Here is a 54,433-nt window from a genome sequence, read left to right as displayed (position 1 = left end):
GCAAGCGAAATCCAAGCCTGCCCACACATTGGGAGGTGCGTGAGGTCAGTTATGAAAGCCGGGGACACGTCAGATCGCTGCTCACTTCATTGCCTGCGGATGACTACAGCGCAGAGGCGGTCGCTGAGCTGTACCTGGAGCGCTGGGAGATCGAGTTGGGCTTTCGAGACATCAAAAGCTCGATGCAACAAAACGCAGTGACGCTGCGTAGTAAGAAGATCGACCTGATTTATCAGGAGGTTTGGGGCCTGCTACTGGCTTACAACATCATTCGCAGGGAGGCGAGCCAGGCCGCAGTAGCCTTCGGTCGGGAGCCTTCAGATATAAGGTTCAAACCCGCCTGCCAGTACATCGCGGTGCAATTGATCGTCATGGCTGCGGCCAATCCGGTTTCGGCAACAGGAAGAAGGCTGGCTGAATTGCGGGGAGGTGTCGCAGGGCTGTTTCTGGACCACCGCTCAAGGCCAGGGAGGCCAAGGACGGTGAAGATTTCCAAAACCCGGTATCCGGTGGATCGTAAGGCTGCTCCGCTTAAGTGAACAGCATTACCGCCTTGGCGGGGCTTTTGCGTTTCTGTCCGGCTGCTTTTAGTCCCTGCTGACGGGCTTACCAACTCCTTTACATGCGACCTTTGGCTGCTGTCTGGCGCGCCTGTTACTTGTCACAATGCCGGTATTAATCCATGTAAATAGTGGGGTCAATCAGATGATTTCCAACCTTCGATTACGAGTGAAGTTGCTGCTGCTGGGGTTGGTACCGACGCTGATGTTAGCCGTGGTGCTGAGTAGCATCGCCGTCTATGAGTTGCACGACCTGGCAAGGCAGCAGGAGAGCCACGCTCGGGAAAGCCTTACGCGGGATCGCCGCGCCGAGCTCAAGCATTATGTGGAAGTGGCGCGCAATGCAATTGGTGCGCTCTACGAGCGTTCTGCCGACGGGGACATGGCCGCGCGAGCCGAGGCAGTCATGCTTCTCGAAGCACTCTCATATGGCACCGATGGTTATTTCTGGGGCTACGACGACCAAGCTGTGAGAGTTTTTCAGGGCAATACTCGCGAAAAGATCGGCCAGAGCTTTTCTGGATACCAGGACCCCAACGGGGTCTATGCGATTCGCGAGCTGATTAAGGCTGGTCAGAACGGCACACATTTCGTCGACTACAGCTTTGAAATGCCGGATAGCAAGGCAGTGGTGCCAAAGATCGGCTATGCCGAATACCTTCCTAAATGGAAGCTTGCGTTCGGCACCTCGTTAAACCTTGACGGGGTCGAGCGGGACGTGCAGGCGGCGCGCATGGCGTTTCAACAACGCATCGATCGTATGACAACCATCATGCTCGGCTCAGCTGCTGTGCTGTTGGTGTTGATCGCGGGGCTGGCGCTGTTCCTGAGCAATGCCATCCTGAAACCGCTGCTGTTGGTCAAGCGCAATCTGGATGACATGGCCGCCGGAGACGGCGATCTGACCCATCGGTTGCCGGTCACAAGCCGTGATGAGCTTGGCGAGCTGGCCGGATCTTTCAATCGTTTCGTTGAGAAGATCCACGTCCTGGTACAACAGGTTGCCGGTACCACTGCCGAACTGACCGGTCTGGTCGGTGCGGTTGCCAGCCAGGCGCAGCGTTCGGAGCAAGCTATGGCTGATCAGCGGCATGAGACCGATCAGGTGGCTACTGCGATCAACGAGATGTCGGCTGCTGCACACGAAGTGGCGATGAGCGCGCAGCGGGCGGCGGAAGCGGCGCAGGAGACCGATCAGCAAGGCCTGGCGGCCAAGCGGGTGGTTGACCGCAGCATCGAGCAGATTCATGAGTTGGTGGGTGAGCTGCGGGACAGTGGCTCTTCGCTCGAAGGGCTCCAGCGGGACGTGGAGGGCATCGTCGGTGTGCTGGATGTAATTCGTGCGATCGCCGAGCAGACCAACTTGCTAGCCCTGAACGCGGCGATCGAAGCGGCCCGCGCCGGGGAAGCTGGCCGAGGCTTCGCGGTGGTCGCAGACGAGGTGCGGGCCCTTGCCAGTCGCACCCAGCAGAGCACCGGCGAGATCCAGAACATGATCGACCGGCTGCAGAGCGCCACTTCGCATACCGTAGGCACCATGCGGCGCGCTGGCGAGAAGGGCGAGGCAACACGTGAGCAGGCCAATCAGGCAGGCGAATCGCTGGATGCAATCGCCGCGCTGATCGGCACCATCAACTCGATGAACGCTCAGATCGCCAGCGCCGCAGAAGAACAAACCGCAGTGGCCGAGGAAATCAACCGCAGCGTTCATCACATCGCCGATGCGGTCGACGGTGTTGCCAACGATGCCGCCGAGGGTGCTAAGACCGCACGTGAACTCGATGGGTTGGGCGGACGCCTGCAAGGATTGGTCGGGCAGTTCCGCGTTTGACCTGTTGCACATCTGAACGCAGCGCGGATAAGTCCCGCTGCGGTTCCATTGATACTTGTGCACATCCCTTCCAAGCGCTGGAGAGGTCCGCGCGAAGTGCATCGAGACAGGTTCCAGCGAGGCGACGGATGGTGCTGCCGTCCGGCTGGAGAGCGAGAACCGGAACGTAACCGTTCCGGTCTAGTCCCCTATGGCCGCGTCCGCTTAAAGCCGTAGGGGACGATGGCGCATGCCATTTTGCGGCCTGCCCATCAATCTCGTTGCAAGGATGAGTTACCCATGCAAAAGAAAAACAATGCACGTCGGGTAGTTGCTTCTTTCGCTTTACTAGCTTCCACCGCAGCCTTGGCTGCACCCACAGCAGAAATCCCTGCGTTTGACGATTACTGGAGTCCGGGCAAGCCCGACTCAAGGGTTTGTCGCACACCGCTGCTGGTCGGCACGCCGCTCGGTCTGCCGCGCTGTATGCAGGCCAGTAACATCATGACGCACCTGCAGAACCTGCAGGACATCGCCTCCCTGAACAACGGAAATCGCGCGTCCGGTCAGCCTGGTTATCAGGCGTCGGTCGACTACGTGCGGACCACACTCGAACGCGCCGGTTACCGCGTACGGGTGCAGAGCTTTCCCTTCCTCGCGTTCTACCCGGAGGGGCCAGGCTCACTCGCTGCGGTAGCGCCCCAAACCGTGCAGTACACCTGGGAGGAAGACTTCACCTATGCCGATCAGACCGACCCCGGGACCGTGACCGCCCCGGTCGTTCCGGTCGACCTTGCCCTCGGCCTGGGCAACACCTCCACCAGCGGGTGTGAACCGGAAGATTTCGCAGGCTTCCCTGCCGGCGCCATTGCCCTGATGCAGCGTGGCGCCTGTGCGTTTGGCCAGAAGGCAACCAATGCAGCAGCGGCCGGGGCAGCAGGAGCAATCATCTTCAATCAGGGCGATACCGAGGACCGTAAAGGGCTCTTGGTTGCCACCTTGGGTGAAGACTACGAAGGCGGCATCCCGGTGCTGTTTTCCACTTATCAAAACGGCGTGACCTGGGCTGGGACCGAGGGGCTGCAGCTGAGCATGAACGTCGACGTGGTGCGCGAGCGGACCGAAACCTACAACGTGCTGGCCGAGACCCGCCGGGGCGATCCTGACAATGTGATCATGGTCGGTGCGCACCTGGATTCGGTGTTCGAAGGGGCCGGCATCAATGACAACGGTTCCGGCAGTGCTGCGCTACTGGAAATGGCGACGCTGATGAGCAGAGCCTACCCGCTGAACAAGGTGCGTTTCGCCTGGTGGGGCGCCGAGGAATCGGGGCTGGTCGGCTCGACCTACTACGTCAACCAATTGCCGGAGGAAGAAAAGCAGCAGATCAAGGCTTACCTGAACGTCGACATGATCGGTTCGCCGAATTACGCGAACTTCATCTATGACGGCGACGGCTCGGACTTCGGTCTGCAAGGCCCGCCCGGTTCGGGGGCTATCGAGCGTTTGTTCCGCTCCTACTTCCAGCTGCGCAACGCGCCGTCCGAAGGCACTGAGATCGACTTCCGCTCCGACTATGCTCAGTTCTTCGATGACGGCATTGCGTTCGGTGGGCTGTTCACCGGTGCCGAAGACATCAAAAGCGTGGAGCAGGCCCAGCGCTATGGCGGTACCGCCGGGCTGGCATACGATCCGTGCTACCACTCCGAGTGCGACGACCTCAGCAATATCTCCACCGAGGCGTTGGAGTTGCACGGCGACGCGTTGGCCTTCACCACCAGCTGGTTGTCGCTGTCGACCAAGGTGATCGATGACGAAATAGCCGCAGCGGCTGAGCAGAGCATCGGCACGATGCGCATTCAGCAAGTGCAGGAGAAATCTCGCTGGGGCCACTGGATTCGTTAACCACCTGAAATCCGCGCCGGTCAGCCGGCGCGGTCTTTCCATCAGTCCCTTTCCCTACGGCCAGCCGGCCAAATCTGCGACATTTGTTGGAAGGGTGGTGGAAGGCCCATGATTGCTGGGTTTCCGGGCTTCGTCAAGGCAACTTGTGACTCAGTTGTGACCAGCTTGTGACCTCCAGAACCCGCCTGTTTTCCCTCTGTTTTGCTCCTGCATCAGCTGCTTGTGAGCCCCAGCGATCCAAGGGGACCGAGGGCGGCACGGGGGAATTTGGCTGGTCTTCTTTATTGAGATGGGGTCTCAGATTTTTCTCCCAGATTCTCAAGGCAGACCGAGCGACCAGCGAGACGACCCAAGGAGCAACCACCAGCAGCCAATAAGAAGCCTGTAGCTTGCCCATGTGAGTCTCCTACTGATTTAGTCAGGTATTGCAAAAAGAAGCCCCAAGACCCATTCAGGTCGAGGAGCTTTAAACCGAATCTCAAGGAGACCCAGTGACAGCCAGTTGTCGGCAGAGGATGGCCCCAGGTTTACCCAGGGCTCATTCCTTTGGATTGGAAGGGGGATGGTTATCACAACTACCTCCCGTCCTCAGGTGCATCTCCCAGGGCCTTACGGCTGCGCTGAGAGGACCAATTGCTTGATAATCGGCAGGGCTACCGGCGTGGTTTCCCACTCGGAACCACCCAGCTTCACTTCGACCATAGCGGTTGCCATCACGTCCACCACAGCGGAGACCTCAAGGTCCCAGCTCTGGGTCGAAGCATTACGGCTCAGTTCCACCCGCCAGACATCGCCTTTCTGGTCTTCACGGAACGACAACAGGGCGAACGCCTTGGGCACCAGAAAGATGCCTCGGTCTGGACCGCTGTAGACCTGAACACGGGTCCCCACCAGCTCGTCTATGTCCTCAAGGCCAGCCCGTTGAGCGGCACGGTTGAGGGTCGGACGGAGGGCCACAGGGATCAGGACGCCGAACTCGGAGACATCACGGCCCCAGAAGGTGTCGAGGTTGACCGCCAGGATGTCCAGCAGGTCTTCAGCCTGGGCAGCAGGGCTACCGCTGAGGGCTCCCGCATATGCCTTGGTGACCGAAGGTTGACCCTCAAGGCTTTGGGCAATCTTACCGGCCAGGGTCAGCTCAAGGTCATCCAGCAGTTTCTCCCCGGTCTGCGCCATGCTGCGCTCAGTGAAGCCGAACTGAACGGTGTGGTCGAAGATCGACACACGACCCGATACCAGAATGCCGACCTCAGGGGCCTCCATCGAGACCAAGGAGCCCGCTTTGGCATCGCCTTGGGTCATCGTTTGCCCATCATAGGTCTGGCGGGGATCGAAGGTAACGGAGCGGTCCTCCATTAGGGCGACCTGAGGAGCGGTCGGCTGAGAGCCGTAGGGGCGAACCTCAGAAGGAAACGCCGTGTTCATGTTGTCGCGCCATTCGTCACCGTTGAGGTGGTCATCAGCAGCCTCATACATGGCCTGGGCATAGACCAGAGGGTCCGTAGCAGCCATGTGATCCGCTCGGATGTCGGAGGTGTGGAAGGTTGCCTGGGTGGCCGTTGAGCCGTGGGCAGTGGTGACGGTCTGGGAGTAGACGCTATCGGGTTTCTTGTACTGGAAAGGTTTCATTGTTGGTAACTCCTTAGAAAAAGTATTGGCGAGTGGTAATCAGAACGAGGACCAAAAGGTCCATAGCGTTAACGTCCACGGGCAGCACGCAGGCGTTCGCCATGCTCACGAATCTCTCGGGCCTTACGCTCACGCTCAGCGATCTGCTGGGCAATCTCTTGGGGCGTCGGGACGTGGCAGCGGCGGGCATGTGCCTCGGCTTCAGCCTTCAGGCGCTCCTGCTCGACTCGCTGCTGGTGCTGGTGGCTCCGATAGAGTCGGGATGCCTCAGGGGAGCCCTCAAGGCTCAGCCCAGCGGTAGCGAACGCATCGGCTACCTTTACGATTGCCGGATGGTTCTGGCCTTCAGCCGCGACCAACAGAGGCAGGAGGACCAGCTCGGCATACTCTCGGGCCAGGGTTTGGCCGTGGATGCTTACGGTCTCGGGAGTTACGTTGCTAACGGTAATTTTCATTTGGGTAGGTCTCCTATCCCATAGAGCAAACCCCCAGTCCGCACGGCAGGCGCGACAAGACGCAAGGAGACGTAAACACGCCGACCCTGGGGGTTTGCTCTATGGATTCTTGATTTCAGTGTGTCGCCCGTGGGATGGGCGTTTGGGGGGCTTCAGGTGGGGAACTGAAGGGCGTAGCGTTAGTTCGCTACTGGTGTGAGCTTGTAGGGCTCCCAGGTGAGTCGCTGGAGTGGGCGCCAATGGCTGGCGGTTGTCGATAACGGATGATGAAACCTTAAAGACGAAACCCAGCGACTCCCTGGGAGCCCTACAGGCGCTCTCAGCGTGCCGTCAGGTCGAACCTGATAGGCAGCAGCATTGCTTCCTGAAACGTCATGGCGGCCCGCTCAAGGATGCCGTCCAGCTCTCCCATGGGGAGCCTGAGCGTTTCCTGGAGGTCGGCCTGAAAGGACGCCAGGGTTTGGTCCGTGTGGACCCTGTAGGCACTCCGAGCGGCATGGTAGACACGGCGGGCGCTTGGGGTTGCCAGAGCGTCGTTGAGTCGGTCACAAAGGGCCTGAGGGCACCCTGGGCCAGGAATCAGTCGATAGCGCATTAGATGGTCACCTTGGGGGCCTTGGGGGCCTCACGGCGAGCCTGGGACTTCTTGCGGTCACGCTCAAGGGCCCACTCATTAATCGCATTGGCTCGACCTTCCAGCCAGACCACGCCCTTGTCAGTAACTCTCCAGCCATCGGCGTTCCCGAAGACCCCCACGTGGCGCTTGAAGAAGCCAAGGGTGAACGCTCTGGCTACCGGCTGAAGGACATGATCGCCTTTATCATGATCGAAGACGCTCTGGAATTTACCCTGGGCCAGCAGGTAACGCTTAGCCAGTAAAGGCCTATCGACCCGCGCGGCTCGACAAGCGTCGGACCACGAGATTCCATGACCCTTGGCCTTAAGCATCAGAGCGGTGGCCTTGGGCATGTTGTCAGCCAGGAGCTTGCCCGTTTCGGCCAATGCCAAGGAGGACATACGGGCGGACAGGATGGCGTCGTTCCGCATGGTCACGAAGGCATCGACTACCATGACATAGAAGTCGAGGGAGCAAGCCATGGCATAGGCGATGGTCGCCCGCTCAGTTGCCCATGTGCCGCCATTGTCACCATTGACGGTATGCAAATCTGCACACCGCTCGAAGTAGTCCCGCTCACGTCCCCGCCACTGGGCCGGAGGTTTGGTCAAATCGGGCAGCGTTTTGTTGACCTCAGTCAGCGACCACAGGCCCTCAGCGTTCGGCTCGAAGGTCTGCCCTTCGATAACGATAGGCAGCAGCTCGGTTTTCTGTTCGTTGATGTTCATTGTCTGTTTTCCTTTTGGTAGCGCCCTTCAGGTCGCACCCACAGCCGGTCATCCAGACCCCAGACAAGGGAACCGGCGTGGCATGAAAGGCGCTATCAGAAAGACTGGATTGGGATTGCCAGAGGGAACTGGCGTTTGTGCCCAGCGACGGGCGATGAGGGACAACCGAGGGGTAGTCCTATTAGTGAGGGTTTTTAACTGAGGTGGACCTTTGCAGGTTTTGCACTGGTTGACCGAGAGCCAGACTCAAGGACATTAGGTTGCCCTCAAAGGATCAGGATCATGGTCTGGCAAGACCTGTCTTACACTTGAAGACAACCCTTGTTCCTCAAGGAGAACCTAAGGACTGAGAGATAACCTAAAGTTTAAAAGATTATTAAAAGAGTAATTAAAAGATAACCCTTTAGAATCTTTAAGTAACAGCCACCCTTGTGTCTATGAACGAATCAGGGGCCACCACCTCCCTGAGACGACCGAGGAACACTCGGCTTAATTCATAGCTCACCCCGGCTCGACTACCGGGTCCACGGCTGGGTCCCTGTGCTGTAGTCAGCGGCGGGTCATTCCAGTGGATAAGAAAGGGTCACCCTGGTGAGCTGCTTTAAGAGCAACCGCAGGGAAGTCGAATGGGCATAGCGAAGCTCGCTACTGAGTGCCAGCGGACTGGCGGAAGGAGGGAATCAATCGTCTCTCCTTATAGTGAGGGTTTTTGTGGACTGTCAGTTGCTCGGCTGGGTGAATGCTATGGCGGTTCCATTCAGAACATGCCAGCAGTTACTCGACAAGGCGGATGCCTTCTTGATTGACACGCCTGTGATTCCGTCTGCCCCATTGACGTAAGCGGATACCTGTAGGTCGGCTACTACGGACTCCTCTCGTGGGGGTTCGTGTAGGGAGTTTCGGTGACAGCGGGACGCGGAGATTTCCCCAAGGATTTCAGCTCCTTTTGGTAGGGAGTCGTAAACTTTGACCGTCTTTAAGGCATCGCGATGTTCCTTGAGGCTCGTGTAGGTCAGCTCGTTTCCCACCTGTAGATTAGGGGAATGCGAGGCACAGCCAGCCACAGCGGTGACCAGCGTAATGAGGCATAGCGCTTTGATCTTCATACGGTTCCTCCAATGGTTTCGTATGGTATCAATACGCCATTACTCCAAGCTAAGCACTACTCCACATTATTCCCCGGCGAACTGCTGGCCGGTCTTGCGGATCGACGGGAGGACTTCCTCGGTGACCCACTTGCGGAAGGGCTCACTGGCCGGGGCGTGGCCTCGCAGGAGCATCCGGTAGGTCTCGGCCTCCGTGAACATGATGGTGGTCTTTCGTATTGCCCTGCCCTTCCCATCTAAGGGGAGACTGGTAAAGTTTTCCTGTACCAGTGTCGAGAGGTGGACCCCAGGCTTTGGTGCCGACTTCAAGGCCCGTAGGTCCTGAATCGACTGCTTCGGGTTCTTCAGGCCAGCCGCTTGTGCCACCTGAGTAGCGATGAACAGGAGGTCATGCTCGGGATGGCCGATCAGAACGTCCAGCTCGGCGGCACGCAGTAGCGCACCTGATACCTATTGCCTGCTTCGGGGGACTGCATGTTCCGCTTCTGGGAGAGTTGACCGCTGGGGGTCCACCGGAAGGTCTGGCATTTCTGTCGAGACCTCACAGGCGTTCCAGAGGGGCAGGCGCATGGCAGTCTTGGTGTACCGATTGCCGTTCGGCATGAGCGGAAAGCTCTCTGGCATTTGAGGCCAGGGAACGTCCCCAGTCGGAGAGTACCGCCGAAGTCCTTGAGACCCTTGACGCTGTGAACTGCGCCGCTCGGGTCCTTTAGACCAGCCGCTCGGCTTACCTGGGGAGCTTCTCCCTCAGAACGACTGCCAGCTTCTCCACCGGCACCCCAGAGCCATACGTATCGAAAGCCAGGGTGCCCGAAGATTGCCCAAGGATCGCCTGTACGTATGCCACTGGGACCCCTTCAGCTTGCAGCAGGGACGTGATTGAGTGCCTCAGCGAGTGGAGGGTCAGGTCTGGATCATCGTTGCTCAGGATGTCCCGTAGAGCGAAGTTAAGCCCTCGACCAGCAAGGCGGTAGTTCACGCCCAGCACGGTATCCGCCTCGGCATCCTCCACGAAGCGCAGGAAGGCCCTCAGGTCGAACCCATAGGCCCCATCGGTCAACGGAACGAGTCGCTTGGACTGTGCCGTCTTGAGTTCCTTTCCATTGTTGTCGTTGATGTCGATAACCCAGATATCTCCCTCTTTGCGTATGTCCTCTTTGGTCAACTGGGCGTATTCATTCAGCCTTGCCCCAGTGATGACTCCCAGTGACAGCGCCCAGCGCTTCCAAGAGTCAGCGGGGAGGCCGTTAACGTGGGTCATCAGCGTAGCTATCTGCTCCTGAGTGAACGCCTTTCTGGTGCTCTCTGCGCCCTTCTTGTACTTGAGGTTTTGGGTGTATGCCTTGGGAATCAGATCGTTGCTCACAGCCCAGCTGAGGACCGTAGCGAGCTTGGTTAGCAGGTTGTTGACGCTGAGTGGACGCCGGGACTCTGAAAGCGTATCCCGAAGGGCGATAAGGTCGGCCCGTGTGTGCGTCCTCATGTCCAAATCGCCAAGAGCCTCCGAAAGGGTCCCGTGGCAATAGCCGATTTCCTTCATGCTGCTTTCTTTGACGTTCGCCTTGTGCTCGTTACGGTAGGACTCAGCGAGAGACTCAAAGCGAACCGGAGGAAGGGCCTGAGGTGGGCTTACAGATAGGGAGGCAGATGATGCTTTGGGGCTATCACGATCAGCATCCCTATCTATTTTATCTATAAGCCTTACCAGCTGCCTTGGGTCACCTCCCAGCCTTCGCTCAGCTGCCAGCATAATCTGCCTTGCCATGGACACGCCTTTTGCCTGAGGAACGGTCAGAGCGGCAGTCGATGCGATGTACCCCAAGTCATCATTGAGGTCCGAGTAGTTCATGCACATTACGTCCAGCAGTTCCCACTCTGTCGGAGTCGCCAACAGGTCCTCTGCGATAGACCGAAGGTGATCGCGTATTTCAGGCCACGTAGAGTCAGGATTGTCGAGATGGAAGGTTCTGAGAGCCGCCTGGAGCTGCTTGCTGGTTGTCATTGCGGTAGATCGGTCAGTGGTGCGGAGAGAGACTGTGCAGGATGCCACAACGGAGCCCTTGGGTCGGACCCTCAGCTGATAAACGCCTTGCTTCCTGAAGTGCCAAGGGGAGGCCAAAACGACCCGAACTTGTGACCGGCTTGTGACTGGGTTGTGACTGAGTGTAGCTTCGTGAAGGCCCATGATTGCTGGAGTCCGCGTGGTTCCTGGGGAGCCACCACATCCATGCCAAATCTGCGACAATCGCGGCCTTCACGCTATCGCTTACGGCTGTCCATGACCGACGCAACGCCCGCCTTTGATCAACTCCTGAAAAACCTCGACCAGGCGATGTACGCCGATCGCCATCGCTTGCGGCGTCAGCTGCATGACCTGCGCAAGAAAGTTGGCGATGCACCGCTCGAAGACGAGCGCCTCGCCCAGTGGCTCGAACGTTTCCACGCCTCTGCCGCCAAGGCCGAGGCGCGGCGGCAGAGCGTGCCGACCATGCGCTACGACGACAGCCTGCCGATTGCCGCCAAGCGCGAGGAGATCAAGGCTGCGTTGGAAAAGCACCAGGTGTTGGTGATCGCTGGGGAAACGGGTTCTGGCAAGACCACCCAATTGCCAAAGATCTGCCTGGAAATCGGCCGTGGTGTTCACGGGCTGATCGGTCATACCCAGCCGCGTCGACTGGCTGCACGCAGCGTCGCGACGCGGGTAGCCGAGGAAATCGGTACGCCACTGGGTGAGCTGGTGGGTTATCAGGTCCGCTTCGAGGACCAGAGCAAAGACAGTTCGCTGATCAAGCTGATGACCGACGGCATCCTGCTGGCCGAAACCCAGCACGACCGTTTCCTTGAGCGCTACGACACCATTATTGTCGACGAGGCCCACGAACGCAGCCTCAACATCGATTTCCTGCTCGGCTACCTCAAGACCTTGCTGCCACGGCGGCCGGATCTCAAGGTCATCATCACCTCGGCGACCATCGATCTGGAGCGCTTCAGCGAGCACTTTGCTGGGGCCGGCCTTCCGGGCGCGCCCATCGTCGAGGTGTCCGGCCGAACCTTCCCGGTCGAAACCTGGTATCGCCCGCTGGCGGCGGAAAGCGACGAGGACGGCAACCGGGTCGAGGACGATCTCACTGTCGACCAAGGCATTCTGGCGTCGCTGGACGAAATCGAGGCGCATGAAAAAAGCGTCGGCAAGCGTCCGGGCGATGTGCTGGTGTTTCTGCCCGGTGAACGCGAGATCCGCGATGCCGCCGAAGTGCTGCGCAAGGCCAACCTGAAGTTCACTGAGGTGCTGCCGCTGTATGCGCGTTTGACCCCGGCCGAGCAGCAGAAAATCTTCCGCCCCGCGGCCGGTCGCAAGATCGTGCTGGCAACCAACGTGGCTGAGACGTCATTGACCGTGCCCGGTATCCGCTACGTAATCGATTCGGGCACGGCGCGCATCAGCCGCTACAGCTATCGCGCAAAAGTGCAGCGTCTGCCCATCGAGGCTGTGTCCCAGGCCAGCGCCAACCAGCGCAAAGGCCGTTGCGGGCGGGTCGAGCCAGGCATCTGTATTCGCCTCTACAGCGAGGAGGATTTCCTCGGTCGGCCGGAATTCACCGATCCGGAAATCCTGCGCACCAACCTCGCGGCGGTCATTCTACAGATGCTGCATCTGCGCCTTGGCCAGATCGAGGATTTCCCCTTTATCGAGCCGCCGGATGGCAGGGCGATCAGCGATGGCTTCAACCTGTTGCAGGAGCTGTCAGCGGTCAATCGCGAAAACCAGCTAACACCGCTGGGCCGACAGCTGGCGCGTTTGCCCATCGACCCGCGCCTGGGCCGCATGCTGCTCGAGGCGGTGCAGTTGGGCAGCATGGCCGAGGTGCTGATCGTTGCCAGTGCGCTGTCGGTACAGGACGTACGCGAGCGACCGGCCGATCGCCAGCAACAGGCCGATCAGGCCCATGCTCAGTGGAAGGATCCGGATTCGGATTTCGCCGCGCTGATCAATATCTGGCGCGGCTTCGAGGAGCAGCGTCAGGCGCTCGGTTCCAATCCGTTGCGCACCTGGTGCCGGAAGAATTTCCTCAACTATCTCCGCCTTCGCGAGTGGCGTGACGCGCATCGGCAACTGACGCTTATCGTGCGGGAGTTGAAGCTGCAGGAGCATAAAGAGCCTGCTTCTCGTAGGAGCCAGCTTGCTGGCGATCATGTCTCCGAGCGCGAGGATCGCCAGCAAGCTGGCTCCTACAACGAGCGTCCGGAGCCGCCTGCGCTCACCACCGACAAAAAGCTCAACGCCAAGCTCACCCAACAGACCGAAGCCAGCGAGGCTGCGCAGAAAGCCAAGAGCTATGCCGCGGTGCATAAGGCGATCCTGTCCGGTCTGCTCAGCCAGGTGGGCCACAAGACCGAGGAGGGCGACTTTCTGGGTGCCCGCCAGCGACGTTTCTGGGTGCACCCATCCAGCGTTATCGGGCGCAAGAAGCCCAACTGGATAATGGCGGCGGAACTGGTCGAAACCACCAAGCTGTTCGCCCGCATGGTGGCGAAGATCGAGCCGGACTGGATCGAGCCGCTGGCCAAGCACCTGATCAAGACCAACCACTTCGAGCCGCACTGGGAGAAGAAGCGCGGGCAAGTGGTGGCCTTCGAGCAGGTCACCCTGTACGGCATGATCGTGGTGGCGCGACGCCCGGTGCATTTCGGGCCTATCGACCCGCCTGCCGCACGGGAGCTGTTCATTCGCGAAGGCCTGGTGCGCGGGGAGATGCACAGCCGGGCCAAGGCGCTTACCGCCAATCGCGAGCTGCTGGAGCTGTTCGACGAACTGGAAGCCAAGGCGCGGCGGCGGGACATCATTGCCGACGAAGACACCCTGTTCGCCTATTACGACGCTCGCGTGCCGCAGGACATCTACCAGACCGCCAGTTTCGAAAGCTGGTACAAGCGCGAGAGCGCCAAAGACCCGCAACTGTTGGTCATGCGCGACGAAGACGTGCTGGCGCGTGATGCCAGCGAAGTCACTGTGGCGATGTATCCGGATCATCTGCGCATCGGCGAGCTGCAACTGCCGCTGGAGTACCATTTCGAACCCAACCATCCGCGCGACGGCGTGACTCTGCGTGTGCCGGCGCCATTGCTGCCGCAGTTGCGCAGCGAGCGGCTGGACTGGCTGGTGCCAGGGTTGATCGAGGCCAAGGCGGTGGCGCTGGTGCGCAACCTGCCGAAAGCGATCCGCAAGAACTTCGTGCCGGTGCCCGACTTCGTCAAGGCAGCCCTCGCCAAGGTCACCTTTGGCGAGGGCGCACTGCCCGAAGCGCTGGGTCGCGAGCTGCTGCGCATGACCGGTGCACGGGTGTCGGACGAGGCCTGGAGCGAAGCCGCAGCGGGTCTGGAAAACCATCTGAAGATGAACATCGAGGTGGTCGACGCTCGCGGCAAGTTTCTGGGTGAAGGCCGTGATCTTGCCGAGCTGACCGCACGCTTTAACGAGGCGAGCCAGGCCGCACTGGCGCCCTCGCAGCAAAAGGCCGAACAGAAACCGGTGGAGGCCAAGGGCTTCGCCCAGGTGGCGGAAAAAGCCCAGGCGAAAATGGCGGGGCTGTCCATGACGGTCTACCCGGCACTGGTGGAAGAGGGCGGAGTGGTCAAAGAAGGCCGCTTCCCGACCCAGGCCGAAGCCGACTATCAGCACCGCCGCGCCCTGCAACGACTGCTGCTGCAGCAACTGGCCGAACCGGCCAAGTACTTGCGCAACAAGCTGCCGGGACTGACCGAACTGGCGTTGTTGTACCGCGACATGGGCAAGATCGATGCGCTGGTCGAGGACATCCTCCTGGCCAGCCTCGACAGCTGCATCCTCGACGGCGAAGCGCAACTGCCACGCGATGGTGCTGCGCTTGCGTCATTGGCGGAACGCAAGCGTGGCGACTGGGCGACCCATGCTGAGCGTCTGGCGCGCCTGACGCTGGACATCCTCAAGCTCTGGCATGGCCTGCAGAAGCGCTTCAAGGGCAAGATCGACTTGGCCCAGGCGGTCGCGCTCAACGACATCAAGGCGCAGCTGGGCAATCTGGTCTATCCCGGCTTCGTTCGCGAAACACCGGGCGAATGGCTCAAGGAATACCCGCGCTATCTCAAAGCCGTCGAACAGCGCTTTGAGAAGATCGGCGCGCAGCTGCAGCGCGATCGGGTGTGGTCCGGCGAATTGGCTGGCTACTGGGAGCAGTACCAGGCGCGGTTGAAAAAGCATCAGCAGGAAGGCAAGCGCGATCCGGAACTGGTGCTGTACCGCTGGATGCTGGAGGAGTATCGCGTGTCGCTCTGGGCGCAGCAGCTGGGCACAAAGATGGCGGTATCGGACAAGCGCTTGAACAAGCAGTGGAGCGAGGTGGAGGCTTGACCGTAGAGCGTTGCAGTCGCGGCTGTTCTTCAGGTCGTCATTGTTTTTCAGGCGCACCCTAAGCAGCCCGCATGATTGCTAGCCGGAACAGTGCTGACGGTGGCATAGGCCGCTAGTAAAACGAGGCGCTTATCAACAAGCGCCTCGCTTGTTTTGGGTAGCCGAAGGGCGTTTAGAATCTGTAGTTAGCGCTCAGCTCAAGGGTGCGCGGCGCGCCAGAGGTAATCAGGTCGACCGAACCATGGGCCGAGGCGTAGTACTCCTTATCGAAGACGTTGAACAGGCGCAGTGCCGCATCCCATTGCTCTTGCTGATAGAACAGCGCTGCATCGAATGTGGTGTAGCCGGGTAACTCGGTTTCGTTATCCAGCGAGGTGTACCGGCTGCCGACATAGTTGGCGCCCATGCCAACACGCCAGTCGGTAGTGAGTGAGCGCACCGCCCACAGGTTGGCGCTGTGGCGCGGCGTGAGCGTTGGCACCTGGCCCTCGTTGGCAATACCGTTGGTCTTGCTGTTCGATTTGGTGATCTCCGCATCCAGGAAGGCATAGCCACCATAGAGCTGCCAGTTGTCCGAGACCTGACCCATGAAGGTGGTTTCGAACCCGTCAGTGCGTTGCTCACCCGCCAGTACCAGTTTGGCCGGGTTGACTGGGTCGGTGGTCTTGATCTGAGTACGCTCCAGGCGGAATACCGCTGCGGTCAACGTGAGCTGATCCTGCAGCAGGTTCCATTTAGCGCCGATCTCGTAGTTGGTGGTTTCCTCAGGCTCCAGTTCCACGTTGGCTGCGCTGACCTGGAACATTTCGCCTGAGGGCTGATAGGACTGGCTGACCGAAAGGTAGTAGGACTGCCTGTCATCCGGCTGCCAGACCAGACCCGCCCGCGGGCTCAGCGTGTAATCGGTACGCTCCAGCTCAGTCTTGCCGTTGAGGTCGTCGCGGAAGGTCTGGTCGAACTCGTCGTAACGCACGCCTAACAGCGCTTTCCAATGTGGCGACAGCTCGATCAGATCCTGGATGTAGAGGCCTGTAGTTTCCTGCGTATTGAGACCGTCGCCGGTCTTCCGGTTGGCCTGAGACGGCACTGGTTGTAGCGCATCGCCGTAAACAGGCACCCTCGCTACATCATCCTGGTTGAAAAACTGCTGATCCTTTTCTTGGCGTCCGAACTCAACGCCGTAAAGCAATTGATGATTCATTCCAGCGAAAACCGCGTTCTGTTTCAGCTCGGTCTGGTTGAACCAACCATCCTCTTTACGCTGCACATTGCCGCGCTTGAGCTTGACCAGCAAGGTACCGTCCGGGGCAGTGACGAAGCGGTTGGCGTCGGTGTGAGCCAGGGTGTTGTTGCGGTCCAGATCGTAATGGTAATAGCGGCTGGTATTGCTCAGCGTGAAGGCGTCATTGATGCGGTAATCGATACCGGCAGTCAGCGAGAAGACTTCGCTACGGGTGTAGTCCTGATCCGCGTCGGCCGAACCGAAGCGTTTATCGCGATCGACATCGACCGGGCGGCCGTTGAGTGCCGGAATGCCAAAGTCGATCAGACGCTTGTCGTACAGATATGACGCGCCGAGGTTGATCTCCAGATCCTCGGAGAGCTGGAAGTAGGCAGACGGCGCCAGGGCCTTGCGTTCCAGAAAACCGTTTTCGCGGAAGGTGTCGCTGTCTTCCAGCGCGCCGGTCACACGAAACGCTTTGTTTTTCTGCTCCTGATCGGCCCAGCCAGCATCGAATTGAGTGCGCCGTTTTCCTTCGCTGTCGAAGCTGACACCCACTTCCTGCTCTGGCGTGAATGTAGGTTTTTTGGTCACGCTGTTGATCAGACCGCCAGACGAGCCGCGACCATAAAGCACTGCCGCCGGCCCCTTGAGCACCTCCACGCGCTCGATGTTCGACATGTCCCGGTAGTAAAGCGCGTCATCACGAATGCCATCGATGTACTGGTCGCCAATGGCGCTGAAGCCACGGATGGTGACCTGGTCGCGTTGCCCGTCGCCGTTGCTCAGGCCGATGCCGGGTACGTTCTTCAGCGCATCCTCAAGGGAATCGGCGCCCTGGTCCCTGAGCACGCTCTGGGGAACCACATTGACCGACTGCGGAATATCGCGCAGCGGGGCGTCAATTTTCAGGGCAGTCCTACTCTCTTCGGGCTTATAGCTCGCTTCTTCGCGGGCACCGGTTACTGCGGTGGCAGGAAGCTCAAGCGGGGAAGCGGATTGGGCGTAAACAGCCGGAGCTGCAAGCACGCTGAGCAGCGGCAATAGACGGGTTACATTTGATGGCACGGTGTCATCTCCAGTGGAAGAGGAGGCGACGATAGCGATATGTAAACGCAATGTAAATGATAGAGATTATCGTTAGTGGTTAGCTTTACGCTCTTCCGTTATTGTTTCCCGCCTCGCCCTACGCTACGAGCCGCCCGGCCGACTCACGGCTGCTGCTCGCGCATCTTTGCTAAGCCGTTCCACCCGTTGCAGCTGACCTCCCTGGTCCAGCCTGATCCGCAACAGATCTTCGGCCAAAATCAAATTCGAGGCGAAATGCTCTGCTGCCTCCACCCGAATGTCGTCAATTGATAAGCCTCTGTTCGGTGCGCCTTGATACCGCGCGCTGAAGTGCGTCAGCACCAGATGCGGCAGCTGGACCGACGCTGCGAATGCGGCGATCTGCGCGGCGGTGCTGTGGCCGAAATCAGCTTTGCCGGCTTCGGCGATGGCCTGGGTATAGGTCGCTTCGTGGACCAGCAGTTGCGCGCCTTGGCACGCCTCGCGTAGAAGTTCGGGCTGGTCGTTATCGCCGGCTATAACGACACGACGCGGTGCACGACTGAACAGTAGATAGTGCTCGCTACGCAGCGTGCGTCCCTCATGTTCGATGTCGTGACCGCGCATCAGATCGCCCCAGAGTGGGCCGCGCGGCACGCCGTCGCGGTCGAGCTTGTCGACATCGAGGCTAGGATCGGGGCGGCTTTCGGTAAAACTGTAACCCCAGCTCGGGACCCGATGGGAAAGGGCGGTGGCCTCGACGCGCATCTGCGAGCTGCACCAGCCGGCGAACGACTCGGTGGCGTGAAACTTCAGTTCGTAGGGCAGCCAGCTCTGGCTCATTTCCAGCGTGGCGCGTACCCAGTCTTCGATCGCCCGCGGAGCGATGATATCCAGCGGCTCCTGGCGCCGCGCCATGCCAGCGCTGGCGAGCAAACCCGGCAAGCCGTAGCAGTGATCGCCGTGCACATGGGTGATGAAAATCGCACGCAAGCCATGCAGCGTCAGCGGCGTATACAGCAATTGATGCTGGGTGGCTTCGCCACAATCGATCAGATACCAGCCTTTACCACTGTCCTCCAGCAGCGCTACGCCGCTGACATTGCGGGCCTTGGTCGGCGTGCCGGAAGAAGTGCCAAGGAAGATCAAGTCCATGGTGATGCTCGTGCGTAGTCGTCGCGTCAGTATGGCGGCCGAGTGCCGGCGGATAAACCGGCACCCGACCGGGGTACATTGCCGTGGTCATATATCTTTTAGCTACTAAGAAAGCACGAACTTATATTAAGGATTGCTAGTTCGGACCGTTATGCTGCTGGTCTTTGACGCGGCCTGTGTGCCTTGAATCGGACGTTCGCATGGAATTCGGTGTAATCGGCTTTGTTATAGCCGGCCTGCTGGTTGGCTTTATCGTTGGCATGACCGGTGTAGGCGGTGGCTCGCTGATGACGCCGATTCTGTTGTGGTTCGGCGTCAACCCGGCTGCGGCCGTGGGTACCGACCTGCTCTACGCAGCGATTACCAAAGCCGGCGGCGTCTGGGTACACCAGAAGAATCGCAATATCGACTGGAGCATTACCGGCTGGCTGGCGCTGGGCAGTGTGCCGGCCGCAGCGCTGACGCTGTGGCTGTTGAAAGGGCTGCACACGGACCAGGATGCGCTCAACGCGATCATCAAGCACTCCCTTGGCATCGTGCTGGTACTCACGGCGCTGGCTGTGCTGTTCAAGAAGCAACTGCTCGCTGTGGCAGCTCGCTTGTCAGGCCCGACCCCCAGGCTGTCGCCTCGCGGGTTGAACATCCTGACCGTAGCTGTGGGCGTTGTGCTTGGCGCAATGGTCACGCTGACTTCGATAGGCGCGGGTGCGCTGGGTACGGTGGCGCTGTTCTTCCTTTACCCCTTGCTCGCCACGCGCCGCCTGGTGGGGACTGAGATCGCCCATGCGGTGCCTTTGACGCTGGTAGCCGGGCTGGGCCACGCCAGCATGGGCAACATGGACTGGACGATCCTGAGCTACCTGCTGATAGGCTCGTTGCCGGGCATTTATTTGGGCAGCAACCTGTCCGGCCGGGTGCCGGAAGCGGTGTTACGACCTTGCTTGGCAGTCATGTTGGCGATGATCGGCTATAAGCTAATCTGACCTATCGCTTTTTCGGGAGTGGCACGCGCCGCGCAATTCTTGGCAGAGCATGCGCGGTTGGCGTCGCCCAGATACCATGACGAATGCAACGTTTCGCTTCTATGCCAGGTTGAACGCATTCCTTGCCGTCGAGCGTCGCGGGCAGGCGTTTCGCTGTTCCTGCGCCGAGTCCGCCACCACCAAGCACATGATCGAAGCCCTCGGCGTACCGCATACCGAGGTGGCGCTAGTGCTGGCCAATGGCGCGCCGGCTGGCCTTGACTGGCCTATCGAAGAGGGTGCCCGAATCGCCGTGTATCCCAAGTTCGAACAGTTGGATATCGGCTCCCTGACCACCATTGAACCCTTGCCGCCGGGTCCGCCCCGCTTCGTGGCCGATGCCCACCTCGGAGGTCTGGCGCGGCTGCTGCGAATGGCTGGCTTCGACACCCTCTACGACAATAATTTTGAAGATGCGGCGATGGCAGAGCTGGCCAACCGTGAACGCCGGGCGCTGCTGACCCGCGACCGTGCGCTGCTGATGCATCGGCTGGTGCTGCACGGCTGCTATGTACATGCAATCAAACCTCAGGACCAGCTACGCGAACTCTACCAACGCTTCGATCTGGCCAGCCATGCCCGGCCCTTTAGCCTGTGTCTGAGCTGCAACGTACCACTGCATCCGGTGGGTAAGGAGGCCATACTCGATCGTGTGCCGCCGCGGGTGCAGGCGCGCCATGAGCGTTTTTGGCGCTGCGATCAATGTGATCGGATTTTCTGGGAAGGCACGCACTGGCAGGACATGCGGGCCTTGCTCGATTCCCTGACGCTCGTTGACTAGCGCTCTTTTCGTATCGGTTAATGTTGTCCCCAATCCCTCTGGGGCCGACCATGCAGCGCCACACGATGTCCTATCTTACGCCGGCCATCCCTCTGCTCGTCTCAGGAGTTACTTGCCTGGCGATTGGCCTTGCGTCGGAGACGAAAACCTTTCTATGGATGGCGCCCGGCTTTTTGGGGGCAGGCCTGGTATTGATGCTGCTAGGCCTCCGCCGTCGAGGCCACTGACCTGATCAGGCCGTTGCTTGCGCGTTCAGCCCACGGCTCGCTGATTGGACAGGTAGATAGGGTCGGGTGAAAGCACCTGCCCATCCCGTGCGGCTTGCAACCCCTTGTCCGTGGTGACCACCGTGAAGACGTGATATCGGTCGTCGCGTCTTCAGCACAGCGAACCAACGCACTGGGGAAATAGCAGCACCGCTAGGACGAGCGTCCTAGCGAAATCGGCCACACGGCGGAAAAATCCGACGTAGCTTCCCTGGTTGGATCCCCGAAAGGCTCCACGGCATGGTTGGCAAAACTGTAACAATCAGAGGGTAAAGGCGTGACCGGCGGGCGCTAAGCCCCGGTGTGCTTGGGAAGAGATGTGTTATCCACAAAATCTGTGGATAACACTGTGAACAGATATTGGATGACTCGCTCAAACGCCCATCTGGCGCGGCTCAGAACAGATCGGCGGGTTTTTACTCGTTATTTATAAAGTCTTTTTAATCAAAGACTTAGGTTTGTTTAGCCTGGCGCTTACAACGCCCCCGCGAGTAGAGCCAACCCGACCAGGTCTTATGTGCATAAAATTATCTGTCAACGGGTTTTTTAGATAATTTCGCTGCTATAAGTCTGGACAAATCCGTTCGAATGGGTCGAGGGGTGGCTGCTTGCCACTAAGCGCAGTTGATCATCCAGGACACGCCGAAGCGGTCGATAAACATGCCGAAACGCTCGGCCCAGAAAGTTTTCTCCAGGGGCATCACGACCTGCCCGCCCTCCGAAAGCGCTGCGAATAGGCGTTCACTCTCGGCGATGCTTTCAGGGTGCAAAGAGATCGAGCAACCCTTAATGCCTTCGTATTGTCCTCCGCCACAAGCGGGATCTCCGGGCATGGCATCCGACGCCATGAGCGAGAATTCGCCGAGGTTCAGACAGACATGCATGATTCGGTCGCGATGTTCCGCCGGGAATTGTCCAGCGTCAGGCGCTTGTGCAAAAGTCATCATTTCCAGTTCGCCGCCGAGTACCTGCTGATACAGCGTAAAGGCGTCACGTGCCTGACCGTCGAAGGTTAGGTAAGGGGTAATTTTCATTCGAGTCTCCTAGTGCGGTTAGTGGTTGATTTGCGCGCGTAGGCGTTCTTCTTGCTCGCGTAATCCGGCGGTGAATTCCGCCCCGAAGTCCTCGGCTTCGAACACCTGTCGGATTTCGATTTCCGATTCACCGACGGCCGATGCCGGGCAGCGCTTTACCCAATCAATGGCGTCCTGCAACGAGGCCGTCTGGAATAGCCAGAAACCTGCAATTAGTTCGTGGGTCTCGAGGAAGGGGCCATCCACGACCGAGCACTGGCCGCTGTCGAAACGCACCCGCGCGCCTCGGCTGCTGGGGTGTAAGCCTTCGCCGCCAAGCAGCACGCCGGCATTGGCCAGGGTTTCGTTGTAATGGGCCATGGCTGCAAGAACATCCTCGCTGGGCATCTCGCCCGCTTCGGTTTGCGCGTTGGCCTTGATCATCACCATGAATCGCATCGCTTCGGTTCCTCTGTGAGTTAAGGACGGCCAAGTCGGCGTCAACGCATCCGCTGGCACTGGTCCCTAGTCGTTCAGAGCCCAGCCAAATCGACAACCAAACGTCTTTTTCTTCAGGGAGCGATTCTTCATTCAGCGATGAACCATGCCTGCGTGGTACGTGGCGATACATTCCCTGCGCGACGGCTCTGGCCAGCCCAATGCGCGGGTGGCAGGCAGGAGCGATACGTCGACGAACCGATCGAAAGCGGTTGCGCTCTCCCACAGATCGGTGATGCGCCAGCCATGGGGCACGGCAGCACATGAGTGAAACAGGATGCCGGACGGGGGGCCGCTTGATGCGAGCGTTGCGCTGAGCGCGTCATAGCGTTGCTGATCGACGGTCGGGAATTCCAGGTGGTCAGATAGGGCATCGCGTGTTCTCTGCGAATGTAGAAAGTCAGTCCGGCATCGGCGCGACTGGTCATGCGCAAAGCTAAGCAGATTATTTTTCAAACTCACTGCATCCAATCGTCTGCCTGACGGGTAGTACAGGTAGCGGCTGCTTGGCCGCTCAATCTGATCACTACCCGGAGACACGAAAATGGACGCAAAAAAGATCCTCTGCCTGACCGGCCTGACATTGGCCATTGGCTGTTCTTCCAGCGCCTTCGCCCAGATGGACGTACCTGAAGCCGTGCGCGTACCGGACGGCCACAAGGTCGCCATGGAAACGGTCGGCGTTGGCCAGATCACCTATGAATGCCAAGCCAAGACCGACATGCCCGGCCAAATGGCCTGGGTCTTCATGGGGCCGAAAGCGGCGCTCAACGACCGCAGCGGTAAGCAGGTCGGTAAATACTACGGCCCACCAGCAACCTGGGAAGCGATGGACGGCTCCAAGGTGACCGGTACTCAGGTCGGCATTGCCCCGGCCGGCGACGGCAACATTCCGCATCAGCTGGTCAAGGCCAACCCGGCTGACGGTAAGGGCAGCATGACAGGTGTCACCTACATCCAGCGCGTCGCGACCAAAGGGGGCGTAGCGCCGGCCAAAACATGCGCAGCGGCCAACGAGGGCGAGCGCCAAGTCGTCGATTACCAGGCCGACTACCTGTTCTGGGCCAACAAGTGAGCGACGCGCAGTGGGTGAAAAGCCGCTCGATATGAGCGCTGATCGCCTCTATGCTCTGACTCCCCGGCCCGTATGCGTCGGGGGTGTCGATAACCAGCCAATGGCAGATACCGTGTCGCAACCCCCCTTGTTCGATTACGAAGCGGCCCTGCGCGCTTGCGCACGTGGCGAACGATCTGCATTGCAGCAGCTTTACGAGCAGGAAAGCCCACGACTGCTCGGCGTCGTTCAGCGCATCGTGCGGGATGTGGCCCTGGCCGAAGACATCGTTCACGACGCCTTCATCCGCATCTGGAACAAGGCCGGTACCTACGACCAGGCGCGTGGCTCGGCTCGCGGCTGGATCTTCAGCCTGACCCGCCATCTGGCGCTCAATGCCGTACGTAACAACGCCCGCCACGTCCAGATGGAACCGGACGAGGTGGGCGACATGGAGCACGCCGCCATCGACGGCTGGCAGGAACAAACCGACGCCTTCGATTGGCGGGTAAACCCCGGCAGGATCGAAGCCTGTCTAGAACAACTCGAACCGGTGCGTCGCAATTGCGTGTTTCACGCCTACGTCGACGGCTATTCGCATCAGGAAATCGCCCATCGCCTGGGTGCGCCACTGGGCACGGTAAAAGCCTGGATTCGCCGCAGCCTGACCGCCCTTCGTGAGTGCATCGGATGAACAACGAACCCAAGGATCCGAACGAGGCCCTGCACGAACTCGCCGGCGAATATGTGATTGGAACCCTCTCGGCCGAAGACAGGGAAGCCGTCGAAAAGCGCCTCGCCGTAGAGCCTGAGTTGCAAGCAGCAGTCGACTACTGGGAAGCGCGTCTGCTCTACCTGACCGATCTGGTCGAACCGCAAATGCCCTCGCCGCGCCTGTGGAATCGAATCGAGCGCAGCCTGGACGAGACGAGTCGCCAGGCCGCTCCGGTTGTACCCGCCCGCCCGAACAGCTGGTGGGAGAGCCTGTCGCTGTGGCGTGGCTTTGCTGCTGCCGGCATGGCCGCCACGCTGGTGCTCGGCGCCTTGTTGCTGACGCGTCTTTCACCCGAACCTTCGCCGACCTGGCTCGTTGTGCTCGCCACCCCACAGGACCTTTCACCGGGTTGGGTCATGCAGGCCAGCAATCGAACACGTGAAATCGAGCTGATACCGCTGGGTGTCACCGAACTGCCGCCGGACAAGGCCCTGCAACTCTGGACCAAGGCCGAAGGCTGGCAGGCGCCGGTGTCCCTCGGCTTGGTCAAGCCGGGTGAGCCGATCAGGATTCGCCTCGACGATTTGCCGCCGTTGCAGCCCAACCAGCTATTCGAATTGACGCTGGAACAGCCGACCGGCTCGCCGACCGGGCTGCCGACCGGGCCAATTCAGTTCATCGGGCGTGCGGCCAAGGTCATTTGAAGACGGGGCGCAACAAACCGCGCCCCAGCTGATCAGCGCTTTGCTTTCTCCATGAGATGGTCCGCCAGCGCCTGGTAGGCCGGCAGCGAAGTGGGGTCATTTTCCGCATTCTTGGCCGAGGGGTGGGAGGCGAACCGGGCAATCACCATTTTGGCTGTCGGGTCTATGTAGAGGGTTTGCCCGTGCACACCGCGAGCGGCGAAAGCGCCATTGGCGTTGTGCAGCACCCACCACATCGCCCGATAGCTGCCGCCTGGTAGCGTCTTGTATCCGGCTTTGGCAAACACCTGCTTATCGCCCCCGGTGCGAATGGTCCGAACGACTTCTGCAGGGAACAATTGCGCTCCGTCGTGTTGCCCCTCATCGAGCATCAACTGCCCGAGCCTGGCCATGTCCCGAAGGCCGGCGCTCAGACCGCCGCCGGCAAACGGCGTACCCAGTGCATCGACCGTGTAATAAGCGTCCTGCTCGGTGCCCAGGCGCTGCCAGAACCGTTCGGAGACCAGTTCGCTGACGGCCTTGCCGGACACGCGGGCGATGATCCAACCCAGTGCATCACTGTTGACGGTCCGATAGCCGAACGCCTCACCGTGGGTGCCGCGCTTGGCGACGGCCTGCAGGTACTGGTAATAGCCGACCGGCCCTTTGTAGTCGGCAGGCTTGGGTAAGGGGTTCGCTGCCGCGCTGTAACTCCAGATCTGCGCGTTGGGATCGGCATAGTCCTCGCTGAAGTCGAGCGCTGTGGTCATGTCCATGACCTGCCGTACGGTGGCATCACCGAAAGCGCTGGAGGCCAACTCGGGAACCAGCTCTGCCACCCTGGCCTGATCATCGAGCGTACCTTCGGCAACCAGTATCTCGGCCAGCAGGCCGGTCAGCGACTTGGTCATCGACATCGCGGCGTGCTTGCGCTGCTCATTGAGGCAGCCGGCGTAGCGTTCGTACACCACACGGCCCTGGTGCAGCACGATGATGCCGTCGGTGTAGTTCGCTGCCAGGGACTGCTCCCACGTCATCGGCTCGCGGCTGCCAAGGGGGATAAACCTGACGGCATCAATGCTGCTGTCGAGCGATTGGCGCAAAGGCGCCGGTGCATCCAACCCTCGGCTGACGGCCTTTGTGGGCAGCAGCTCGCGGATATGGCACACGGTCCAACGCAGCTTGGGAAAACTGAAGTAGTTCGAGTCCGGCTGGCCGATCAGTTTTTCAGCAGGAGGCGGAAAGCCCTGCATCCAGCCCAACTTGACCGGGTCGGACTCCGCAGCCGTCAGCTGTGCTTGAGCGCCCGTGCACAGGCTGGCCAGACAGATCGCGGCCACTAGACGCCTGTCCCAGCGTTTGTAACGCTGCATCGGTTCTCGACAGTGGGCATCCGGGCAGCGCGGTCTGAGTCGGAAGCTGTTGCCTGCCATACCGTCACCTCTCGGTTTTGTCGTGGCGAGGTCAGCCAGCAGCCATCCCCAATAAGCGATCCACTCCGTCAACCCTAGTCCAGCATCACCCGTGCGGTGGAATATTCAGCCCCTTGGCCACCGCTGGCCGGGCAACGAATGCATCCAGTACCCGCTGGACGTTGACGAAGCGCTCGAACTCCACCAGTTCTCGCGCTTCGTAGAACTCCACCAGGCCGCGGACCCACGGGAATGTAGCGATATCGGCGATGCTGTAGCGCCCGCCCATGAGCCAGTCGCGGCCTTCCAGGCGCTTGTCCAACACGCCCAGCAAACGTTGGGCTTCGGCGACGTAACGGTCGCGTGGACGTTTGTCTTCGTAATCCTTGCCCGCGAACTTATGAAAGAAGCCGAGCTGGCCGAACATCGGGCCAACGCCGCCCATCTGGAACATCAACCACTGAATCGTTTCGTAGCGGGCTGCGGCGTTTTCCGGCATCAACTGGCCGGTTTTCTCAGCCAGGTACAGCAGAATCGCACCAGACTCGAACAACGCCAGCGGCTCTCCGTCCGGGCCGTTGGGATCGATGATCGCCGGAATCTTGTTGTTCGGGTTCAGCGAAAGGAACTCTTCTGAGCGTTGGTCACCACTCTCGAAGCTGACCAGATGCGCCTCGTAGGGCAGACCGGTTTCCTCCAGCATGATCGACACCTTTACCCCGTTGGGCGTAGGCAACGAGTAAAGCTGCAGACGATCCGGGTAACTGGCAGGCCATTTCTGGGTAATGGTAAAGGTGGATAGATCGTGCATCGGTTCCTCCTGAGGGAGACGTCGGAGATGGAAACAGAGCGTCGTATTGCGACAGCGCGTCTTTGGCCGCTTTCCATTCGGACAGCCGCAGTCTCTGCGCGTGCTGTCTGGTTGAAGTGTGGCACGCGCGCTTGGGCGCCTGATTAAGTCGGTTGTTAGAGTGACGTTGTTGGATCCGCCGCTTTGCATGGGCATTGGTGCCCGCTATGGTTTGGACTCCAACCCCCGCTATGGAGCGCCGCACGTGTCCCTGACTACCCCCTACGACCCACAGAACATCTTCGCCCAGATCATTCGCGGCGATGCGCCTTGTTACAAGCTCTACGAGGATGACGATGTTCTGGCTTTTCTCGATCTTTTTCCGCAGTCCTACGGGCATGCGCTGGTCATTCCGAAACGGTCCGCAGCGTGCAACATCCTCGATGTGGATACCGATGCGCTGTGCAGGGTGATGGCGGTGGTGCAGAAGCTCGCTCGCGTGATCGTCGAGGAATTGCAACCCGATGGCGTGCAAGTGGCGCAGTTCAACGGCGCGCCGGCGGGGCAGACGGTGTTTCATATTCACGTGCATATCGTCCCGCGCTATTCGGGCGAGGGGCTCGGCATTCACGCTGCAGGTAAGGCTGATCCGGCAGAGCTGGAGAAGCTGCAGGCGCGGCTGGTAAGCAAGCTTGCCGAGAGCGAGCACTGATCGGCACCTGAACCCGCACCGCTGCCGCACCGGTTGCAGCCGCGACCATCGCAGCAGCGAAGAAACACCAAAGTACTATTCGTAGCGAATGCGAGGCTTCGTACCCTGCGGGCATGAAGCCTGCTCCGTGGTTCCTCACCTTGTCTTTCGCTCGTGCATGCCTCGCAGCGCTTCGATGCGGGCGTGTGGTTCTGCTCGCGGTAGTCCCGTTGTTCGTTCAGGCGCAGGGCGAGGCGCAACCGCTGCCGGTGCTGACCCTTAGCGTGTTGCAGTTCGGCACGCCGCATTGGGAGCTCGACCATCTCAAGCGTCACGGGTTGGACAAGGCCAACGGCTTCGATCTCGAGGTGCGTTTGGTGGCTGATTTGCCAGCGTCGCGTCTGGCGCTGAGCAGCGGCAGCGTGGATGGCGCGGTAAGCGACCTGCTCTGGGCGCAGGCACGCTACGAGGCCGGGACGGCGTATCGCTACCTGCCGTTTTCCTCGCAGATCGGCGAAGTGTTGGTCGACGACGGCAGCGATATTCGCACCCTGGCCGACCTGCGCGGCAAGCGCATTGGCGTCGCTGGTGGGCCGGACGGGCTTGGTTGGCAACTGCTGCAGCAGGTGGCGGCGGGGCAGGGGATTGACCTGGCCCGCGAGGCGACGGTGCAGTACGCGGCGCCGCCCCTGCTTAGCCAGGCGCTGCGGCGCGGCCAGGTGGATGCGCTGCTGACCTTCTGGCACTTCTCGGCACGCCTGCGCGGCGAGGGCGGTGTGCGTATTGCCTTCGGTCTGGCGGATCTGATTGGAACGCTAGGGCTCGATCCCGATCTCCCGGTGCTCGGCTACCTGTTTCCGCAAGCCTGGTCAATCGAGCACGACGACCTCTTGCAGCGCTTCTCCCGTGCGTTGCGCGAGACCAAGGACCAGCTGGCGAGTCAGCCCGATCTCTGGCAGGAAATCCGGCCCTTGATGCGGGCCGATAACGACGCGGTGTTCGCTGCGCTGCATGACAGCTTTGTCGAAGGCATCCCCCAACCGCTGGACGCTGCGCGCATCGCTGCGCTGCATCGGCTGTTGCTGCTGACCGGCGCCGAGCCGGAAAAGCTGATGCCCGCGGCGCTGTTTCAGAGCGAACCATGACCGGCTCGCGCTATGCCTGCTGGGTTGCACTGCCGCTGTTGGTCGCGGTGTGGGCCGTCATTGCGCTGACAGTCGACACACCGCTGCTGCCTTCGCCGGCTGAGGTGGCTCATGCGTTCTGGCTCGCCGTCCAGAGTGGTGAGCTGCCCCATCATCTGTTGGTCACCCTGCGCCGGGTGCTGCTCAGTTTTGCGCTTGCGATGACGCTGGGTGCGCTGCTGGGCGTCTGGATGGGGCGCTCGCGGTTCGCCAACGCGGTGCTCGATCCGCTACTGGTGCTCTTTCTCAATCTGCCAGCGCTGGTCACCATCATCTTGCTCTACGTCTGGTTCGGTCTGGTGGAAGCGGCAGCGGTGCTGGCGGTGGTGATCAATAAAGTGCCGAACGTGGCGGTGACGGTGCGTGAAGGCGCGCGCAGCCTCGATCCGAAGCTGGAGCAGATGGCCCAGGTCTACGGCTTCAACCGTTGGCAGCGGGTGGCGAACGTCTGGCTGCCGCAGCTGTTTCCGTATCTGATGGCGGCGACCCGCGGTGGCCTGGCGCTGATCTGGAAGATCGTCCTGGTGGTCGAGCTGCTGGGCCGCTCCGATGGCGTCGGCTTTCAGCTGCACATGGCGTTTCAAGTCTTCGATGTGGCGAGCATCCTGGCCTACAGCCTGGCCTTCATTGCTGTGGTGCAGGTGATCGAACTGGCGTTGCTGCAGCCGCTGGAACGACGCGCTTCAGGCTGGCGTGACGCGGGCATGCAGCATGCTTGAATTGAAGATCGACGGCGCCGCGGCGGGGCATGCCGTGCTGGGCGCCATCGACGTACGGGTGCAGGCCGGGGACCGGATATGCCTGCTTGGCCCCTCCGGCATCGGTAAGACGACATTGCTCAACGCCATCGCCGGGCTCGATCCCCGCTTGAGCGCGTCGGTCCATTCACGCACGGGATTGCGTGTTGGCTATCTGTTTCAGGAACATCGCCTGCTGCCCTGGCGCACGGTACGGCAGAACCTGGCGTTGGTCGGTGCTTCCCCTGCCGATATCGACCGCTTGCTGTGCGAGGTGGGGCTGGACGGCGTGGGTGATCGTCTGCCGGATCAGCTCTCGCTTGGCATGGCGCGTCGAGCGGCGCTGGCACGCAGCCTGGCGATCCGGCCGGATCTTCTGTTGCTCGACGAACCCTTCGCCTCGCTTGATCCGGATCGTGCTGCCGAGCTGCGCGGCCTCATCATCCGATTACTCGATGCACAGCCGGGGATGGCGATGATCTGCGTGACCCACGACGCGCGGGACGCCGATGAGTTGGCCAATCGTCTGTGGTACATGAGCGGCCGGCCTGCGACCTTGCGCTGGGACCGGCCGCTGGCCGCTGCCGCCAGCGCCAGTCAGGTGAGCGAGGCGCTGCGGTCGCTCAATGCCTAGCCGACCGCGAGCTGAGTCAGGGCATGCAGCAGCAGTCCGACCAGCCCGCCCACCAGTGTGCCGTTGATGCGGATGTACTGCAGGTCTTTGCCGACGCTCTGTTCCATCTGCTCGACCAGCTCGCGGCTCTCCCAGTTTTCCACGCGCTGGGTGATGTATTTGCCGATCTGCCCGCGATAGCGCTCGAGCAGGCTGGGCGCGGCCGCCATCAGTTGCTCGTTGATCCAGGTACGCATGGACGTGTCGGCGGAAAGCGAGTCGCCCAAGCCCTGGGTCAGGCGCACGATCCTTTTGCCGATGCGTGAATCCGCGCTCTCCAGATCCGCTTCCAGCCACTCGGTCAGCTCACGCCAGAGCGTCTGCAGGTAATCGGTGGTCGCCGGATGTTCCAGCAGTTGAGCGACGATGCGTTCGACCTCCAGCCGGTAGGCCGGGTCATGCTTGAGCCGGTCGATGTACTCCGCAACATGCTCGTCGAAGCGCTCCCGTAGCGGATGTTCAGGGTCACCCGCGATCTCGGCGATGACAGCCGATACGCCGTCGACGAACTTGTTCGCCGACCAACCGCCGACCGCCTTGCCGAGTCCCAGATAGCGCAGCGTGCGGACCTCGGCCGTGATGGCATCGGCGACCAGCGCACGGGTGTCATCGTCCTGCAGCAGCGCATCGACCTTGATCAGCGCTTCATCGAGCATCGCCTGATGCTTGCCCTGTCGCGTAAGCATTTCCAGCACCTGACCGCAGATCGGTGCGAGATCGACCTTGCGCGCTCGGTTGATCAGCTTGGCCTGTACGAACGCTTGCACGCGTTCATCGTGCAGCGACTCGACGCCGAACCGCGCCATACCGGTGAGCTGGCGGCCAACCGCTTCGGCATTAGCGGGATGGCGCAGCCAGTTGGCTAGCCGGCCGCCGATATCCAGTGCTTCGAGCTTGGCCAGCACCATCGGAGTGGACAAGAAGTGAGTGGTGATGAATGTCGACAGATTCCGCCCGATGCGCGCTTTGCTGCGCGGAATGATCGCCGTATGCGGGATCGGCAGGCCGAGCGGGTGGCGGAACAGGGCGGTCACGGCGAACCAGTCGGCAATCGCACCGACCATTGCCGCTTCTGCAAAAGAGGCGAGGTAGCCCCAGGCCGGGTGACGCGGCTCCATGGCGGTCGCGATGACGTAGAGCAGCGCGGCGAGCAGCAGGAGCAGGCCGGCGACCAGCTTCATTCGTGTGACGGGGGATTGCCAGCGGCGGTGCAGAGGGCTCATGCGATTCCTCTTTTGCGGCGAATGGTGTGCGGGGTGTTACTCAGTCGTATCGACTACGGCCGACGGGTCTGCCTATACAAGACAGACCCGGCTAGCGAGGTGAGGGTTCGGTAACCGCCGGCGTGCGGTTTATTCCTCGTCGTCTTCCTCGCGCAGCAGCACGTAGCTGTCGTCGTCCAGCCGCTCGCAGACGTAGAACATGGAGATGCTGCCGTCCTGTTCGGTGACGGCAGCATAATCGTCGGCTTCGACGGTAAAGAACCCTGTTGAGTCGGAGCCAGGTTCGCTGGCGAATACAGCGGTGAAGAAGGCGTCTTCCGGCATCCCGTCGAAATAGTCGGCGCGCGCCTTGGCATCCCACTCCTGCGGCGGCTCGAACTGCCCGGTGATGATGACGCGGGCGTCGCCCATGTCGCGTTCTTCACCATCCGGGTCCGTTTCGTGAGCGCGGTAGATGGTGCAGTTGAGTGCATCCGGGTCGGCCAGAATACTGTCGCGCGACGGGGTTTGAGTGGCAGGCATGGCAGCAGCTCCGGTCAAAGATTGGATTGTCGGCAGTGTGGTGGAGTCCGGGGGGCGCTGCAATCGCAAGTTGGGAAGGGCGATGGATTCTTTTGGCTGCAGAGCACTGATCGGACCACCGGTGCCCGGACAGGCGAACGCTGTAGGGCGCCTGTTGCTCCAATCGGGTAGACCCTTTGAACCAAGCCAACGAGGTAGCCATGAACCAGAGCGACCAGACTCAGCGTGAGCAGAACAAGCCGACCGAGGATCTGCCGGACATCACCATGACCGATGCTGGCGAGAAGGAAGCAGGCGAGGATCCTGATTTCGACGACAGCGAGATCGATGACGACCAAGACAGCCGCGGCTGAAGTTGAATGACCTGCGCTGCCGAAACTGCGCAACACCCAGGAGAGCCAAATGGACAAGTATCACGTGAACCCGACCCCGATGGGCTGGGAGCTGACCGACCAGCAATCCCAGGAAACGGTATTGCGAACCCTGACCAAGGACGAAATGTTCACCGGCCTGGACAGCTTGATGGAAGGCAAGACCGCATCGGTCGAGGTCTACGATCGCCACGGGACGCTAGAAGAAGAGCGGCCTTACCCGGGCAGCAGTCATCCGGTATCGACCCGTTAGATCCAAGTGAGCGCATATTTCCGCACGGTGAGCGAACACACCTGTCATACCATCACCGCTTCGCTTATCTGACAGGAGAATCCTTATGCGCATGATGCTCGCACTCATCCCTGTGTTGGCCCTGGCCGGTTGCTCGTCCTGGCAGGCGGACCCGGAGGACATCACGCCAGTGCCCGAGGAGCGTCTGCGTGGCTTTCAGACACCTGTGTCCAATGGTGGCGAGTTGGTGGTGACCCGCGACTTCGGCATTCGCGGCGGCGGCTGCTACGTGGCGGTGATGGTCGATCGCAGGCTGGCGGCGCGGATCCATGTCGGCGAGCAGGTGCACTTGCATGTGCCGGCCGGGATGCGCATCGTCAGCATCGAATCGGACCCCGAGGACGACACGCTGTGCGGCAAGGGCAGTCTGCTGCGCGAGAAGGCGGCGCGGGTCGAGTCGGGTGAAACGCTACAGTTCCGCATCAGCAGTGATAACCGCATCGGCTTCGATATCCAGCAGGTCGACGCCCAGTAGCAGCGCTGCATCGTTCGCGGCCGGTGTCGCAGTTTGGTCACTGGCGCGAGGCGGTATTACGAAGAAACATTCTTGCGCCGGCCTCGCCGAACCCTCACTCCGGTTTCGTGCTCCCAGATAGGCAAACCGTTGTGCTTGAGCCTTCGGCGCCTGTCTGAACGTCGGTAACAGCCAGCTCCGCACAACGACCCATACGCCGCCGCGGCCGAATGGCCGCCCGCCAGGAGTCGATGCGTGAAACGAGCCATATCCTCCCTGATGTTCGTCGCCGGGCTTGCTCTGGTCCCTGCGCTGCACGCTGAACAACAACCGACCTACGGCCCGCACCTTGAAGGGTTTGAGTATCCCCACCCGATCAAGCGCTTCGAGTTTTCGTCTCAGCGCCAGCCATTGACCATGGGTTACATGGACGTGACCCCAGCGGGCAAGGCCAATGGGCGAACAGTCGTGCTGATGCATGGCAAGAACTTCTGCGCGGCGACCTGGGAGGAGAGCATCGCGGTGCTCTCGCAAAACGGTTATCGAGTGATTGCGCCCGATCAGATCGGCTTTTGCAGCTCCAGCAAGCCTGAGGCTTACCAGTTCAGCTTTGCGCAGCTGGCACACAACACCCGGGCGCTCTTGCAGTCGCTGGACATCGAACAGGCCACGGTGATTGGCCACTCCATGGGTGGCATGCTGGCGTCACGGTTCGCACTGAATTACCCGCAGATGGTCGAGCAGCTGGTGTTGGTCAATCCCATCGGGCTCGAGGATTGGCAAGAAAAGGGCGTGCCCTATGCGCCAATCGAAGAGCTGTACCAGAGCGAGTTGAAGACCGACTTCAAAAAGATCAAAGCCTACCAGCAGAAGTTCTACTACAACGGCAGCTGGAAGCCGCGCTATGACCGCTGGGTAAACATGCTGGCTGGGATGTACGCCGGTGACGGCAAAGAGATCGTTGCCTGGAATCAGGCGCTGACCTCCGACATGGTGTTCACCCAGCCGGTGATCCACGAATTCGACACGCTGAGCGTGCCGACCCTGTTGCTGATTGGTGGCAAGGACCGCACCGCACCGGGTGCCAATCGAGCGCCGGAGGACGTCGCGCAACGCCTGGGCGACTACCCCGAACTTGGCCGGCAGGCCGCAGCGATGATTCCCGACGCGACCCTGGTGCCTTTTCCTAAACTGGGCCATTCACCGCAGGTCGAGGCGCCGGATGTGTTCCATGAGGCGTTGCTCAATGGGCTCAAGACGCGTTGAGCCACGCCGCGGGTGCGGTGGCCGGTACGCCGATCTCCGTGCCGGCCGTGGATGCAGCTATAGCGGCCAGACCCAGAGGATGACAGGCACGGCCACCAGTACCACCAGAATCGACAGCGGTAGCCCGAGCCGCCAGTAGTCACCGAAACGGTACCCGCCGGGCGCCATGACCAGCGTGTTCGACTGGTGCCCGATGGGGGTCAGAAAGGCGCAGGAAGCACCGATGGCGACCGCCATCAATAGCGGGTCGGCAGAGGCGTCCATACCGCGCGCGAGGGCGATCGCCACGGGCGCGGCGAGCACCGCGGCGGCGGCGTTGTTGACCACGTTCGACAGCAGCATCACACCCACCATCAGGATCGCCACGGTGGCTGCCGGCGGGGCGGCCTGGCCAACGTCCAGCAGGGCATCAGCGATCAGACGCGAGCCTCCGGTGCTTTCCAGCGCTTCACCAATGGGCAGCATCGCGGCAATCAGAACGACGATCGACATATCGATGCTTTTGTAGATGTCCCCCGTGGGCACCAGCCCGACCAGAGTCATCGCTAATGCGCCGCCCACCAGTGCGACGGCGGACTGCACCATGCCCAGCGCAATGAGCACCAGCGCGGCGGCAAAGATGCTGCTGGCGAGCAGCACCTGGCGAGGCGCGGTGATCCGCAGGCCGCGCGATGCCAGCGGCAGGCAACCGAGACTGTTAAGCGTCGATTGCAGCTGATCCTCACGCGCCTGCAACAGCAGGATGTCGCCCGCGGCAAAGCGGATCTTGCCCAGCCGCTGTTGCAATCGCTGCCCTTGGCGAGCCACGGCCAGGATGTTGACGCCATGGCGCTCCCGCAGTGCCAGACCGGAGGCGCTGGTACCGATCAAAGACGAGCTTGCAGTCACGATGGCCTCGGCCAGGGCGCGCTCGGCGTTGCGGTCGGCTTTGGAATCGGCGGCCTCAGGCTCTCTGTCAGGCTCACCGTTCCGTTTCAGCTGTTTGTCCTGTTCGGCTTTTTCGCGGGCTTCCGCCTTGCTGTCGGCTTCGGCAGCAAGGCGCAGGTGGGTCACATCGAGAAAACGTTTCAGGCTGTCAGAGTCGGCTTCGACCAGCAGGATGTCGTCGTCGCGTAGCACTTCATAGGTCGACGGCATACGGTGGTACTTTCCGGCACGTACCAGCCCGGTGACCATCACATCGACCTCGTCACCGCCCGCAGCGATCAGGTCATGCAGGGTGCGGCCAGCGTATTTGCTGTCGGCCGGAATCTGCAGTTCGGTCAAGTAAGCACTGATTTCGAACAGCTCCTGCTCACCGCTCGGATCCTCGCGACGAGGCGTCAAGCGCCAGAGCAGAGCGATCAACAGCACCCCGGCGAGGGTGATCGCGAGGCCTACCGGCAGGAAGTCGAACATACCGAACGGCGCTTCGCTGATCTCCCGGCGATACCCGGCAATGATGATGTTCGGCGGCGTGCCGATCAGGGTCAGGGTGCCGCCGAGCAAAGAGCCGAAAGCCAGGGGCATCAGCAGATAGGAAGGCGATCGGCCGCTCTGGCGCGACATCCAGACGGCTACCGGCATGAACAGCGCGAGTGCGCCGACGTTGTTCATGAAGCCCGAGCACAGGGCGACGATACCGGACAGCGTCAGCACCTGGATCCAGGGTCGATCGCCGACCTTGGTCAGGTGCCGTGCCAGCGAATCCACCACACCGGCATTGAGCAAGCCGCGGCTGAGCACCAGCACCGCAGCAACAGTGATCACGGCCGGATGGCCAAGGCCCATGAACGCCTTTTCAGGCGGCACGATGCCGGCCAGGGTCACCACCAGCAAGGCGGCAAGGGCGACGATGTCGTAACGCCAGCGATTCCACACGAACAGGCCCAATGTGGCGGCGAGAACGGCGAATACGATCAGCTGATCGCTTTGCATGGATAACTCCGATAACGGCTTCTGCCGCAGTGAACGGATGACGGTTAAGGGCCGAACGGCTGGATCTAGACGGGTTGCGCCAAAGCGAAGCGGCAAGGCGGCGATACACTAGCCGCTTGAGCGGGTGCTGAGCCAGCGCTGCGTTCGACATTTGGCGCTATACGCCGGTATCGAGCCAGACACTGCTGTGATCGGAGGGCAAATTCGCTAGAGGCAGGGTGTTTTCCCGTCCCGGTCACTGGCAAGACCCGCTCCGGTAGGCAAGGATGTAGAAGACTCCGGAACGAAACCTGCCCCATGCCCAAGCAACTTTCTCTGTATTGCCGCGATGGCTACCCGCTCGCTGCGCAACTCTGGCTGCCACCGGGACAGGCACGTGGCTCGGTGATCGTCAGCAGCGCCACCGGTGTGCTGGCGCGGTATTACGCGCGCTACGCCGGCTTTCTGCGCGAACGTGGCTATGCGGTGATGACGTATGACTATCGCGGTATCGGCGGGTCACGCCCGGCCAGCTTGCGAAAGGCGACCATCCGTTGGCGCGACTGGGGCGATCTGGACTTTGATGCGGCGGTGCGCTGGATGCGTCAGCGTGATCCCGACGGGCCATTGGTGGCCGTCGGTCATAGCATCGGTGGTTTTCTGCCGGGTTTTGCCGAGTCCGCTACCGAGGTCGATCGCTTTCTCAGTGTGGGCGCGCAATTTGCCTACTGGCGCGACTATGCCGCCGCGCAACGCTGGCAGATGTTTGCCAAGTGGCACCTGTTCATGCCGGCGGTGACGGCGCTGTGCGGATATTTTCCTGGTCGCCGGCTGGGCTGGCTGGAAGACCTGCCCGCAGGCGTCGCGCGCGAATGGGCATTCCGCCGGGCACGCTTGGAACAGAGCTATCCGGAGCACGAACGGGCCGAGGTGCTACGCCGCTTCGCCGCGATCAGCGCGCCGATCCTGGCGGTGAGCCTGAGCGACGACGAGTACGGCACGCCCCCGGCAATCGCCCGCGGGCTGTCCTACTACCGCAATGCCGCTGTGCAGCAGGTCCAGCTGAGTCCGGCGGTGCTGGGCATGGAGCAGGTCGGGCACTTCGACCTGTTTCGTGAGCGCCATCGAGACGGTTTCTGGCAGGCGAGCCTGGACTGGATCGGGGAAGGTCGCAATCCCTGGTCGGGCGAGGCGCAACCCTCGGTCAGCGAGGCGTGCTGAGCGCGACGCTTTAGGCCTGTTTGGCGGCGAAAACGGCGCTAACTGCGGTTGGTCTGGGTAACAGGGTGCGTCTGATTATCGGCACTGTGCACGACGGGCCCGTTCAACAGCTGGCGGATCGCGTCGGCATAGGCGCGGCGGCCCACGCGCATGGCGTTGTTGTGGTTGCCGCCCTCGATCAGCAGCAGCTGTTTGGGGTTTTGCGCGGCGGCGAAGAGTTCTTCGCTGAAGCGCGCCGGCACGTATTGATCAGCCGTGCCATGGACCAGTAACAGCGGCATGCCGACCTGATCGATCTTGTCGATGGAGTCGAATTTCTGCGACACCAGCCAGCGGACTGGCCAGGGCGTGTCGGCCACCTCCGTTGCGATATCGGCCAGGCTGGTAAAGGTGGATTCGACGATCAGCGCACGCGCTTCCTGCGCTTCGCCACGGCGTTCGGCTTCGCGTCCCAGCTCGGCGGCGAGGTCCACCGCCACTGCACCACCCAGCGAGTGGCCATAGATCAGACGTTTGTCCGCATCGGGCTGCAGGGTTTTCAGATGGTCCCAGGCGATACGCGCATCCTCATATACGCTGGCCTCCGACGGCAGCTCGCCGAGGCTTTGGCCAAAGCCACGATAGTCGATCGCCAATACGGAGAAGCCCAGTGAACGTATCTGTTCGAGTCGGAACAGGTGCCCGGTGAGGTTCCAGCGAGAACCGTGTAGATAAAGGATCGCCGGCGCGTCTCGCTCGTCAGCCGGCCACCACCATGCGTGGATGTTCTGGCTGTCGCCGAATGCAGGCGCGCTCAGCTCCAGCTCCTCCACACCGTCTGGCAGGCCGCGGTACCAACTGGCGGTACCGGGCTCGATGCGAAACACCAGTTCGCGCTCTTTCTGTTCGAGCATCGAGCAGCCGACGGGCAGCAGGGTGAACACTGCGGCGACGATCAGCGAAACAAAGGTGCGGGCTCTGGTGCGGAAAAATGGCAATTTCGACATGCAGCGGGAAGTTCTCCTTCGGGAATCGACATTGAGCGGCCAGTTGGCGAGGCACGCAAGCGGCTAGCGACGGCAAGTCATTACTACAGATTGCAGCGTTGCGCTGGTGACCACACGCCATCGAGCGCCAGTGCGGAGTAGCATCGGCGTTTCTCAACGTCTTGGAGCTTTATCGTGACTACAGCACGTATCGGTTTGCTGCCCGCCCTATTGATCGCCGCCGCGGTAGCCTTCGCCGGTTGGTCTGTGGGGCAGGGCGTGGAGCGCTTCCGGATGGCGGATCGCACGGTGACGGTCAAAGGCTTGGCTGAGCGGGACGTGTCGAGTGATTTCGCTGTCTGGACACTCGGCTTCCGCCGTGCCGGCAACGACTTCGCCAGCGTTCAGCAGGGCCTGTCCGAGGACCGCAGTCGGGTCGTGGCGTTTTTGCACGAACAGGGTTTCAGTGACGACGAGATCGAGGTCCGCCCGTTGCAGGTTCAGGACCTGCTGGCGCGCGAATGGGCGCCGCAGGAAATCGCCCTGCGCTTCAACGGCAGTGGCCAGGTGCTGGTGAAATCGGCACGTGTCGAAGCGGTCGGCAAGGCTGCCAATGGTGTAGATCCGCTGATTCAGGCCGGCATCCAGCTGGATACCGAACAGAACGGATTCAGTGGCCCGCGCTACCAGCTGCGTGGCTTCAACGACCTCAAGCCGGGGCTGTTAGAAGATGCCACCCGCAACGCCCGCGAGCAGGCTGCAAAGTTCGCCGAAGATGCCGGCGCGCAACTTGGTGAACTGAAGACCGCCAACCAGGGCGTGATCCGCGTGCTCGATGATGACGGCAGCGACATGGACACCGGCCGCACGCCGGGCAAGCGTCTACGCGTGGTCAGCACATTCGAATACGCGCTGCAGTAATTCTCCCTTTGCTGGGACGCCGAGGCCCGTCGCGGTTGTAGAAGGATTGACCTCATGTGGCGGGAGGCTCGATATCCCTCCGAACATGGCGCTGTTTGCGGTTCTTTTTTGCGGGTCAATCAGCAGGCGTTTCGGTTTTGCCAGTTCACGACTCGATGAGGTCATTCGTTCAATCGCAGGCGGTGGCGGCGCCCCTGGTTTCTTCGCTTCCACTGCTTGCGGTCCAGGCCCACCAGAACACCAGCAAGCCGACGGCGCCGGTAGCGGCGCCGATGTAGCCGGTCGAGGTCCAGCCAAGCCCTGCGCTGATCGCCAGTCCGCCGAGCCATGGGCCGAGGGCGTTGGCGACATTGAAGGCTGAATGGTTGGACGCAGCTCCAAGCGTCTGGGCCTCGCCCGCCACGTCCATCAGGTGGGTCTGCAGGGGCGGGCCGAGCGACACCATAGTGCCTACCGCAAACGCGGCTGGGAGGATCGTCCACAGCGAGTGTGTAGCGAGCGGGAACATCAGTAGGACCAGGATGCTCCACAGCAACAGCCAGGCGACAGCCTTGAACCCCAGCTTGTCGAATAACCAGCCGCCAAAGAGGTTGCCGACGATGCCGCCCAGACCGAAAGCGGCCAGCCCCACCGGGATCCAGTTCTCGCTGACGCCAGTGACCTCCAGCATGGTCGGTGCCAGGTAGCTGAACACGCAGAACATGCCTGCGAAACCGATCGAACTGATGGCCAGCGCCAGCCACACCGGTTTTCGATTGAAATCACGCAGTTCGCGCATCGGGTTGTTACGCGGCTCGCTGCGGTCCAGCGGCAGGAAGATCGCCACGAGCAACACCGTCAACAGCGCGATCATTCCGACCAGACCAAACGCCCAGCGCCAGCTGAGCCATTGCCCCAACCAGGTGGCGGTGGGATTTCCGATCAACATGGCGATGGTGAGGCCCGCTAGCACGCGGCTGACTGCCTTGGCCCGCTGGTCAGGTGCAACCATCGAGGCGGCGACCAGCATCGCCACACCGAAGTAGGCCCCATGGGGCAGGCCGGCGATGAAGCGGAACAGCATCAGCGAGTGGTAATCCGGTGCGATGGCGCTGGCAAAATTGCCCAGAGCGAAAAAGCCCATCAGGAGCAAAAGCAGGTGCCGGCGGAACATCCGCGAGCCAAGGATCGCCAGCAGCGGTGCGCCTACCACGACACCCAGGGCATAGGTGCTGATCACATGGCCCACTTGCGGCTCGCTGATCCCCAGCCCCTGCGCGACGTTGGGCATCAGCCCCATGATGGCGAATTCGCCCGTACCGATGGCGAACCCACCCATGGCCAGGGCCAGCTCGATCAGCAATATGGCGCGCGCCGAGAATGTCGACTTGCCTGTGGCGTTCACTTGGGTCATCGGTGCCTCAATGGGATGGGTCGATTAGCGGACACGCGCCGCTTGCGTCGAGCGGCACTGGGCTAGCAGGAATAGAGCGAATAGATAGGCAGCGATCGTAGGTTGAAGTTCGTCTCAGGATTGAGAGGGCAGAGCGCGCGCTTATGAGGCAACCAAGGTCGAACATGCGAGGCCGAGCGGCTATCGATACTTCTCCAGGATCGCCTTGAACTCGCCGTCGTGCTGCATCTGTTGCATGGCTTCAAGTATCTCTCGGGCCGGGACGTCAGTCTCATCACGCACGATGCAGTGGATGGAGGACTCCGAGAGCCGGTCGATTGCCTTTAGTCTGCGGTCTACAGGTCTGTCTCGATTGAGCCAATCCAGTGCTACCTGAGTGCTGATCGCATAACGCTCACGTCCGGCAGCGAGTTTTTTCAGCACCAGGTGCTCCGTTCGTGCATCGTCGCGAATCAAGGTGCCGTCTCGAAACGATGCATCCGCCTCCGGGTAGAAGAAGCCGAGCACCGTACCGACCCGTCGGCCGCGCAGGCTGGAGAGCTTGGCTGGAGGTGTTTCAGGCCGGGCCACCAGAATGCTGCGCTGCGTCATGAACGGGACGCTCCAACGATAACTTGCATGGTCTACCGCCAGCCAGGCCGGGTTCATATAGCAGCTGACATCGACTGCGCCCTCGGCCAGCAGCGGCTGGATGCGCGTTCGTGACATCACCAGTTGCTCGGCTTTACGCCCGAGCTTTTCGGCGATGCGCCTGTGCAGGTCGTGAAGAATGCCGTCTGTAGGGTGACCGTTCTCTAGATGAATCATGGGCATGGTCGAGCTGTCGCTGACCGAGAATCGCAGTGGGCGCTCCGCAGCCTGCGTCAACACGGAAAAGAACAGAAGGGACACGGCAACGGACAGTGCGCGCACGGTTGGAACGATCCTTCATCGATGACCGACCCTGTAGGGGTTAGTCCATGTTCGAGAGGGCGCGGATTATCGCGACATCGTTCCGCTTGTGTCCATTCAGTGCATGAATAATGCGAAGCGAGTCGTTTCTGGTTCTGCCTGAAGTAACGCTGCAGCTTCAGGCAGAACCACAGGCGTTACGCCTTGCGGCTAGGCGGCGCCATAAATTCTGGTCCTACCGGATCGGTGATGTGCTCGGCAAGGAGTGCATCGATGTCCGTCAGGTCCTGTGGGCTCAACGACCACCCGAAGGCATCGTCGATGCCGTCCAGCTGGTCTGGTCGACGAGCGCCCCAGAGCGCAATGGTTGGGCCTTGGTCGAGCACCCAACGGATGGCGAGCGCCAGCACGGATTTGCCGTGACGGTCGTGAGCTAGCGCTTTCAACGCCTCGACTGCAGCGAGGTACTGCTCGAAGCGCGGCGACTTGAACTTCGGGTCGGACTTGCGCAAGTCGTCACCATCGAAGGTGGTGCTGTTGGTCATCCGCGCGGAAAGCAGACCGCGGCACAGGGCGCCGTAGCCGAGCACCACCAGGCCGTTATCCCGAGCGTAGGGCAGTACGTCGGCTTCGATGGCGCGCTCGAAGAGGTTATACGGTGGCTGCACGGAGGCCAGCGGCGCGGCTTTACGAAACCTATCCATCTGCTCGGTGGAATAATTGCTCACGCCGATCGCGAGGATCTTGCCTTCCTGGCGCAGCTTTTCCAACTCGGCCGCGGTTTCTTCGATGGGAACCAGCGGGTCCGGCCAATGCACCTGATACAGGTCGATGCGGTCAGTGCGCAGCCGACGCAGCGAGTCTTCGATTTCCTGGCGGATACGAGCGGGCGTCGAATTGCGCCGCGGGCCGCCTTCGCTCCAGTCCAGTGCGACCTTGGTGGCGATCACCGCTTGGTCGCGCACGCCTTCTAGGGCCTTGCCGACGACCTCTTCGGAGTGACCGAAGCCGTACACCGGTGCGGTGTCGATCAAGTTGATGCCGCGCTCCAAGGCACTGCGAATGGTGGTGACGGAGCGGTCGTCATCCGCGCCGCCCCACATCCAGCCACCGATGGCCCAGGTGCCGAGGCCGATGCGCGATACGGGCGTAGCGATGCCCTCGATGTTGAGTGTCTCGATGGTCATGAGTGCTCCTCTGTTGGATCGGGGTCGGCCAGCTCGCGGTTGGCCAGGTCACGGTTACTGACAGTTGCAGCCGTCCGATGTGCGGTGCGGTGCGGTGCGTTGGGTACAGGAGAGACGTCGTTCAGACGCTGCGAAGCTGAAACTCAGCTGCAGGCAGCAACGGCTTCAGTTAGCAGTTTGGGTGTGTCCTGGGCGCCCATGGCTTGCGCAGCGGCCAGGGGCGTCACGCCGTTCATGTCGGCCCGGCTTGGGTCTGCGCCGCGCGCCAGTAAGAGTTCGACAATGTCACTGCGATTGAACATGGCCGCCATCATCAGTGCGGTCTTGCCGTCGGGCGAGGCGCTTTCGACATCGGCACCCTGATCGAGCAGCAGTCGTGCCATTTGCAGGTTGCCCTTGAAGGCAGCGCCCGCCAGCGGACTCTGGCCCTTGTCGTTGCGCAGCTGGGGGTCGGCACCGTTCTCCAGCAGCACGCGCGAGGCGTCGAGATGGCCGTGGTAACTGGCGAGCATCAACAGGCTGTCGCCATTGTGGTTGCGAATGTTGGCGGGCAAGCCGCGACCGAGCAGATCGGTGAGGCGCTCGGCATCACCGCTGCGGGCGCTTTCGAAAACCTGAGCGGCGAACGCCAGCGCGGCGTCGTCCAGTTCGGGCTTGGGGCTCGGTTGATCCGTCATCTTGCTGTCCTCGGCTTTCAGAGTTGGGCGCAGCGGCGCAGACGCGTCGAGTTGCCAAGCGGTCTGAACTGGCAGCTGCGTTTCTATCCGACCGACAGGTCGCGCAAATGTGCGAAACGGGCGCAAGGCTGCACGGCCAGATCGGCTATGGCAGTATTTGCCTCCCATCTGCCGATGAATTGCTGCAATGAAAGCTGAAGACCTCGAACGCCTGGTGACCCAGACGATGCCCTACGGCAAATACAAGGGCCGGCTGATCGCGGATCTTCCGGGCAACTACCTGAACTGGTTCGCCCGGGTCGGCTTCCCGCCCGGGGATCTGGGTCAACTGCTGGCGCTGATGCAGGAGATTGACCACAACGGTCTGTCGCCGCTGCTCGAACCATTGCGCCGCCGCTGATTCACGCCTGGCTTTGGGCCTGTAGCGCCGCCAGCGCGGGCGCGGCGTAGATACCCACTTCTACTGCCAGGGCCATGACCCGCTCGATGTCGCAGGTATAGACGAGTACGGCCTGCAACACATCGTCCAGTGGCTCGCTGAAGTCCACCAGCACGTAACCGCCTTTTTCCGGGTAAAGGCTGCTGAGCTGGGTCTGGATGCGGTTGAGTGCCTTCAACGGCTCGGTCTTGGCCAATTGCTTGGGCTTGAGGATGAAATCCACGTCCGGGCCGAACGAACCGACAATCTGCTCGAACAGCGCCTGGTAATCGTCGGCCTGGAACAGCACGGTATCCGGAAGGCTGCCGACGATCATCCATTCGCCCAGCGGGATGGGGAAGTCATCGTCGTAGATGATGTCCGGGTTGGCCTGCAGAAAGGCCTGTGGGTCGGCATAGGCTTGAGCCGCTTCGTCAGCGAGCCGGTTGATCTCGTCGTCGCTCATGCAGCCCGAACTGATCAAGCGGATCAGTTCGGCAAGTGGGTCTTTCATGGGGGAAACATTCCTGCGGTGCGGGGAGCGCAAGGATAACCGAAAGCCTGCCCAGGCCCAGCCTGCTGGCTTCTGGGCGGCAGCGATGTCCGCCGTCGTGCCTCGATAACCTTTGGCTGCTTTTACGCGCTGAGCTGCAGATTCTGTTCAGTTTTCGTGCACAATAGCCGCCATATAAACAGACGCGGCATGAACGATCGCATCGGCGCTGGCCGGCTTCGCTCCTGTTCCGGCGCCCGACTATGATCAGCCAATATTCGAGAGGAACGACTGTGCATAACGTCGTCATCAGCGGTACCGGCCTTTACACCCCTGCCCAGAGCATTTCCAACGACGAGCTGGTTGAGTCTTTCAACACCTACTCGCGCCGTTTCAACGATGAGAACGCCGCGGCAATCGAAGCGGGTGAAGTACAGCCGATGCCGGAATCCAGCTCTGCCTTCATCGAGAAGGCGTCGGGCATCAAGAGCCGCTTCGTCACTGACAAGGCCGGCATCCTCGATGCGGATCGCATGGTTCCGTGCATTCCCGAGCGCAGCAACGACCAGTGGTCCATCCTCTGCGAGATGTCAGTCAAGGCCGCTCAGCAAGCCCTTGAACGGGCAGGCAAAACCGCAGCTGACATCGACGGTGTGATCGTCGCCTGCTCCAATCTGCAGCGCGCCTACCCGGCAGTCGCCATCGAAGTGCAGGCAGCGCTTGGGATCAAGGGCTTTGGCTTCGACATGAACGTCGCCTGTTCCTCGGCGACCTTCGGGATCCAGAATGCCGCCAACTCGGTTCAGCTGGGGCAGGCGCGGGCAGTACTGATGGTCAACCCGGAGATTTGCACCGGGCACATGAACTTCCGTGACCGGGACAGCCATTTCATCTTTGGCGATGCCTGCACCGCTGTCATCGTCGAGCGTGCTGATCAGGCCACCTCGGCGTATCAGTGGGACATTGTCAGCACCAAGCTGGCGACCGAATTCTCCAACAACATCCGCAACAACTTCGGCTTCCTCAATCGCACCGCCGAGGAATACATGACCAACCCGGACAAGCTATTCGTTCAGGAAGGCCGCAAGGTGTTCAAGGAGGTCTGCCCGATGGTGGCTGAGTTGATCGGCGAGCATCTGAAGGAAAACGAAATCGAGGTCAGCGAGGTCAAGCGCTTCTGGCTGCACCAGGCCAACCTCAACATGAACCACCTGATCGTGCGCAAGCTGCTCGGTCGCGATGCCAGCCCGGAAGAGGCGCCCGTCATTCTCGACACCTATGCCAACACCAGCTCTGCAGGCTCGGTGATTGCCTTCCACAAGCATCAGGATGATCTGCCAGCGGGCAGCCTCGGTGTGCTCAGCTCGTTTGGCGCAGGTTACTCGATTGGCAGCGTGATCCTGCGCAAGCGCTGATCGCAAAGCCAGCCAGCATTCCGGTAGCAGCTTCTTTCGCAACTGTCACCGCAGCGCATCCTCTCGCCGTCAGACGGCTGCTTCGCTAGCAAGCGGGTTCTTGCAAACGGATCGCACGGTTTGTAAGGAGCGAGCCGCTTGCAAACACGTTAAGCACGACTTCGCTTGAAGCCCTTGTCTCCTCCAATAAAAAGCCCCGGCATAGCCGGGGCGAAGGTGGAGCAGAGCGATTGAGGAGCTCGATCAGAAGCTGTAAACCATGCCCAGCGAGAACACGTTGATGTCATCACCAGCCGCAGCAACCTGGTAGACATCCGTGTCGTGGCCGCCCTTGATGCGATAGGCGGCGGTGTTGTCATCGTTCTTCAGCATGTTGTAAACGCCGTAAACAGTCAGTTGCTTGGACAGCTTGTGGTCCAGGCCGAGGCTCACCTGGCTGGCGCCGGTGTCGTCGGTGTCGCTCCAGTCATCAGCAGTCATGTACTGCAGCTTCAAGGTGTTGGCGCCGAACTTGTATGCAGTGTTCAGGCCCCAGGCGTCACGCTCGGCGTCGGCTTCTTCGTAGCGGTCGAACATCGCGCCCACGCTGACAGGTCCGAAGGCGTAGCTGGCAGCAAGGCGGAACGCATCGCTTTCGTACGCAACAACGTCAGCGTCAACAGTGTCTTCATCATCACCGTCGGCCTTCTCGTAACCGGCGCTAAAGGCGAGGTCGCCGATGCTGTAACCCAGCGCGACGCTGGCCAGCGAGTAATCGTTATCTTCGATATCGCCGTCTTCGGTCTCCCAGTCTTCGAAAGACGTGGCGTACATGGCGCTGGCAACCAGACCACCCATGCTCGGGCTGACATACTGGATGCTGTTCTTGGCGCGACGGTTGGCTTCGTCGGCAATGTTACGCGCATCGCCCACGGTGTCGCCGAACAGGTCAAAGGCGTTGCGGACGTTCTTCAGGGGGGTGTCCTGGTTGCCCACCAGCACCTGGCCGAAGTCGCCGGTGAGACCAACGTAAGTGTTGCGTCCAGCGAAGCTGTCTCCGCCTTCGTCAATGATGATCTTCGATTCGATCTGGTAAACAGCGTTCAGATCCGGGTTGATTTCGGTGACACCTTTGAAGCCCAGACGCGAGGAGTTGCTGGCGATGGCCAGTTCGCTGTCGGTATCGTTGTCCACGAAATCCGCCGACACGTGGGCTTTGCCGTAGATCTCCAGCTGCTTGCCGATGATTTCATAGGCGTTGGCGGTGGTCGGCAACGCAACTGCAGCGGCAATGGCGAGGGTCAGGGGGAGAAGCTTGCGTGGCATGATATTTCCTTTCTGTGCGTTCGCGGATTGGTAGCTACGCCGCCTCCGGGTCCTAACCCCCCAAGCGGCTGTCGGCAGAATGAGGGGGTGTGGTTACAGCTTTTTGCTAATTTGACGACGATTTGATGACGGTGAAGGGGTGAGATCTTCTTCTTGCTATAGCTTTGATTGCCGTAAAGAGCCCCGCGGTCGTACCTCGACCAACAACTGCTTCAGTTCCGGTTGCTTAGCCGCCAGACTAGGCATATGCCCATACAGACGCTTTCCCACCTCGCCGACTACGACTCCTCTCGCTGGGACGCGCTGCTCGGCGAACACCCGCAGCCCTTTCTCCGGCACGCCTTTCTGTCTTCGCTGGAAGACAGCGGCAGCGTCGATGCGCGCAGGGGCTGGCGTGCACAGCATCAAGTGCTGAGCGACGACCAGCGGGGAGCGATTGCGGCCTTGCCGCTGTACAGCAAGACCAACTCCAGCGGTGAGTATGTATTCGATTGGGCCTGGGCTGACGCCTGCCACCGTGCGGGTATCGAGTACTACCCCAAACTGCTCTGCGCGGTGCCGTTCTCGCCAGTGACCGGCGCGCGCCTGTTGGGTGACCGCGAGGCGGCGGGCCAATTGCTCGACCAGCTCACCGCCGGCTTGGCCGAAAGGGGCTATTCGAGCCTGCACGTGAACTTTACCGAGCCGGACGCCGATGCGATTTTCCAGGGCCGTGATGGCTGGTTGGAGCGCATCGGCTGCCAGTTTCACTGGCACAACCGCGGCTACCGAGACTTTCAGGATTTCCTGGGCGGCCTCACTTCGCGCAAGCGTAAGCAGCTGCGCAAGGAGCGCGAGCAGGTGGCGGGGCAGGGGATCGAGTTCGAGTGGCGCGAAGGTCACCAGGTCAGCGAACAGGAATGGGATTTCGTCTATGCCTGTTACGCCAATACCTATCATGTGCGCGGCCAGGCGCCGTATCTGACTCGCAGCTTCTTCAGCCTGCTGGCCGAGCGGATGCCCGAGGCGATCCGGGTGGTGCTTGCCTGCCAGAGCGGCCGGCCGGTGGCCATGGCGTTCAGCCTGATGGGTGCTGGTGAGCTGTATGGTCGCTATTGGGGCAGCCTTGCCGACTTCGACCGCCTGCATTTCGAAACCTGCTTTTACCAGGGTATCGATCAGGCGATTGCCGCCGGTCTGTCACGCTTCGATGCCGGAGCACAGGGCGAGCACAAGCTGATACGCGGCTTCGAGCCGGTGATCACGCGTTCCTGGCACTACCTGGAGCATCCAGGGCTGCGTGCTGCGGTCAGCGACTTCCTACAGCAGGAGCGTCTGGGCGTGATGCGCTATGCCGAGGCCGCGCGCGATGCGCTGCCATATCGGCAGGAATGAGCTATTTCGTCTTCGGCGCAGCGCTGACCCCTTCGAGCGTCGAGAACGAGGTGTCCTTGGCGGTCAGCAGGAAATCGCGCATGAATGGCGAGTCCAGCATGTCAGCGCGGATGCCGGCATAGAGTGTGGCAAACAGGCCTTTCTCGCCGAGTCGTTTGGCGGTGACGTAACCGCGAGCGCTGTATTCATGCAGCGCCCAGTTGGGCACGCAGCACACGCCGCGACCGGAGGCCACCAGCTGCATCATCATCACGGTGAGCTCCGAGGTGCGAACCTGAGCCGGTTCGACGTCGGCCGGCTCCAGGAAGCGCGTGAAGATGTCCAGTCGATCATGTTCCACCGGATAGGTGATCAGGGTTTCGCTGGCCAGGTCTTCGGCGCGTACGAACGGGCGGCATGCCAAGGCGTGCTGGTTGGCGACGGCGAGCAGCGCTTCGTAGGTAAACAGCGGCACATAGGTGATGCCCGGCAGCTCGATCGGGTCGGACGTCACCACGAGATCCAGATCACCGCGCGCCAGGGCCGGCAGCGGCGCGAAGGAAAACCCCGAAGCCAGGTCCAGCTCGACTTCCGGCCAGGCATCGCGGAACTGATCGATGGTCGGCATCAGCCACTGAAAGCAGCTGTGACACTCGATCGCCATATGCAAACGGCCCGCGGTGCCGCCTGCCAGTCGGGCCAGGTCGCGCTCGGCACTGCGCAGCTGTGGCAGCAAGCTGTCGGCCAATTGCAACAGGCGCAAACCCGCACTGGTGAAACGCACAGGACGCGTCTTGCGCACGAACAGCTGCAGGCCCAAGCGTTCTTCCAGTTCCTTGAACTGATGGGACAGTGCTGACTGGGTCAGATGCAGCCGCTCGGCGGCCTCCACTAGGCTGTCGGTTTCGCGCAGTGCATGAAGAGTTTTCAGGTGGCGGATTTCCAGCATGCTGGGGACTTCCTGCTGTTTTCGTTGGCGAGACCTAGGTTTCGGAGAGGACGCCAGATCAACCAAAGCACGGTGACCTGAGCAATCCTCATCGCGGCGGCGAAGTGTGTCCCAGCGCGCCGATCATTGTCGACATCTCGAATGAATCTTCGCAGGGCAATGAGCATGCATCGGGTGCTGACAGAGCCATTCAACAACCAGCAGCTTCCAGCTGGGAGTGAGACGGCGCGTAGCGACTGCTTATCGCGTCTCAATGTCCAGTTGGACAGAGGCGTAGCAGGTAGGACATGAATATATCTAAAGATGATCTAGAGTTGCGTGAGTTTGTTTCATTTATCGCGGGCCGTCACAATTCGCTCATCGAAAACGAACGAATTGGAGATTGTCATGGCAGTTGCGCATTCCCTGGGCTTCCCACGTATTGGTGCCGACCGAGAATTGAAAAAGGCGCTCGAAGCGTACTGGAAGGGTGACCTCAGCGAGGCCGAGCTGCGTCGGGTCGGTAGGGAATTGCGCGCGGCCCATTGGCAGCTGCAGGCAGATGCTGGCATTGAACTGCTGCCTGCGGGCGATTTCGCCTGGTATGACCAGGTGCTGACCCATTCGCTGATGTTTGGCGTTGTGCCTGAGCGCTTTCGTCCGGCCGACGGTCAGCCGACTCTGGAGACGTTGTTCGCCATGGCGCGTGGCGTAACTCACCAGTGCTGCGGTGGTGGGCAAGCGCAGGAAATGACTAAATGGTTTGATACCAACTATCACTACCTGGTCCCCGAATTCAGCGTTGATCAGTCCTTTGAGCTGTCGTGGACGCAGTTGTTCGAGGAAGTGGAAGAGGCCAGGGCCCTTGGCCACGCGGTCAAGCCGGTGCTGATCGGGCCGTTGACTTATCTCTGGCTGGGGAAGGCCAAGGGGGAAGCGTTCGACAAGCTGGAGCTGCTCGATCGACTGCTTCCGGTCTACGGGGAAGTGCTGGAGCGGCTCGCCGCGCAGGGAGTGGAGTGGGTGCAGATCGATGAGCCGATCCTGGTGCTCGACTTGCCGCAAGATTGGAGGAACGCCTACGAGCGAGCCTACAACCTGTTGCAGCGCGCGCCATTGAAGAAGCTGGTCGCAACCTATTTTGGCGGATTGGAAGACAACCTTGGCTTGGCCGCAGCGTTGCCGGTCGATGGCCTGCATATCGACCTGGTGCGTGCACCGGATCAGTACCCGGTCATCCTTGATCGACTGCCGGCATACAAAATCCTCTCTCTGGGCATCGTCAACGGACGAAACGTCTGGCGGTGCGATCTGGATAAAGCCTTGAATGTGCTTCGTCACGCTGCCGAGCGGTTGGGCGAGCGACTCTGGGTGGCGCCGTCCTGTTCGTTGCTGCACGCACCGGTAGACCTTGCGCGGGAGGACCAATTGGATGCTGAGCTGCGTAGCTGGCTGGCATTTGCCGTGCAGAAATGCGCGGAGGTTGCCGTGCTGACGCGAGCGGTCAATCAACCGGACGCTGCCCAAGTACAGGCCGCGTTACAACAAAGCCGCGATGTTCAGGCGAGCCGTGTCGAGTCTCCACGGATCCACAAGCCTGCCGTGCAGGCGCGGTTGGCTGCGATCAAACCCAGGCACAGCCAGCGGCAATCCGCTTTCGAAAGCCGCATCGAGAAGCAGCGCGCTCGGCTGGATCTGCCGGCATTCCCGACGACCACCATCGGCTCGTTCCCGCAGACTCCGGCGATCCGTTTGGCGCGTCAGGCATTCAAACAGGGCAAGCTGGCGCTGACCGACTACACCGAGGCGATGCACGCCGAGATTCGTCACGCAATTGCCGTACAGGAGCAGTTGGGTCTGGATGTGTTGGTACACGGTGAGGCCGAGCGTAACGACATGGTCGAGTATTTCGCCGAACAGCTCGACGGTTATGCCTTTACCCGCTTCGGTTGGGTGCAGAGCTATGGCTCGCGTTGCGTGAAACCGGCGGTGATCTACGGTGATCTTAGCCGCCCGGCTGCGATGACGGTGGAGTGGATTCGCTATGCGCAGCAGCAGACCAGTAAGGTCATGAAGGGCATGCTAACCGGCCCGGTAACCATGTTGATGTGGTCGTTTACTCGCGAGGATGTCAGCGGTGAGCAACAGGCGCGGCAGCTGGCGCTAGCGATCCGGGACGAGGTCTGTGATCTCGAAGCGGCGGGCATCAAAATCGTCCAGATCGACGAAGCGGCATTCCGCGAAGGTCTGCCGTTGCGGCGCGCCCAGTGGGGGCACTATCTCGATTGGGCGGTCGATGCGTTCCGTCTGTGCTCCAGCGGTGTGCGCGACGAAACGCAGATCCACACGCACATGTGCTACAGCGAATTCAACGATGTGATCGAGGCGATCGCCGCGATGGATGCTGACGTCATCACCATCGAGACCTCCCGCTCGCAAATGGAGCTGTTGGAAGCGTTCCGCGTCTTTGACTATCCCAACGACATCGGTCCCGGCGTCTACGACATCCATTCGCCGCGCGTCCCAGACACGGCTGAAATGGTTCAGCTGCTGCAGAAGGCCGCCGAGCGAATCCCGGCCGAGCGGCTCTGGGTCAACCCGGATTGCGGCCTGAAAACCCGCGGCTGGTCGGAAACCGAGGCGGCTCTGGTCAACATGGTCGCTGCCGCCCGCCAGTTGCGGGTGGCGTACCGGACCAAGGTTGCCTGACCGGTTGTCTGCTGGCGTGGCGGGCCGATCTGTCGACCCGGCCGCGACGCAACAGCAACGGCCCGCACATTGTGCGGGCCGTTGTGTTTTTGGCTAATGTAGCGACCTTTCCTCGACGATTCTTTTCGCCATGACGCCCGCTATCGATCTGCTGAAAAAGGCCAAGGCCGACTACCGCATCCACAGCTACGAACACGATCCTAAATCGGCATCCTATGGTCTCGAAGCCGCTGAGAAGCTCGGCCTCGAACCGGCGAGAGTGTTCAAAACACTACTCGCCTGCAGCGAAAAAAATGAGCTTCTGGTGGCTGTCGTGCCGGTTGCTGGTTCGCTTGATCTCAAGGCGCTGGCGCAGGCGGGCAAGGTGAAGAAGGTCGACATGGCCGATCCCATGGCGGCGCAACGCGCGACCGGCTATCTGGTCGGTGGCATCAGTCCGCTGGGGCAGAAGAAGCGGCTACGCACGTTTATTGACGTGTCGGCGCAGGCGCAACCGAGCATCTATGTCAGCGCCGGGCGGCGAGGGCTGGAGGTGGAGTTGGCGGCTGAGGTGCTGGCCGAGCATACCGCAGGCAGCTTCGCCCCCATCGGAAGAGCCTGAGGGCCGGAAGGATCAGAGCGGCGGAAGAATTTCACCGAGTTCGGTGGAGTTTATGCCGGGAACGTGTATCTCGTTGTTCACCAGTTGCTGGCCTTCCATTTGCGGCTGAGTCACCCAGGTGAGGATGTCGTAATAGCGGCGAATGTTGGCCACGAAATGCACCGGCTCGCCTCCGCGTGCGTATCCGTAGCGCGTCTTGGTATACCACTGCTTCTGCGCCAGCCTTGGCAACATCTGTTTCACGTCCAGCCACTTGTTCGGGTTCAGGCCCTCGCTTTCGGCCAGTTTGCGCGCATCTTCCAAGTGGCCGCCACCGACGTTGTAGGCGGCTAGGGCGAACCAGGTACGGTCCGGCTCCTCAATGCTGTCCGGCAGGTTGGCATGCACCTTGGCGATGTATTTTCCACCGCCGCGAATGCTTTGGACGGGGTCGAGACGATTGTTCACGCCCATGGCCTTGGCGGTATTGAGGGTCAGCATCATCAGCCCCCGCACGCCGGTTTTCGAGGTCGCTTCGGGCTGCCAGTGGGATTCCTGATAACCGATGGCGGCAAGCAGACGCCAGTCGACGCCGTGTTCCTTGGCCGTCTCGCGGAATACCTTTTCATAGCGCGGCAGACGTTGCTGCAGGTGCTTGGCAAAGGCATAGGCGCCAACGTAGCCGAGCACGTCGACGTGACCGTAGTAACGTTCTCTCAGGCGCTGCAGTGTTCCGTTCTCCTGCGCCTGGGTGAGGAACTGGTTGGCCGCTTCGAGCACGCTGTTGTCTTCGCCCTTGCCAACGATCCATGCCAGGCTGCTTTGCTCACCGAGATCGAATGCCGCTCGTGCATTGGTGAAGTAGACCTGATTCAGCGCCAGCTCATTGGACTCGACCAACGTCAGATCTACCTGGCCCTCATCGACCATGCGCAGCAAATCGACCACCTCAACCGCATCCGATTCCTCATAGCGAAGATCCGGAAATTCGCTCTGTAGCGCCTTGAGTTTCTCGGCTTGGCTGCTGCCCTTGAGCACCAGAATGCGTTTACCGACCAGGTCTTCGGGTTGGGTAGGGCGCCGCTGACCCCGGCGATAGACGACCTGAGTGGTGACATCCAGGTAGGGCTGGGTGAAGCGCGCCAAGTCCTTGCGTCCTTCGCTTGCTACTAGGCCGGCCGCCGCCAAGGTTGGACCGCCAGGACGATTCAGGCGGGTGAAGATTTCTTCGATGCTGTCGGCGGTCTCGATCTGCAGCTTGACGCCGAGATGGCTGGCGAAGCGCTTGACCAGCTCATACTCGAAGCCGGCTTCGCCGTTGCGATCCTGGAAATAGGTGGAAGGGCTGTTGCGGGTGATCACGCGCAGAACGCCTTCCTCCTTAATTCGCTCGAGTGCGCTGGGCGGTTCAGCGCAGCTGCTGAGCATCAGGAAGAGTCCGGCCGCCAGCAACCAGGAGGTGCAGCGAGTGCGGAATGCAGTTTGGGCAAACATCGGCGCAGTATACGCAAAGGCGAACCGCCACCATATCTCGACAGGATCGACGGACTTTGCTAGGCGAAACGGCGAGCCTTGCAGCCATTGCCACCCCCGGCTTGGCTGCCGGTCGCTCGCTGACGACAACTGTGTCGGAACATTGCGGAAGCGTTCAAACGCGACGGATTCGAGACCACGCTGCACACGTTCGGCTTTTTGGTTGGCAAGAGCAGCCTTGCCCTGGCAGGCGCGGCCCGGGAAAATCCAACCATCTTCTCGAGAGCCTGCTACATGAGCACCGTTGCTAGCAAACCCTGGTTCGTCTATCTCGTACGCG

General features: G+C 61.0%; 48 protein-coding genes (1 of these 48 cut by a window edge). 25 read left to right on the top strand and 23 right to left on the bottom strand.

Annotation, left to right across the window (positions count from 1 at the left end):
- From ACQKEK_RS14105 to ACQKEK_RS14095, 3 genes are all read left to right on the top strand, one after another.
- Nucleotides 1-539 (top strand): transposase (locus ACQKEK_RS14105; protein ID WP_499167634.1); only part of this gene is annotated, 539 nt, incomplete at its 5' end.
- A 127-nt stretch (nt 540-666) separates the two neighbouring features.
- Nucleotides 667-2,391, top strand: coding sequence for a methyl-accepting chemotaxis protein CtpM (gene ctpM / locus ACQKEK_RS14100; RefSeq protein ID WP_499143232.1), 1,725 nt, complete (start codon nt 667-669; stop codon nt 2,389-2,391).
- A gap of 279 nt (nt 2,392-2,670) precedes the next feature.
- Nucleotides 2,671-4,275: a M28 family metallopeptidase gene (locus ACQKEK_RS14095; RefSeq protein ID WP_216707207.1), complete on the top strand. Its 1,605-nt coding sequence runs from the start codon at nt 2,671-2,673 to the stop codon at nt 4,273-4,275.
- A 609-nt stretch (nt 4,276-4,884) separates the two neighbouring features.
- On the opposite strand, the gene ACQKEK_RS14090 is transcribed toward ACQKEK_RS14095, so the two are convergent.
- From ACQKEK_RS14090 to ACQKEK_RS14070, 5 genes are all read right to left on the bottom strand, one after another.
- A complete protein-coding gene (locus ACQKEK_RS14090; protein WP_200598801.1) occupies nt 4,885-5,904 on the bottom strand; it encodes a hypothetical protein in 1,020 nt (339 codons plus the stop codon).
- A 68-nt stretch (nt 5,905-5,972) separates the two neighbouring features.
- Complete coding sequence (locus tag ACQKEK_RS14085) at nt 5,973-6,359, bottom strand: hypothetical protein (protein WP_499143230.1); 387 nt, start codon at nt 6,357-6,359, stop codon at nt 5,973-5,975.
- Between the two features lie 594 nt (nt 6,360-6,953).
- Nucleotides 6,954-7,703: a hypothetical protein gene (locus ACQKEK_RS14080; RefSeq protein WP_278362353.1), complete on the bottom strand. Its 750-nt coding sequence runs from the start codon at nt 7,701-7,703 to the stop codon at nt 6,954-6,956.
- Nucleotides 7,704-8,875: 1,172 nt separating this feature from the next.
- Entirely contained in the window at nt 8,876-9,217 is a 342-nt protein-coding gene (locus tag ACQKEK_RS14075; protein WP_499143238.1) for a BRO-N domain-containing protein, read from the bottom strand.
- Nucleotides 9,218-9,536: 319 nt separating this feature from the next.
- Entirely contained in the window at nt 9,537-10,811 is a 1,275-nt protein-coding gene (locus ACQKEK_RS14070) for a tyrosine-type recombinase/integrase (protein WP_168425089.1), read from the bottom strand.
- A gap of 276 nt (nt 10,812-11,087) precedes the next feature.
- On the opposite strand from ACQKEK_RS14070, the gene hrpA reads away from it, so the two are divergent.
- A complete protein-coding gene (gene hrpA, locus ACQKEK_RS14065; protein ID WP_499143229.1) occupies nt 11,088-15,197 on the top strand; it encodes an ATP-dependent RNA helicase HrpA in 4,110 nt (1,369 codons plus the stop codon).
- 172 nt (nt 15,198-15,369) lie between these two features.
- On the opposite strand, the gene ACQKEK_RS14060 is transcribed toward hrpA, so the two are convergent.
- Both ACQKEK_RS14060 and ACQKEK_RS14055 read right to left on the bottom strand, forming a co-directional pair.
- Complete coding sequence (locus ACQKEK_RS14060; RefSeq protein WP_499143228.1) at nt 15,370-17,487, bottom strand: TonB-dependent receptor; 2,118 nt, start codon at nt 17,485-17,487, stop codon at nt 15,370-15,372.
- A 123-nt stretch (nt 17,488-17,610) separates the two neighbouring features.
- Nucleotides 17,611-18,621 carry a ribonuclease Z gene (locus ACQKEK_RS14055; protein ID WP_499143227.1) on the bottom strand — a complete coding sequence of 337 codons (1,011 nt, stop codon included), beginning with the start codon at nt 18,619-18,621 and terminating at the stop codon, nt 17,611-17,613.
- Nucleotides 18,622-18,821: 200 nt separating this feature from the next.
- Here ACQKEK_RS14055 and ACQKEK_RS14050 point away from each other — a divergent pair, with 200 nt between their 5' ends.
- Both ACQKEK_RS14050 and ACQKEK_RS14045 read left to right on the top strand, forming a co-directional pair.
- Nucleotides 18,822-19,604 carry a sulfite exporter TauE/SafE family protein gene (locus tag ACQKEK_RS14050; protein WP_499143226.1) on the top strand — a complete coding sequence of 261 codons (783 nt, stop codon included), beginning with the start codon at nt 18,822-18,824 and terminating at the stop codon, nt 19,602-19,604.
- 76 nt (nt 19,605-19,680) lie between these two features.
- Nucleotides 19,681-20,424, top strand: coding sequence for a Mut7-C RNAse domain-containing protein (locus ACQKEK_RS14045; protein WP_499143225.1), 744 nt, complete (start codon nt 19,681-19,683; stop codon nt 20,422-20,424).
- 880 nt (nt 20,425-21,304) lie between these two features.
- Here the strand turns inward: ACQKEK_RS14045 and ACQKEK_RS14040 are convergent.
- Nucleotides 21,305-21,724 (bottom strand): VOC family protein, encoded by a 420-nt coding sequence (locus tag ACQKEK_RS14040; RefSeq protein ID WP_499143224.1) that lies wholly within the window; start codon nt 21,722-21,724, stop codon nt 21,305-21,307.
- Between the two features lie 18 nt (nt 21,725-21,742).
- Nucleotides 21,743-22,162: a YciI family protein gene (locus ACQKEK_RS14035; protein ID WP_499143223.1), complete on the bottom strand. Its 420-nt coding sequence runs from the start codon at nt 22,160-22,162 to the stop codon at nt 21,743-21,745.
- A gap of 583 nt (nt 22,163-22,745) precedes the next feature.
- On the opposite strand from ACQKEK_RS14035, the gene ACQKEK_RS14030 reads away from it, so the two are divergent.
- The 3 genes from ACQKEK_RS14030 (at nt 22,746) to ACQKEK_RS14020 (ending at nt 24,674) form a co-directional block, all read left to right on the top strand.
- Nucleotides 22,746-23,276 carry a DUF3455 domain-containing protein gene (locus ACQKEK_RS14030; RefSeq protein ID WP_499143220.1) on the top strand — a complete coding sequence of 177 codons (531 nt, stop codon included), beginning with the start codon at nt 22,746-22,748 and terminating at the stop codon, nt 23,274-23,276.
- Nucleotides 23,277-23,388: 112 nt separating this feature from the next.
- Nucleotides 23,389-23,949 (top strand): sigma-70 family RNA polymerase sigma factor, encoded by a 561-nt coding sequence (locus ACQKEK_RS14025; protein ID WP_499143219.1) that lies wholly within the window; start codon nt 23,389-23,391, stop codon nt 23,947-23,949.
- Nucleotides 23,946-24,674, top strand: coding sequence for an anti-sigma factor (locus tag ACQKEK_RS14020; protein ID WP_499143218.1), 729 nt, complete (start codon nt 23,946-23,948; stop codon nt 24,672-24,674). The genes ACQKEK_RS14025 and ACQKEK_RS14020 overlap by 4 nt, the downstream gene beginning before the upstream one ends.
- A gap of 32 nt (nt 24,675-24,706) precedes the next feature.
- Here ACQKEK_RS14020 and ACQKEK_RS14015 read toward each other — a convergent pair whose 3' ends face one another.
- Together ACQKEK_RS14015 and ACQKEK_RS14010 are read right to left on the bottom strand one after the other, a co-directional pair.
- Entirely contained in the window at nt 24,707-26,026 is a 1,320-nt protein-coding gene (locus ACQKEK_RS14015; RefSeq protein ID WP_499143216.1) for a serine hydrolase domain-containing protein, read from the bottom strand.
- 145 nt (nt 26,027-26,171) lie between these two features.
- Nucleotides 26,172-26,876, bottom strand: a complete 705-nt coding sequence (locus ACQKEK_RS14010) for a glutathione S-transferase N-terminal domain-containing protein (RefSeq protein WP_499143214.1) — start codon at nt 26,874-26,876, stop codon at nt 26,172-26,174.
- A 244-nt stretch (nt 26,877-27,120) separates the two neighbouring features.
- Between ACQKEK_RS14010 and ACQKEK_RS14005 the strand changes: the two genes are divergently transcribed.
- From ACQKEK_RS14005 to ACQKEK_RS13990, 4 genes are all read left to right on the top strand, one after another.
- On the top strand, nt 27,121-27,567 hold the full coding sequence (locus ACQKEK_RS14005) for an HIT family protein (RefSeq protein WP_499143212.1): 447 nt from the start codon (nt 27,121-27,123) through the stop codon (nt 27,565-27,567).
- 113 nt (nt 27,568-27,680) lie between these two features.
- On the top strand, nt 27,681-28,691 hold the full coding sequence (locus ACQKEK_RS14000) for an ABC transporter substrate-binding protein (protein WP_499143211.1): 1,011 nt from the start codon (nt 27,681-27,683) through the stop codon (nt 28,689-28,691).
- A complete protein-coding gene (locus tag ACQKEK_RS13995; protein ID WP_499143210.1) occupies nt 28,688-29,449 on the top strand; it encodes an ABC transporter permease in 762 nt (253 codons plus the stop codon). Before ACQKEK_RS14000 ends, ACQKEK_RS13995 begins: the two co-directional genes overlap by 4 nt.
- Nucleotides 29,442-30,101 carry an ABC transporter ATP-binding protein gene (locus ACQKEK_RS13990; protein ID WP_499143209.1) on the top strand — a complete coding sequence of 220 codons (660 nt, stop codon included), beginning with the start codon at nt 29,442-29,444 and terminating at the stop codon, nt 30,099-30,101. The genes ACQKEK_RS13995 and ACQKEK_RS13990 overlap by 8 nt, the downstream gene beginning before the upstream one ends.
- Here ACQKEK_RS13990 and ACQKEK_RS13985 read toward each other — a convergent pair.
- The gene (locus ACQKEK_RS13985) at nt 30,098-31,363 is read right to left on the bottom strand and encodes a DUF445 domain-containing protein (RefSeq protein ID WP_499143207.1); all 1,266 of its coding nucleotides are present in this window, start codon (nt 31,361-31,363) and stop codon (nt 30,098-30,100) included. The two genes, ACQKEK_RS13990 and ACQKEK_RS13985, sit on opposite strands and share 4 nt — an antisense overlap.
- A gap of 129 nt (nt 31,364-31,492) precedes the next feature.
- Nucleotides 31,493-31,885 (bottom strand): hypothetical protein, encoded by a 393-nt coding sequence (locus ACQKEK_RS13980; RefSeq protein WP_045425165.1) that lies wholly within the window; start codon nt 31,883-31,885, stop codon nt 31,493-31,495.
- A gap of 200 nt (nt 31,886-32,085) precedes the next feature.
- Between ACQKEK_RS13980 and ACQKEK_RS13975 the strand changes: the two genes are divergently transcribed.
- The 4 genes from ACQKEK_RS13975 (at nt 32,086) to ACQKEK_RS13960 (ending at nt 34,268) form a co-directional block, all read left to right on the top strand.
- Complete coding sequence (locus tag ACQKEK_RS13975) at nt 32,086-32,238, top strand: hypothetical protein (protein ID WP_499143206.1); 153 nt, start codon at nt 32,086-32,088, stop codon at nt 32,236-32,238.
- Nucleotides 32,239-32,287: 49 nt separating this feature from the next.
- Nucleotides 32,288-32,509 carry a hypothetical protein gene (locus ACQKEK_RS13970; RefSeq protein WP_045425167.1) on the top strand — a complete coding sequence of 74 codons (222 nt, stop codon included), beginning with the start codon at nt 32,288-32,290 and terminating at the stop codon, nt 32,507-32,509.
- Between the two features lie 85 nt (nt 32,510-32,594).
- Complete coding sequence (locus tag ACQKEK_RS13965; RefSeq protein WP_499143205.1) at nt 32,595-33,023, top strand: 3-isopropylmalate dehydratase; 429 nt, start codon at nt 32,595-32,597, stop codon at nt 33,021-33,023.
- A 234-nt stretch (nt 33,024-33,257) separates the two neighbouring features.
- Complete coding sequence (locus ACQKEK_RS13960; protein ID WP_499143203.1) at nt 33,258-34,268, top strand: alpha/beta fold hydrolase; 1,011 nt, start codon at nt 33,258-33,260, stop codon at nt 34,266-34,268.
- 57 nt (nt 34,269-34,325) lie between these two features.
- On the opposite strand, the gene ACQKEK_RS13955 is transcribed toward ACQKEK_RS13960, so the two are convergent.
- Nucleotides 34,326-36,185, bottom strand: a complete 1,860-nt coding sequence (locus ACQKEK_RS13955; RefSeq protein WP_499143202.1) for an SLC13 family permease — start codon at nt 36,183-36,185, stop codon at nt 34,326-34,328.
- Between the two features lie 297 nt (nt 36,186-36,482).
- Here ACQKEK_RS13955 and ACQKEK_RS13950 point away from each other — a divergent pair, with 297 nt between their 5' ends.
- Complete coding sequence (locus ACQKEK_RS13950) at nt 36,483-37,385, top strand: alpha/beta hydrolase family protein (protein WP_499143200.1); 903 nt, start codon at nt 36,483-36,485, stop codon at nt 37,383-37,385.
- 38 nt (nt 37,386-37,423) lie between these two features.
- Here ACQKEK_RS13950 and ACQKEK_RS13945 read toward each other — a convergent pair whose 3' ends face one another.
- Nucleotides 37,424-38,371 (bottom strand): alpha/beta hydrolase, encoded by a 948-nt coding sequence (locus ACQKEK_RS13945; protein ID WP_499143199.1) that lies wholly within the window; start codon nt 38,369-38,371, stop codon nt 37,424-37,426.
- Between the two features lie 174 nt (nt 38,372-38,545).
- Here ACQKEK_RS13945 and ACQKEK_RS13940 point away from each other — a divergent pair, with 174 nt between their 5' ends.
- Nucleotides 38,546-39,271 carry an SIMPL domain-containing protein gene (locus ACQKEK_RS13940; RefSeq protein ID WP_216707229.1) on the top strand — a complete coding sequence of 242 codons (726 nt, stop codon included), beginning with the start codon at nt 38,546-38,548 and terminating at the stop codon, nt 39,269-39,271.
- A 169-nt stretch (nt 39,272-39,440) separates the two neighbouring features.
- Here ACQKEK_RS13940 and ACQKEK_RS13935 read toward each other — a convergent pair whose 3' ends face one another.
- The 4 genes from ACQKEK_RS13935 to ACQKEK_RS13920 all read right to left on the bottom strand — a co-directional run bounded on the left by ACQKEK_RS13935 (nt 39,441) and on the right by ACQKEK_RS13920 (nt 43,419).
- A complete protein-coding gene (locus tag ACQKEK_RS13935) occupies nt 39,441-40,664 on the bottom strand; it encodes an MFS transporter (protein WP_499143198.1) in 1,224 nt (407 codons plus the stop codon).
- Between the two features lie 180 nt (nt 40,665-40,844).
- The gene (locus ACQKEK_RS13930; protein ID WP_499143197.1) at nt 40,845-41,576 is read right to left on the bottom strand and encodes a substrate-binding periplasmic protein; all 732 of its coding nucleotides are present in this window, start codon (nt 41,574-41,576) and stop codon (nt 40,845-40,847) included.
- A 176-nt stretch (nt 41,577-41,752) separates the two neighbouring features.
- Nucleotides 41,753-42,742, bottom strand: coding sequence for an aldo/keto reductase (locus ACQKEK_RS13925; RefSeq protein WP_499143195.1), 990 nt, complete (start codon nt 42,740-42,742; stop codon nt 41,753-41,755).
- A gap of 143 nt (nt 42,743-42,885) precedes the next feature.
- On the bottom strand, nt 42,886-43,419 hold the full coding sequence (locus ACQKEK_RS13920; protein WP_499143194.1) for an ankyrin repeat domain-containing protein: 534 nt from the start codon (nt 43,417-43,419) through the stop codon (nt 42,886-42,888).
- Nucleotides 43,420-43,606: 187 nt separating this feature from the next.
- Between ACQKEK_RS13920 and ACQKEK_RS13915 the strand changes: the two genes are divergently transcribed.
- A complete protein-coding gene (locus ACQKEK_RS13915) occupies nt 43,607-43,819 on the top strand; it encodes a DUF3820 family protein (protein ID WP_046162487.1) in 213 nt (70 codons plus the stop codon).
- Nucleotide 43,820: 1 nt separating this feature from the next.
- On the opposite strand, the gene ACQKEK_RS13910 is transcribed toward ACQKEK_RS13915, so the two are convergent.
- Complete coding sequence (locus ACQKEK_RS13910) at nt 43,821-44,351, bottom strand: hypothetical protein (protein WP_046162486.1); 531 nt, start codon at nt 44,349-44,351, stop codon at nt 43,821-43,823.
- A gap of 272 nt (nt 44,352-44,623) precedes the next feature.
- On the opposite strand from ACQKEK_RS13910, the gene ACQKEK_RS13905 reads away from it, so the two are divergent.
- Complete coding sequence (locus ACQKEK_RS13905) at nt 44,624-45,745, top strand: beta-ketoacyl-ACP synthase III (RefSeq protein WP_499143191.1); 1,122 nt, start codon at nt 44,624-44,626, stop codon at nt 45,743-45,745.
- A 243-nt stretch (nt 45,746-45,988) separates the two neighbouring features.
- Here the strand turns inward: ACQKEK_RS13905 and ACQKEK_RS13900 are convergent, their stop codons facing one another.
- Complete coding sequence (locus tag ACQKEK_RS13900; RefSeq protein ID WP_128118822.1) at nt 45,989-47,050, bottom strand: porin; 1,062 nt, start codon at nt 47,048-47,050, stop codon at nt 45,989-45,991.
- A gap of 246 nt (nt 47,051-47,296) precedes the next feature.
- Between ACQKEK_RS13900 and ACQKEK_RS13895 the strand changes: the two genes are divergently transcribed.
- Nucleotides 47,297-48,424, top strand: coding sequence for a GNAT family N-acetyltransferase (locus ACQKEK_RS13895; RefSeq protein WP_499143190.1), 1,128 nt, complete (start codon nt 47,297-47,299; stop codon nt 48,422-48,424).
- 1 nt (nt 48,425) lies between these two features.
- Here ACQKEK_RS13895 and metR read toward each other — a convergent pair whose 3' ends face one another.
- A complete protein-coding gene (metR, locus tag ACQKEK_RS13890; protein WP_499143188.1) occupies nt 48,426-49,352 on the bottom strand; it encodes a transcriptional regulator MetR in 927 nt (308 codons plus the stop codon).
- A 387-nt stretch (nt 49,353-49,739) separates the two neighbouring features.
- Here metR and metE point away from each other — a divergent pair, with 387 nt between their 5' ends.
- Nucleotides 49,740-52,040, top strand: a complete 2,301-nt coding sequence (gene metE / locus ACQKEK_RS13885; protein WP_101153260.1) for a 5-methyltetrahydropteroyltriglutamate--homocysteine S-methyltransferase — start codon at nt 49,740-49,742, stop codon at nt 52,038-52,040.
- A gap of 130 nt (nt 52,041-52,170) precedes the next feature.
- Nucleotides 52,171-52,641, top strand: a complete 471-nt coding sequence (ybaK, locus tag ACQKEK_RS13880) for a Cys-tRNA(Pro) deacylase (RefSeq protein WP_046162480.1) — start codon at nt 52,171-52,173, stop codon at nt 52,639-52,641.
- A 12-nt stretch (nt 52,642-52,653) separates the two neighbouring features.
- On the opposite strand, the gene mltF is transcribed toward ybaK, so the two are convergent.
- Nucleotides 52,654-54,114 carry a membrane-bound lytic murein transglycosylase MltF gene (gene mltF, locus ACQKEK_RS13875; protein WP_045431649.1) on the bottom strand — a complete coding sequence of 487 codons (1,461 nt, stop codon included), beginning with the start codon at nt 54,112-54,114 and terminating at the stop codon, nt 52,654-52,656.
- A 273-nt stretch (nt 54,115-54,387) separates the two neighbouring features.
- On the opposite strand from mltF, the gene ACQKEK_RS13870 reads away from it, so the two are divergent.
- Nucleotides 54,388-54,433: the 5' portion of a GIY-YIG nuclease family protein gene (locus ACQKEK_RS13870; protein WP_046162479.1), read on the top strand. It continues 254 nt past the right edge of the window; only the first 46 of its 300 coding nucleotides appear in the window; it begins with the start codon at nt 54,388-54,390; the stop codon falls past the right edge of the window.

Source organism: Pseudomonas sp. NPDC077408 (genome assembly GCF_050269105.1).
Classification (GTDB): domain Bacteria; phylum Pseudomonadota; class Gammaproteobacteria; order Pseudomonadales; family Pseudomonadaceae; genus Stutzerimonas.
This window is presented reverse-complemented; position numbering and strand designations above follow the sequence as displayed.

Bases quoted from the DNA above. Each gene is read 5' to 3' on its own strand.
- ctpM (WP_499143232.1), top strand. From the start codon at position 667: ATGCCGGTATTAATCCATGTAAATAGTGGGGTCAATCAGATGATTTCC.
- ACQKEK_RS14095 (WP_216707207.1), top strand. From the start codon at position 2,671: ATGCAAAAGAAAAACAATGCACGTCGGGTAGTTGCTTCTTTCGCTTTA.
- ACQKEK_RS14090 (WP_200598801.1), bottom strand. From the start codon at position 5,904: ATGAAACCTTTCCAGTACAAGAAACCCGATAGCGTCTACTCCCAGACC.
- ACQKEK_RS14085 (WP_499143230.1), bottom strand. From the start codon at position 6,359: ATGAAAATTACCGTTAGCAACGTAACTCCCGAGACCGTAAGCATCCAC.
- ACQKEK_RS14080 (WP_278362353.1), bottom strand. From the start codon at position 7,703: ATGAACATCAACGAACAGAAAACCGAGCTGCTGCCTATCGTTATCGAA.
- ACQKEK_RS14070 (WP_168425089.1), bottom strand. From the start codon at position 10,811: ATGACAACCAGCAAGCAGCTCCAGGCGGCTCTCAGAACCTTCCATCTC.
- hrpA (WP_499143229.1), top strand. From the start codon at position 11,088: ATGACCGACGCAACGCCCGCCTTTGATCAACTCCTGAAAAACCTCGAC.
- ACQKEK_RS14055 (WP_499143227.1), bottom strand. From the start codon at position 18,621: ATGGACTTGATCTTCCTTGGCACTTCTTCCGGCACGCCGACCAAGGCC.
- ACQKEK_RS14050 (WP_499143226.1), top strand. From the start codon at position 18,822: ATGGAATTCGGTGTAATCGGCTTTGTTATAGCCGGCCTGCTGGTTGGC.
- ACQKEK_RS14045 (WP_499143225.1), top strand. From the start codon at position 19,681: ATGACGAATGCAACGTTTCGCTTCTATGCCAGGTTGAACGCATTCCTT.
- ACQKEK_RS14040 (WP_499143224.1), bottom strand. From the start codon at position 21,724: ATGAAAATTACCCCTTACCTAACCTTCGACGGTCAGGCACGTGACGCC.
- ACQKEK_RS14035 (WP_499143223.1), bottom strand. From the start codon at position 22,162: ATGCGATTCATGGTGATGATCAAGGCCAACGCGCAAACCGAAGCGGGC.
- ACQKEK_RS14030 (WP_499143220.1), top strand. From the start codon at position 22,746: ATGGACGCAAAAAAGATCCTCTGCCTGACCGGCCTGACATTGGCCATT.
- ACQKEK_RS14020 (WP_499143218.1), top strand. From the start codon at position 23,946: ATGAACAACGAACCCAAGGATCCGAACGAGGCCCTGCACGAACTCGCC.
- ACQKEK_RS14015 (WP_499143216.1), bottom strand. From the start codon at position 26,026: ATGCAGCGTTACAAACGCTGGGACAGGCGTCTAGTGGCCGCGATCTGT.
- ACQKEK_RS14010 (WP_499143214.1), bottom strand. From the start codon at position 26,876: ATGCACGATCTATCCACCTTTACCATTACCCAGAAATGGCCTGCCAGT.
- ACQKEK_RS14000 (WP_499143211.1), top strand. From the start codon at position 27,681: ATGAAGCCTGCTCCGTGGTTCCTCACCTTGTCTTTCGCTCGTGCATGC.
- ACQKEK_RS13995 (WP_499143210.1), top strand. From the start codon at position 28,688: ATGACCGGCTCGCGCTATGCCTGCTGGGTTGCACTGCCGCTGTTGGTC.
- ACQKEK_RS13990 (WP_499143209.1), top strand. From the start codon at position 29,442: ATGCTTGAATTGAAGATCGACGGCGCCGCGGCGGGGCATGCCGTGCTG.
- ACQKEK_RS13985 (WP_499143207.1), bottom strand. From the start codon at position 31,363: ATGAGCCCTCTGCACCGCCGCTGGCAATCCCCCGTCACACGAATGAAG.
- ACQKEK_RS13980 (WP_045425165.1), bottom strand. From the start codon at position 31,885: ATGCCTGCCACTCAAACCCCGTCGCGCGACAGTATTCTGGCCGACCCG.
- ACQKEK_RS13975 (WP_499143206.1), top strand. From the start codon at position 32,086: ATGAACCAGAGCGACCAGACTCAGCGTGAGCAGAACAAGCCGACCGAG.
- ACQKEK_RS13970 (WP_045425167.1), top strand. From the start codon at position 32,288: ATGGACAAGTATCACGTGAACCCGACCCCGATGGGCTGGGAGCTGACC.
- ACQKEK_RS13965 (WP_499143205.1), top strand. From the start codon at position 32,595: ATGCGCATGATGCTCGCACTCATCCCTGTGTTGGCCCTGGCCGGTTGC.
- ACQKEK_RS13955 (WP_499143202.1), bottom strand. From the start codon at position 36,185: ATGCAAAGCGATCAGCTGATCGTATTCGCCGTTCTCGCCGCCACATTG.
- ACQKEK_RS13950 (WP_499143200.1), top strand. From the start codon at position 36,483: ATGCCCAAGCAACTTTCTCTGTATTGCCGCGATGGCTACCCGCTCGCT.
- ACQKEK_RS13945 (WP_499143199.1), bottom strand. From the start codon at position 38,371: ATGTCGAAATTGCCATTTTTCCGCACCAGAGCCCGCACCTTTGTTTCG.
- ACQKEK_RS13935 (WP_499143198.1), bottom strand. From the start codon at position 40,664: ATGACCCAAGTGAACGCCACAGGCAAGTCGACATTCTCGGCGCGCGCC.
- ACQKEK_RS13925 (WP_499143195.1), bottom strand. From the start codon at position 42,742: ATGACCATCGAGACACTCAACATCGAGGGCATCGCTACGCCCGTATCG.
- ACQKEK_RS13920 (WP_499143194.1), bottom strand. From the start codon at position 43,419: ATGACGGATCAACCGAGCCCCAAGCCCGAACTGGACGACGCCGCGCTG.
- ACQKEK_RS13915 (WP_046162487.1), top strand. From the start codon at position 43,607: ATGAAAGCTGAAGACCTCGAACGCCTGGTGACCCAGACGATGCCCTAC.
- ACQKEK_RS13910 (WP_046162486.1), bottom strand. From the start codon at position 44,351: ATGAAAGACCCACTTGCCGAACTGATCCGCTTGATCAGTTCGGGCTGC.
- ACQKEK_RS13900 (WP_128118822.1), bottom strand. From the start codon at position 47,050: ATGCCACGCAAGCTTCTCCCCCTGACCCTCGCCATTGCCGCTGCAGTT.
- ACQKEK_RS13895 (WP_499143190.1), top strand. From the start codon at position 47,297: ATGCCCATACAGACGCTTTCCCACCTCGCCGACTACGACTCCTCTCGC.
- metR (WP_499143188.1), bottom strand. From the start codon at position 49,352: ATGCTGGAAATCCGCCACCTGAAAACTCTTCATGCACTGCGCGAAACC.
- metE (WP_101153260.1), top strand. From the start codon at position 49,740: ATGGCAGTTGCGCATTCCCTGGGCTTCCCACGTATTGGTGCCGACCGA.
- ybaK (WP_046162480.1), top strand. From the start codon at position 52,171: ATGACGCCCGCTATCGATCTGCTGAAAAAGGCCAAGGCCGACTACCGC.
- mltF (WP_045431649.1), bottom strand. From the start codon at position 54,114: ATGTTTGCCCAAACTGCATTCCGCACTCGCTGCACCTCCTGGTTGCTG.